The organism is Hydrogenophilus islandicus (assembly GCF_054657095.1).
Genome location: NZ_BAAHXE010000014.1, coordinates 1 through 47,624 on the forward strand (window position 1 = coordinate 1; position 47,624 = coordinate 47,624).

Annotated in this window: 45 protein-coding genes and 1 pseudogene; 29 read left to right on the top strand and 17 right to left on the bottom strand. The window is 64.4% G+C overall.

The window, feature by feature from the left end; translation table 11 throughout:
- The first annotated feature begins 105 nt into the window (after nt 1–105).
- A complete protein-coding gene (locus tag ACYQ6T_RS05765; RefSeq protein ID WP_459828713.1) occupies nt 106–1,692 on the top strand; it encodes a peptide chain release factor 3 in 1,587 nt (528 codons plus the stop codon).
- Nucleotides 1,693–1,816: 124 nt separating this feature from the next.
- On the opposite strand, the gene ACYQ6T_RS05770 is transcribed toward ACYQ6T_RS05765, so the two are convergent.
- The 5 genes from ACYQ6T_RS05770 to ACYQ6T_RS05790 form a co-directional block, all read right to left on the bottom strand.
- On the bottom strand, nt 1,817–3,019 hold the full coding sequence (locus ACYQ6T_RS05770; protein WP_459828715.1) for an ABC transporter substrate-binding protein: 1,203 nt from the start codon (nt 3,017–3,019) through the stop codon (nt 1,817–1,819).
- 66 nt (nt 3,020–3,085) lie between these two features.
- Nucleotides 3,086–4,024, bottom strand: a complete 939-nt coding sequence (locus ACYQ6T_RS05775; protein ID WP_459828717.1) for a branched-chain amino acid ABC transporter permease — start codon at nt 4,022–4,024, stop codon at nt 3,086–3,088.
- Between the two features lies 1 nt (nt 4,025).
- Complete coding sequence (locus tag ACYQ6T_RS05780) at nt 4,026–4,898, bottom strand: branched-chain amino acid ABC transporter permease (protein WP_459828719.1); 873 nt, start codon at nt 4,896–4,898, stop codon at nt 4,026–4,028.
- Between the two features lie 13 nt (nt 4,899–4,911).
- Nucleotides 4,912–5,601, bottom strand: a complete 690-nt coding sequence (locus tag ACYQ6T_RS05785; RefSeq protein WP_459828791.1) for an ABC transporter ATP-binding protein — start codon at nt 5,599–5,601, stop codon at nt 4,912–4,914.
- A 68-nt stretch (nt 5,602–5,669) separates the two neighbouring features.
- Nucleotides 5,670–6,491 (bottom strand): ABC transporter ATP-binding protein, encoded by an 822-nt coding sequence (locus ACYQ6T_RS05790; protein WP_459828793.1) that lies wholly within the window; start codon nt 6,489–6,491, stop codon nt 5,670–5,672.
- 153 nt (nt 6,492–6,644) lie between these two features.
- Between ACYQ6T_RS05790 and ACYQ6T_RS05795 the strand changes: the two genes are divergently transcribed.
- The 3 genes from ACYQ6T_RS05795 to murB are packed head-to-tail and all read left to right on the top strand — an operon-like array spanning nt 6,645 to nt 8,580.
- On the top strand, nt 6,645–7,073 hold the full coding sequence (locus ACYQ6T_RS05795) for a CZB domain-containing protein (RefSeq protein WP_459828720.1): 429 nt from the start codon (nt 6,645–6,647) through the stop codon (nt 7,071–7,073).
- Nucleotides 7,070–7,528 carry a PACE efflux transporter gene (locus tag ACYQ6T_RS05800; protein WP_459828722.1) on the top strand — a complete coding sequence of 153 codons (459 nt, stop codon included), beginning with the start codon at nt 7,070–7,072 and terminating at the stop codon, nt 7,526–7,528. Before ACYQ6T_RS05795 ends, ACYQ6T_RS05800 begins: the two co-directional genes overlap by 4 nt.
- The gene (murB, locus tag ACYQ6T_RS05805) at nt 7,525–8,580 is read left to right on the top strand and encodes a UDP-N-acetylmuramate dehydrogenase (RefSeq protein WP_459828724.1); all 1,056 of its coding nucleotides are present in this window, start codon (nt 7,525–7,527) and stop codon (nt 8,578–8,580) included. The genes ACYQ6T_RS05800 and murB overlap by 4 nt, the downstream gene beginning before the upstream one ends.
- Nucleotides 8,581–8,588: 8 nt before the next feature.
- Here murB and ACYQ6T_RS05810 read toward each other — a convergent pair whose 3' ends face one another.
- Nucleotides 8,589–8,924: a DUF1840 domain-containing protein gene (locus ACYQ6T_RS05810; RefSeq protein ID WP_459828726.1), complete on the bottom strand. Its 336-nt coding sequence runs from the start codon at nt 8,922–8,924 to the stop codon at nt 8,589–8,591.
- A 67-nt stretch (nt 8,925–8,991) separates the two neighbouring features.
- A complete protein-coding gene (locus ACYQ6T_RS05815; RefSeq protein WP_459828728.1) occupies nt 8,992–9,558 on the bottom strand; it encodes a hypoxanthine-guanine phosphoribosyltransferase in 567 nt (188 codons plus the stop codon).
- Between the two features lie 91 nt (nt 9,559–9,649).
- Here ACYQ6T_RS05815 and pyrE point away from each other — a divergent pair, with 91 nt between their 5' ends.
- The 13 genes from pyrE (at nt 9,650) to ACYQ6T_RS05880 (ending at nt 24,160) form a co-directional block, all read left to right on the top strand.
- Nucleotides 9,650–10,294, top strand: a complete 645-nt coding sequence (gene pyrE / locus ACYQ6T_RS05820; protein ID WP_459828730.1) for an orotate phosphoribosyltransferase — start codon at nt 9,650–9,652, stop codon at nt 10,292–10,294.
- Between the two features lie 3 nt (nt 10,295–10,297).
- A complete protein-coding gene (locus ACYQ6T_RS05825; RefSeq protein WP_459828731.1) occupies nt 10,298–11,140 on the top strand; it encodes a secretin N-terminal domain-containing protein in 843 nt (280 codons plus the stop codon).
- A complete protein-coding gene (gene mshL / locus ACYQ6T_RS05830; protein ID WP_459828733.1) occupies nt 11,116–12,186 on the top strand; it encodes a pilus (MSHA type) biogenesis protein MshL in 1,071 nt (356 codons plus the stop codon). Before ACYQ6T_RS05825 ends, mshL begins: the two co-directional genes overlap by 25 nt.
- 544 nt (nt 12,187–12,730) lie before the next feature.
- On the top strand, nt 12,731–13,372 hold the full coding sequence (locus ACYQ6T_RS05835) for a tetratricopeptide repeat protein (RefSeq protein ID WP_459828735.1): 642 nt from the start codon (nt 12,731–12,733) through the stop codon (nt 13,370–13,372).
- Nucleotide 13,373: 1 nt separating this feature from the next.
- Entirely contained in the window at nt 13,374–17,351 is a 3,978-nt protein-coding gene (locus tag ACYQ6T_RS05840; RefSeq protein ID WP_459828737.1) for a DUF6701 domain-containing protein, read from the top strand.
- Between the two features lie 14 nt (nt 17,352–17,365).
- Entirely contained in the window at nt 17,366–17,947 is a 582-nt protein-coding gene (locus ACYQ6T_RS05845; RefSeq protein ID WP_459828739.1) for a pilus assembly FimT family protein, read from the top strand.
- Nucleotides 17,932–18,414 carry a prepilin-type N-terminal cleavage/methylation domain-containing protein gene (locus tag ACYQ6T_RS05850; RefSeq protein ID WP_459828741.1) on the top strand — a complete coding sequence of 161 codons (483 nt, stop codon included), beginning with the start codon at nt 17,932–17,934 and terminating at the stop codon, nt 18,412–18,414. The genes ACYQ6T_RS05845 and ACYQ6T_RS05850 overlap by 16 nt, the downstream gene beginning before the upstream one ends.
- The gene (locus tag ACYQ6T_RS05855; protein ID WP_459828743.1) at nt 18,411–19,313 is read left to right on the top strand and encodes a type II secretion system protein; all 903 of its coding nucleotides are present in this window, start codon (nt 18,411–18,413) and stop codon (nt 19,311–19,313) included. Before ACYQ6T_RS05850 ends, ACYQ6T_RS05855 begins: the two co-directional genes overlap by 4 nt.
- Nucleotides 19,310–19,822 (top strand): pilus assembly PilX N-terminal domain-containing protein, encoded by a 513-nt coding sequence (locus ACYQ6T_RS05860; RefSeq protein ID WP_459828744.1) that lies wholly within the window; start codon nt 19,310–19,312, stop codon nt 19,820–19,822. The genes ACYQ6T_RS05855 and ACYQ6T_RS05860 overlap by 4 nt, the downstream gene beginning before the upstream one ends.
- Before the next feature lie 85 nt (nt 19,823–19,907).
- Nucleotides 19,908–20,894, top strand: coding sequence for an Rpn family recombination-promoting nuclease/putative transposase (locus ACYQ6T_RS05865; RefSeq protein WP_459828746.1), 987 nt, complete (start codon nt 19,908–19,910; stop codon nt 20,892–20,894).
- A gap of 241 nt (nt 20,895–21,135) precedes the next feature.
- A complete protein-coding gene (locus tag ACYQ6T_RS05870) occupies nt 21,136–21,540 on the top strand; it encodes a prepilin-type N-terminal cleavage/methylation domain-containing protein (RefSeq protein WP_459828748.1) in 405 nt (134 codons plus the stop codon).
- On the top strand, nt 21,537–21,815 hold the full coding sequence (locus ACYQ6T_RS05875; protein ID WP_459828750.1) for a hypothetical protein: 279 nt from the start codon (nt 21,537–21,539) through the stop codon (nt 21,813–21,815). The genes ACYQ6T_RS05870 and ACYQ6T_RS05875 overlap by 4 nt, the downstream gene beginning before the upstream one ends.
- A 104-nt stretch (nt 21,816–21,919) precedes the next feature.
- Nucleotides 21,920–24,160 carry an O-linked N-acetylglucosamine transferase, SPINDLY family protein gene (locus ACYQ6T_RS05880; RefSeq protein WP_459828751.1) on the top strand — a complete coding sequence of 747 codons (2,241 nt, stop codon included), beginning with the start codon at nt 21,920–21,922 and terminating at the stop codon, nt 24,158–24,160.
- 13 nt (nt 24,161–24,173) lie between these two features.
- On the opposite strand, the gene ACYQ6T_RS05885 is transcribed toward ACYQ6T_RS05880, so the two are convergent.
- Genes ACYQ6T_RS05885 through ACYQ6T_RS05925 form a run of 9 tightly spaced genes read right to left on the bottom strand, consistent with a single transcriptional unit; the run spans nt 24,174 to nt 35,676 of the window.
- On the bottom strand, nt 24,174–24,746 hold the full coding sequence (locus ACYQ6T_RS05885; RefSeq protein WP_459828753.1) for a hypothetical protein: 573 nt from the start codon (nt 24,744–24,746) through the stop codon (nt 24,174–24,176).
- 19 nt (nt 24,747–24,765) lie between these two features.
- A complete protein-coding gene (locus tag ACYQ6T_RS05890) occupies nt 24,766–25,983 on the bottom strand; it encodes a type II secretion system F family protein (protein ID WP_459828755.1) in 1,218 nt (405 codons plus the stop codon).
- Nucleotide 25,984: 1 nt separating this feature from the next.
- Nucleotides 25,985–27,682 carry a GspE/PulE family protein gene (locus ACYQ6T_RS05895; RefSeq protein ID WP_459828756.1) on the bottom strand — a complete coding sequence of 566 codons (1,698 nt, stop codon included), beginning with the start codon at nt 27,680–27,682 and terminating at the stop codon, nt 25,985–25,987.
- Nucleotides 27,663–28,043, bottom strand: coding sequence for a hypothetical protein (locus ACYQ6T_RS05900; protein ID WP_459828758.1), 381 nt, complete (start codon nt 28,041–28,043; stop codon nt 27,663–27,665). The genes ACYQ6T_RS05895 and ACYQ6T_RS05900 overlap by 20 nt, the downstream gene beginning before the upstream one ends.
- Nucleotides 28,033–28,692, bottom strand: coding sequence for a type 4a pilus biogenesis protein PilO (pilO, locus tag ACYQ6T_RS05905; RefSeq protein ID WP_459828760.1), 660 nt, complete (start codon nt 28,690–28,692; stop codon nt 28,033–28,035). Before pilO ends, ACYQ6T_RS05900 begins: the two co-directional genes overlap by 11 nt.
- Nucleotides 28,689–29,354 (bottom strand): hypothetical protein, encoded by a 666-nt coding sequence (locus ACYQ6T_RS05910; protein WP_459828762.1) that lies wholly within the window; start codon nt 29,352–29,354, stop codon nt 28,689–28,691. The genes pilO and ACYQ6T_RS05910 overlap by 4 nt, the downstream gene beginning before the upstream one ends.
- Complete coding sequence (locus ACYQ6T_RS05915) at nt 29,351–30,292, bottom strand: type IV pilus biogenesis protein PilM (RefSeq protein WP_459828764.1); 942 nt, start codon at nt 30,290–30,292, stop codon at nt 29,351–29,353. Before ACYQ6T_RS05915 ends, ACYQ6T_RS05910 begins: the two co-directional genes overlap by 4 nt.
- Nucleotides 30,293–30,331: 39 nt before the next feature.
- The gene (locus tag ACYQ6T_RS05920; protein WP_459828765.1) at nt 30,332–31,765 is read right to left on the bottom strand and encodes an ExeA family protein; all 1,434 of its coding nucleotides are present in this window, start codon (nt 31,763–31,765) and stop codon (nt 30,332–30,334) included.
- An 8-nt stretch (nt 31,766–31,773) separates the two neighbouring features.
- The gene (locus ACYQ6T_RS05925) at nt 31,774–35,676 is read right to left on the bottom strand and encodes a DUF3683 domain-containing protein (RefSeq protein ID WP_459828767.1); all 3,903 of its coding nucleotides are present in this window, start codon (nt 35,674–35,676) and stop codon (nt 31,774–31,776) included.
- Between the two features lie 219 nt (nt 35,677–35,895).
- Between ACYQ6T_RS05925 and ahpC the strand changes: the two genes are divergently transcribed.
- The 12 genes from ahpC (at nt 35,896) to ccmI (ending at nt 46,405) form a co-directional block, all read left to right on the top strand.
- Nucleotides 35,896–36,459 (top strand): alkyl hydroperoxide reductase subunit C, encoded by a 564-nt coding sequence (gene ahpC, locus ACYQ6T_RS05930; RefSeq protein WP_459828768.1) that lies wholly within the window; start codon nt 35,896–35,898, stop codon nt 36,457–36,459.
- Nucleotides 36,460–36,617: 158 nt separating this feature from the next.
- On the top strand, nt 36,618–38,192 hold the full coding sequence (gene ahpF, locus ACYQ6T_RS05935; RefSeq protein ID WP_459828769.1) for an alkyl hydroperoxide reductase subunit F: 1,575 nt from the start codon (nt 36,618–36,620) through the stop codon (nt 38,190–38,192).
- Between the two features lie 76 nt (nt 38,193–38,268).
- The gene (cfa, locus tag ACYQ6T_RS05940; protein ID WP_459828771.1) at nt 38,269–39,399 is read left to right on the top strand and encodes a cyclopropane fatty acyl phospholipid synthase; all 1,131 of its coding nucleotides are present in this window, start codon (nt 38,269–38,271) and stop codon (nt 39,397–39,399) included.
- A 118-nt stretch (nt 39,400–39,517) separates the two neighbouring features.
- Nucleotides 39,518–40,171 (top strand): cytochrome c biogenesis heme-transporting ATPase CcmA, encoded by a 654-nt coding sequence (ccmA, locus tag ACYQ6T_RS05945; RefSeq protein WP_459828773.1) that lies wholly within the window; start codon nt 39,518–39,520, stop codon nt 40,169–40,171.
- On the top strand, nt 40,168–40,836 hold the full coding sequence (gene ccmB / locus ACYQ6T_RS05950) for a heme exporter protein CcmB (RefSeq protein WP_459828775.1): 669 nt from the start codon (nt 40,168–40,170) through the stop codon (nt 40,834–40,836). Before ccmA ends, ccmB begins: the two co-directional genes overlap by 4 nt.
- Nucleotides 40,837–40,875: 39 nt before the next feature.
- The gene (ccmC, locus tag ACYQ6T_RS05955) at nt 40,876–41,688 is read left to right on the top strand and encodes a heme ABC transporter permease CcmC (protein WP_459828777.1); all 813 of its coding nucleotides are present in this window, start codon (nt 40,876–40,878) and stop codon (nt 41,686–41,688) included.
- 2 nt (nt 41,689–41,690) lie between these two features.
- Nucleotides 41,691–41,879 (top strand): heme exporter protein CcmD, encoded by a 189-nt coding sequence (ccmD, locus tag ACYQ6T_RS05960; RefSeq protein WP_459828779.1) that lies wholly within the window; start codon nt 41,691–41,693, stop codon nt 41,877–41,879.
- Entirely contained in the window at nt 41,876–42,322 is a 447-nt protein-coding gene (gene ccmE / locus ACYQ6T_RS05965; RefSeq protein WP_459828781.1) for a cytochrome c maturation protein CcmE, read from the top strand. The genes ccmD and ccmE overlap by 4 nt, the downstream gene beginning before the upstream one ends.
- A 4-nt stretch (nt 42,323–42,326) precedes the next feature.
- On the top strand, nt 42,327–44,303 hold the full coding sequence (locus ACYQ6T_RS05970) for a heme lyase CcmF/NrfE family subunit (RefSeq protein ID WP_459828783.1): 1,977 nt from the start codon (nt 42,327–42,329) through the stop codon (nt 44,301–44,303).
- Between the two features lie 10 nt (nt 44,304–44,313).
- The gene (locus tag ACYQ6T_RS05975; protein WP_459828785.1) at nt 44,314–44,904 is read left to right on the top strand and encodes a DsbE family thiol:disulfide interchange protein; all 591 of its coding nucleotides are present in this window, start codon (nt 44,314–44,316) and stop codon (nt 44,902–44,904) included.
- Nucleotides 44,904–45,491: a cytochrome c-type biogenesis protein gene (locus ACYQ6T_RS05980; protein ID WP_459828787.1), complete on the top strand. Its 588-nt coding sequence runs from the start codon at nt 44,904–44,906 to the stop codon at nt 45,489–45,491. The genes ACYQ6T_RS05975 and ACYQ6T_RS05980 overlap by 1 nt, the downstream gene beginning before the upstream one ends.
- Nucleotides 45,488–46,405, top strand: a complete 918-nt coding sequence (ccmI, locus tag ACYQ6T_RS05985) for a c-type cytochrome biogenesis protein CcmI (protein WP_459828789.1) — start codon at nt 45,488–45,490, stop codon at nt 46,403–46,405. Before ACYQ6T_RS05980 ends, ccmI begins: the two co-directional genes overlap by 4 nt.
- A gap of 385 nt (nt 46,406–46,790) precedes the next feature.
- Here the strand turns inward: ccmI and ACYQ6T_RS05990 are convergent.
- Nucleotides 46,791–47,585 (bottom strand): annotated as a pseudogene (locus ACYQ6T_RS05990) (YihY family inner membrane protein); the annotation flags it as partial.
- Between the last annotated feature and the right edge of the window lie 39 nt (nt 47,586–47,624).

Consider the following 47,624-nt stretch of genomic DNA (forward strand, 5'->3'; position numbering starts at 1 on the left):
AGTTACGGTGGCGCGCGTGAACTCTAGCGCAACTGCAACGGGTTCGCCAAGGGCATTGAGGCTGTGCGTGGGCTATAATCGCAGTTTTTTCAACGCGCAGAATCGATGGCCTCTTTGACCGACGAAATCGCTCGTCGCCGGACCTTTGCAATTATCGCTCACCCCGACGCGGGGAAGACGACCCTCACCGAGAAGCTGCTCCTCTTTGGTGGCGCCATTCAGATTGCCGGCGCGATCAAGGCGCGCAAGGCCGCCCGCCACGCCACCTCCGACTGGATGAAGGTCGAACAACAGAGGGGCATTTCAGTCACCACCTCGGTGATGCAGTTCGAGTACAACGACTGCGTCTTCAACCTCCTCGACACACCAGGCCACCAGGATTTCTCGGAAGACACCTACCGGGTGCTGACGGCCGTCGACGCTGCGGTGATGGTGATCGACGCGGCGAAAGGGGTCGAGGCGCAGACGATCAAACTGCTCGAGGTGTGCCGGTTGCGCAACACCCCGATTATCACCTTCATCAACAAACTCGACCGCGAGGTGCGCGACGGCTTTGACCTCGTCGCCGAGATCGAGGATATCCTGCAGATCTCGTGCGCGCCGGTCACCTGGCCAATCGGGATGGGGAAACAGTTCCGCGGGGTCTTTCATCTGCTTGAGGAGCGGGTCTACTGTTTCACGCCGGGGACCGAGCGGCGCGTCGAGCTCGAGGTGATCGCGGGGGTCGACAATCCCCTGCTGGACCTCCGCTTTCCGGGTGAAGTCGCCAAATTGCGTGAAGATGTGGCGCTCGCACGCGAGGCGCTCCCGCCGTTTGCGTTGGGCGAGTTTCTCATGGGGCGCCAGACGCCGGTCTTTTTCGGCTCGGCGGTGAACAACTTCGGGGTGCAAGATGTCCTCGACGCGTTGGCCGCGTGGGCGCCGCCTCCGCAACCGCGCGACGCGGGGGTGCGGACCGTCTACCCCGACGAGGAACGCTTTACCGGTTTCGTCTTCAAAATCCAGGCGAACCTCGACCCGAAGCACCGCGACCGGATGGCCTTTTTGCGCGTCTGCTCGGGGCGCTACACCAATGGCATGCGGGCGTTTCACACGCGGCTCAACCGCGAGATGCGGCTCAGTAACGCGGTGACCTTTTTGGCGAACCGGCGCAGCGTCGAAGAGGAGGCTTACCCAGGGGACATCATCGGGATTCCGAACCATGGGAATCTCCAGATCGGCGACACTCTCACCGAAGGGGAGTTGCTGCAATTCACCGGTATCCCCTATTTTGCCCCTGAGCTCTTTCGCGCTGCCCGGCTCAAGGATCCGCTGCGCGCGAAGCAGCTCCACAAGGGGTTGAAGGAGTTAGGCGAAGAGGGGGCGATCCAGGTCTTCGAACTCGACGGGGGGCAGCTGATTCTGGGCGCGGTCGGCGCGTTGCAGTTTGAGATCGTCGCCGAGCGGCTGCGCAGTGAATACCAGGTCGAGGCGCTCTTTGAGCCGGTCGAACTCTACACCGTGCGCTGGCTCATCTTCCCCGACGAGGCGACCCGCGCGCGCTTTGTGCGCGAACAGGCGATGCGCTTGGCGACCGACGTCGACGGTAATCTCGTCTATCTCGCCCCGAGCCGCTACAACCTCGAGCTGACCCAGGAGAAGTACCCCGAGGTGACCTTCCGCGCCACCCGCGAGCATCGCCAGGTTTTTTGACCGCAAACGGACCAAAGAGCCAATTTCTCGGGGAAAGCCCCCCGCCGGGGTGGTTGCCCAGCAAAAAGAGACCGCCCCAGCGGGGCGGTCTCTCTCGTCTAACCGAAGCGCAACGCGCCTCCGGTCACTTCATCTTCTGCACCTCTTTGTAAGTACCCCCTTCGACCTTGAAGAAGGCGTAGCTGCCAGGAACGTCGCCATGGCTATCGAACTCGTGGTCGCCCGCAGCCCCCTTGTAGTCGATCTCTTTCCCTTCGGCAAGGAGCTTCTTCGCTTTCTCCCATTCGCCCGGCAGGATCGGCTCACCCGGAGCGGTCGCGACCGCGCGCAACGCCTGGGGCAGTTTCGCCTTGTCGCCTTTTGCCGCCTCGAGCGCCAGCGCGACCAGCATCGCCGCGTCGTAACTGGTTGCAGCGAAGGTGGCGTTCGGGTCGAGCCCCGCTTTGCGCGCCGCTTCGGCAAATTTCTGGAACGCGACCCCCTCTTCGCCGACCGGCGCCGAGACGTAGAAGTTCTTGAGGTTCTCTTCGCCCAGGGTCTTGATCAGATTCTCGTCGCGCATCCCGTCGGCGCCGACGTACTGCTTGAAGAAGCCGTTTTCGATCGCCTGACGCAACACCGTCATCCCTGACGCGTTGCCGTAGTCGAAGAGCACCAGCGTATCGGCACCCCCCTTCGCGAGTTCAGCGAGGTCAGAGCGGTACGACGGCTTCTTGTCCTCGTGACCGCGGAACTGGGTGATCGTCCCCCCTTTCGCTTCGAACTCGGCCTTGAACGCTTCGGCAAGTCCCTTGCCGTAGTCGTTGTTGATGTAGGCAACGGCGACCTTCTTCACGCCGCGCTCGAGGAGCGTCCGCGCGAGCGCCCGCCCCTGGAAGTCGTCGGAGGGGACGGTGCGGAAAACGAGATCCTTGTCGTCGAGGTCGGTGATCTTGGGCGAGGTGGCGGAGGAGGAGACGACGAGCACCCCCGCGGGGATCGTCACCGAGTTCACCGCGGCGAGGAGCGCCCCCGAGCAGGCGGGGCCGACGGTGGCAACAGCCCCGAAGACATTCACCGCTTTGGTCGCGGCGTCGGTCGCGACCTGCGGATTGCACCCATCGTCAAACTCCTGATAGACGATCTTCCCTTTTGATAGCCCCCCTGCGGCGTTCACTTGATCGAGCGCGAGTTTCATCGACGCGATCATCGCCGGGGCCATGCCGGCGATCGGGCCGGTGATTCCACCCAACAGGGCCACTTTGGCCTCCTGGGCGAACGCCGCGGCCGACGAACCAATGAAGCCCGCAGCGATAAGGGATGCAACGAGTCGCGAACGGTGTGTCATGATGACCTCCTTCTGTGGTGAAAAAAACGATCGAACAGCCGTATGATTGTAGCAATAAAGAGCGATTCAGGAAGTGGGGCGGCTGCTCCCCTCCGGGAGCAACCCTTCCGGGCGCCAACGCAACACCAGCTGCAGCATCAACCCGATCACGAAGACCCGGATGTACTTCGCCTGAGTGGCGATATCGGCGGGGAATTTGTCGGTGAGGAGTTCCGAACCTGACCAGATCACCCAGATGATCACCGCGCCCAAGAGCGCCCCGCGGTTGTTGCCCGATCCGCCCAAGATCAGCATGATCCAGACGAGGAAGGTCACCATCATCGGATCGATCGCCTCCGGGGTGATCGCGCGCATGAAGTGGACATAGACGGCGCCGGCAAGCCCCATGATCGCTGCACCCACAATGAAGGCTTCGAGGCGGCGCGCTTCGACGTTTTTCCCCATCGCCGCAGCGGCGTGTTCGTTTTCCCGGATCGCCCGCATCATCCTTCCCCAGGGCGCCGCGAGTTGCCGCTCAAGCGCCCAATAGACCAGGAGCACCAACCCCCAGGTGAGCGCCAGGTAGGCAAGCTGCGACCACTCGTAGGGAAGATCGCCGAAGGGGCGCGGAATGCCGGTGATCCCGCGCACCCCCCCTGAGAGACGATCTTCGGTGCGCAAAACGAGGCGAATGATTTCGGCGACGCCAATCGTTGCAATCGCCAGGTAGTCAGAGCGGAAACGGAGGGTCACTTTGCCGATCGGCCACGCGATCGCTGCGGCTGCGACCATCGCCGCGATCCAACCCACTGCCGTAGGCAGCCCCCATCCCATGATCCGGTCGGGGACCGGCGGCGCGGTCATGAGCGCCGAAAGGTAGGCGCCGACGGCGAAAAAGCCCGCAATCCCGGCGTTGAAGAGCCCGGCGTATCCCCACTGGACGTTGAGGCCGAGGGTCAGGAGCGCGTAGATCCCGATCAGCACCCCCATGAAGATCGCGTAGTTGAGGAGTCCCAGCGTATCCATTTCAGAGCACCTTCCCTTTGAAGATCCCTTGCGGCCGCACGAGCAAAATCAGGATCAGGATCACGAACGCGGTGGCCATCTTGTATTGGCTGGGGAGAATCAGGACCGAGAGCTCCTCCACCAACCCGATCACCAAGCCCCCCACGACCGCCCCTTCGACGCGGCCCACCCCACCCAGAATCGCTGCGGCGAACATCGCCAAGAGCGCCGACCACCCCATCATGGTGTTGAGTTCGGTATTGATCCCGAGAAAAAACCCCGCCGCAGCAGCAAGCGCGCCCGCGATGATCCAGGTGAGGCGCGTCACCGCTTCGTTATTGACGCCGCAAAGCCGCGCGAGCTCAGGGTTATCCGACATCGCGCGCATCGCCTTCCCCCAGCGGGTAGAGCGGAGAAACAGCATCAGCATGATGACCATCACCGCAGCGGTGGCGAAGGTGGCCAGCTCCCGCGGGCGGACCATCACCCCACCGAACGACTCGGCGCGAACGATCCCGCTCGCATAGACCTGGGGATCGACGCCCCAGACGACCTGAACGACCGAACGGATCATCAGCGCGACGCCGAGTGATGCCATCACCGTGAGGATCTTGGGGCGCGTCTCGAGGTGGCGGTAGAAGACCCGGTCGATCGCGACCGCCACGCCCGCCGTGATCGCCATTGCCAAGGGGAATGCGGCCCACGGCGAGAGGGCCATCGTGGAGACGAGTCCCAACGTCAGGTAGGCCCCCAGCGTCGCCATATCGCCGTGGGCAAAGTGGGCGTAGCGGAGGATACCGAAGATCAGGGTAATGCCGATCGCCCCCAGGGCGTAGATACTTCCCGAGATGAGCCCCGGGATGAGGTAGAAATTGACTAGTTCCAATGCACTCATCAGCCGCTTCCTCTTAGCCCCCCAGGAACATCTGGGCGATTTCCGGGTCGTTCAACAGCGCCTGGCCGGTCCCCTCGTGACGGTTCGCACCGGTTGCGAGCACATAGCCGCGGTCGCAAAAAGCGAGCGCCTGTTTCGCGTGCTGCTCGACGAGCAGGATCGCCACACCCGTTGCGCGCACGTCGCGGCAGATCTGGAAGATCTGCTCCATATATTTCGGCGAGAGCCCCGCGGTCGGTTCGTCCAGCAGGAGCAACCGGGGGTTCAGCATCAGCGCCCGCCCCATCGCCACCATCTGCCGTTGCCCACCGGAGAGGCTTCCGGCAAGGGTGTTCCGTTTGGCCTTGAGGTCGGGAAAGAGGGTGTAGATGCGCTCAAACGCTTCGGCCTTCACCGACGGGGCGAGAAAGGCACCCATCTCGAGGTTCTCGTGCACCGTCATCTCGGCAAAGACGTTCTTCACCTGCGGGACATAGGAGATCCCGCGGCGCACGATCGCGTCGGGCTTCCAGCCGGTAATATCCTCCCCTTCGAAGAGGATCGCCCCGTCGCGAATGCGCACCAGGCCAAAGACCGCCTTCATCGCCGTGGATTTGCCCGCGCCATTCGGCCCGACGATCACGACGATCTCTTGGGGGTGAACGGTGAGCGAAACGCCGTGGAGAATGTCGGCGTCGCCGTAGCCGCCCCGCACCTGATGCATCACCAGCACCGGCTCCGGATGGGAGTCCAGGGGTTTGGCCGACGCGCGGGGGGTTGTCTCAAGGAGCGTCATGCGTTGCCCTCCTCAACCGTCAGCTCTTCGATCTCGGCAATCGCCGCTTCGGTCTCCGGGTGGACCGTCTCGCCCAAGTAGGCTTCGAGCACTCGCGGGTCGTTGCGCACCGTGGCGAAGTCGCCCTCGATCAGCACCTTTCCTTCGGCCATGCAGATCACCGGGTCGCAGAGTTTGGCGATCATCTCCATATCGTGTTCGATGAGGATGAAGGTGTAGTTCCACTCGCGGTTGAGGATCTGGATCTTCTCCTCGAGTTTGCGCAAAAGCGTCCGGTTGACGCCGGCAGCCGGCTCGTCCAACAGCACCAGTTTCGCGTCGGTCATCATCGTCCGTCCGAGCTCGAGGAGCTTCTTCTGTCCGCCGGAGAGGTTGCCGGCGCGCTCGTTCATCACGTGGGTGAGCTCCAAAAACGCGAGCACGTCGATCGCCTTTTGCCGCACCTCGGCCTCCTTGCGCGCGACTGCGCGCGGCGCAAACCAGTTGGCCCACAACTGCTCGCCGTTTTGCCGCGGGGGGACGACCATGAGGTTTTCCAGAACCGTCAGACGGGGAAATTCGTGGGGAATCTGGAAAGTGCGGACGAGCCCGCGGTGGAACCGCTCGTCGGTTCTGAGATGGGTAATCGTCTCACCGGCAAAGCGGATCGTCCCTGCGGTGGGGCGGTAGGCGCCGGCAATGACGTTGAAGAGCGTCGTCTTGCCTGCGCCGTTGGGGCCGATGAGGCCGGTGATCGTTCCCTCTTCGACCTTCAGCGTCACTCCGTCGACCGCGCGAAAGCCGCCGAACGCCATCACGATCTGCTCCAATTCCAGCAGCGCCATTTTGTCTTCTCCGTGACGATTCTGCCAATGGTACCGCGAGCCGATCGCCGAGGCGAGTGGGGTTTACCCGAAAGGGGGAAGGGCAAAGCGTCGCGCCGGCTGCTAAAATGGCCAGAGTATCCTGGTCGGATAAGAGGGGCAACAACGATGGGCTGGTTCGACTGGTTCCGGAATCTTCGTTTCTTCCGCGGCAAAAAGATCGATGAGATCCACGAAGAGGATCTCGATTTCGAAAAGTGGCGGTCGGCCCACCGCCAGTGGCGCGAGCGGCTCAATCGGGTGATGAAGGGTGAAGAGGCGATGCCCGACATTGCCGTCGTCGAGGTCGACAACCGGTGCGATCTCGGCAAGTGGCTCCACGGTGCGGGCGTTCGGCTCTACGGGGAGTTGCCCCTTTTTCAGGAGCTCCTGAAAGAGCACGCGGCGTTCCACCGCGCGGCAGCGCAGGTGCTGCGCCATTGGCAGGAGGGGGATGAACGAGCCGCCCGGCGGTTGTTGAACGGCGAGTACGAGATGCGCTCGATGCGGGTGATCGCCGACCTTACAGAGCTTGAGCGGATCGTTCTGGAACGATGAGCGCAATCCCCCTTCGCACGTGGCGGGAGCGGTGGGTGCAGGTGCTCCTCTTTGAAGCGGGGGGGCTTGCGGTCGTCACCCCCCTCTACCGCTGGGTCACCGGCGAAGCGTGGGGGGAGTCGCTGGGGCTCCTCGCGCTCCTTTCACTCATCGCCACCCTCTGGCAGGCCGGTTACAACGCCGCTTGCGACGCGCTCGAGGCGCGGTGGGCGAAGCGCCCGGCCCATCTGCGCCCGTGGCGGTGGCGGGTGGCGCACGCCGTCGGGTTCGAAGTGACCCTCTTTCTCCTCACCTGGCCGGTAATCACCCTCTGGACCGGTTGGTCGCTCTGGGCCGCAGCGGCCGCCGACGTGGCCCTCGCGCTCGTCTATGCGCTCTATGCCCTCATCTACCACAAGCTCTTTGACCGCTGGCGGCCGGTGACGAGCGGCGTCGCTGCCCGAGTGCCCTCATGAGAGTCGAGCGCGACGTCGACCTGAGCGGCTACCACACCTTCCGCCTGCCGGCACGGGCCGCCGAGCTCGTCGTGATCGAAGAGGGAGCCGACTTTGCCGCGTGGCGCGCCATTCGCCGCGCTCGGCCGCTACCCGAAGTGGTGGTGGGGGAGGGGAGTAACACCCTCTTTGTCGCCAATTTTCCTGGGCGGGTGGTGCGCATCGATACCCGCGGCTGGCGGGTTGTCGCCGAGTCGCCAGAGGAACGCTTCATCGAAGCGGCTGCGGGCGAGCCGTGGGCGCCGTTCGTCGCCGCGCTCGTCGCCCGCGGTTGGGGGGGGCTCGAGAACCTTGCGGCGATCCCCGGAACCGTCGGTGCCGCGCCGGTGCAGAATATCGGCGCCTACGGGCTTGAGGTTGCGGAGCGGATCGACGCAGTGACGATCCTCCACCGCGTCACTGGGGAGACGCGAATGCTCCCTGCCGCGGCGCTCGGTTTCGGTTACCGGACGAGTTGGTTCAAAACAGAGGAGGCGCGCGACTGGCTCATCACCGCGGTGCGCTTTCGCCTCCCGAAGCGCCCGACTGTGCGTGCCGATTACCCTGATCTCCAGCGGTGGTTTGCCCAGCAGCAGATCGATCCGACGACGCTGCCTGCGGATGCTGCAGTCCGCGCCCTCTTTGAGGTGGTAACCGCGGTGCGGGCCGCGAAACTCCCCGACCCGAAGGTGGTCGGCAACGCCGGGAGCTTCTTTCTCAACCCGATCCTTACCGAGGAGGAGTGGCAGGCGCTTGTGGCGAAAGCGCCGGGCGTTCCCTCCTATCTCCTCCCCGACGGGCGGCGGAAAGTTGCCGCGGCGTGGTTGATCGAGCAGGCTGGGTTGAAGGGGGCACGCGAAGGGGGTGCGGCGATCGACGGGCGCCATGCGCTCGTGATGGTCAATCTCGGCAACGCCACGGGGCGCGACGTCTGCGCGCTGATCGATCGGGTGCAGCGCGAGGTGAGCGCCCGATTTGGCCTCTGGCTCGAAACCGAACCGCGGCTGGTGGGGGATGTGCCCGGGGCGTGGTGAGCTCCTCGTTACACCCCCCAGACCACGGGCTTCTTTTCGGCGAGCGCGTGCTTCATCATCTGCAAAAGGGGCCACGCGCGCTGGTGAAAACCGACCGGCAAGGGCTTGCCGCTCGCCTCGGCCTCCGCTTCCGCCTCGGCAAGTTGCCGCCGCTCCCGTTCCCGGTCGGCTTCGCACGCCGCTTCGAGCTTGGCGATCGCCTCGGGGAGCTGCTCGGGGGTGAGAATCCCCCGCTCCGGCGCTTTGCCTAAGAGTCTCAGGATCGGTTCGGCGTGTTTGCGGTACATGATCACGTCGGCGTCGGCATCCGAGCGGAAGGTGATCAACAGCCGGTCGCTCTCCATAAGTAGGCTCCTCCTCCTGTCGTGCGCTGCTTACGCTTCCCGCGCGCGCTGCGCCATTCACTCGCTGCTACAGCCCCTTCACGGCATAGATGCCGGGGGCGTTGCGCCAATACCCTTTGTAATCCATCCCGTAGCCAAAGACGAACCGGTCGGGGATCGTGAGGCCGGTGAAGTCGGCCTTCCAGCCGGGGCGCGCCTTGCGGTCGTGGGCCTTGTCGCACAGCACCGCGAGCGAAACGCTCGCTGCTCCCTCGGCCTCGAGCCGTTCGAGGATCGCTGCAAGGGTGTGCCCCTCATCGAGGATGTCGTCGAGCACGAGCACGTGGCGTCCAGCGGCCGCCGCGGTCGGTTCGACCCGCCAGGTCAGCGTCTGCCCTTGGGTGGCGTGGCCGTAGCGCGTTGCGTGCAGATAGGTGACCTCAAGGGGAAAGAGCAGGCGCGGGAGAATCTGCCCGGCAAAGATCACCGCGCCGTTCATCACCACATAGACGAGCGGCGTTTTGTCCGCGAGTTTTTCGGTGATCTCGGCTGCAAGGCGGTCGATTGCTGCATCAACCGCTGCGCGGTCAGCAAGGCACTCAGCCTCCTGCCACACGCGCCACAAGGGATGGTCTGAAGGGAGCGTTCCATTCATCACTAGAGTCCGCCACAAACGTTGCGCCATTATACGGAAAGAGGAGAGAGTGGTACCATTTTGCTCGATTGATCAACATAAGGAAAGGGACGTGGCGACGACGGCAGAAGCCTTTTTGCGCTTGGCGCTTGCGCGGCAGGCGCTCCGTTTTGGCGAATTCGTCACCAAAGCGGGACGCGTCTCCCCCTACTTCTTCAACTCCGCCCATTTCGACGATGGGGCGTCGTTCGGGGCGCTGTGCGGCTTCTACGCCGATGCGATCGTCGCGTCGGGGATCGCCTTCGACGCCCTCTTCGGCCCCGCCTACAAAGGGATTCCGCTCGTCGCGGGCGTCGCGATCCGCCTGGCGGAACGCGGGATCAATCGCCCGTTTGCCTTCAACCGCAAAGAGGCGAAAGACCACGGCGAAGGGGGCAAGCTCGTCGGTGCGCAGCTCACTGGCCGGGTGTTGATCGTCGACGATGTGATCTCGGCCGGCACTTCGGTGCGCGAATCGGTGGCGCTCATTACCGCAGCAAACGCCACCCCTGCCGGCGTGGTGATCGCGCTCGACCGCGAAGAGCGCGGGCAAGGGGCGCGCTCGGCGGTCGCGGAGGTCGAGGCGGAGTATGGCATTCCGGTTATCGCGGTGGCGCGGTTGAGGGACCTGTTGGCGCTTCTGAAAACCGACCCGACGCTTTCAGCCCATTGGCCGGCTGTTGCCGCGTACCGGGAGCGTTATGGGGTAGGGGGGTAGGCGATGGTGTGCTGTGGGGCGATTCGATTCTTGGGAGGGGCGCTTTGCGCGCTCCTGCTCGCAGGGTGTGGGACGCTTGGGAATGACCCTGCGCGGCAAGCAAACGCGATTCGCGCCACACTCGAGACGAGCGACCCAACTGTGCAAGGGGAGCAACGCCCCCCAGCGGCTACTTCGACCCTCTCGCCTGATCTCCTGCGGCTTCTCGCGCAACCCTCGGCTGCAAGCAGCCTGGCACCGCGCACGAGTAGCGAAGCGCGGTTCGACGTGGCCGTCTCTGGCACCTCGGTACGCGACTTTCTCGTCGGCCTTGCCCAAGGGACGGGGCAGAATATCGTCGTCCATCCTGAGGTCGGCGGTGTGATCGACCTCACCCTCAAACAGACGACGGTTGGCGAAATCCTTGCCGCGCTGCAGAAACTCTACGGCTACGGCGTGGAGCGAGAGGGGAACAGCTACTACGTCCTGCCCCCGCGGCTCGAGACCCGCACCTATCCGCTGAGCTACCTCAACGTGCGCCGCGCTGGAAGAAGCGCCCTCACGATCTCCTCGGGGCGGATGCCGACTCTAGGGAGTGGCCGCACCACAACCACCACCAACGACACTTTGACCGCAGCCGGTGGCGTAGGCCAGCAGACAGGGGTAGTGACCGGCTCATTCACCTCGCCGAGCGGCACCCGTCTGGAAGCCGACACCGAAAACGACTACTGGCAAGAGCTCGCCCACTCGCTCTGCCTGATGCTTGGCCTCACCCCCACCGCGGCAGTCCAGGGGGGGGTGGCCCCACGGGGGCACACCGTACCTACGGTTGCAGCGACCAGGTGCGCGCTGAGGCGGGGCAGGTAAATGCCCCGCTGCGCGAAATCGGTCGCGGCGTCACCCTTTCGCCCGTGGCGGGGTTGCTCGTTGTGCGCGCGCTCCCCAATGAGCTCGCGATGATCGAACGCTACCTCAAACGGGCTCAGGAGAGCGTCCAGCAGCAGGTGATTCTCGAAGCGAAGGTGATCGAAGTCGAGCTCAAAGACGAATTTCAGAGCGGGATCAACTGGGCAAAAATCGCCACCTGGAACAAAGGGCAGGATGGCGCGCTCTTTGGCCAGACAGGGGGCGGAACCCTCTTTGATACGGGGCGTTCCGACATTCGCGGCGCGCAGGGTAACCTCAACCCGTGGAACTTCACCCGCATCGACAGCACCCAAGCCTCTGCTTTCGGCGGCGTCTTCTCGGCGACGCTTGCCCTCAAAGATTTCAGCCTCTTTCTCGAGCTCCTCAAGACCCAAGGCAATGTCCAGGTCCTCTCGAGCCCTCGGGTCGCGACCCTCAACAACCAGAAAGCGGTGATCAAAGTGGGGCGCGACGACTACTTCGTCACCCGCGTCGCCTCAACCACCACTACCACCACTGCGACGACTACCGCCTACCCTGAGGTGGAACTCACCCCCTTCTTCTCTGGGATCGCGCTCGATGTCACCCCCCGCATCGACAACGACGAGATCGTGATGCACGTCCGCCCGATGGTCACCGAAGTGACCGAGCGGCAGGTGACGGTGCGGGCATTTGGGAACGATCAAGTGATCCCCACCGCGCAAGCGCGGGTGCGCGAAACCGACACCGTCGTTCGGGCAAAAAATGGCCAGCTCGTCGTGATCGGAGGGCTGATGCAGGATCGGGGCGAAAACCGCCGCGCCCAGGTTCCCCTTTTGGGGGATATGCCGATCGTCGGTGAACTTTTCAAGCATCGCTATAATGTCTCGAACAAATCGGAACTGGTGATCCTCATCCGCCCGATCGTCGTCGATCGCGCCGAGGTGTGGCAGCGCGACATCGACGCGGTGGCTGAGCGGATCGAAGCGTCTCCCGTCCAAGAACGACCCGACCGGTTAAGGTGGTAAAGGGGAGAGAATGAGCGTACTCCTTGAGGCGCTCACGCGCGTCGAAGCGCATAACGACGCTGCGGCACAAGCGCAGCAGGAGGCCCAGACGCTTGCGCGCGCGACGACTACCCCGCGCGATGCACCTGCGCGAAGCCTCATCGTGCGCATAGGTGCCCCCTTTGTCGCGCTCGGGGTACTCGCCGCGCTTGCTTACCCCTTCGTGCGTGAAAGGTTATTTCCTTCGCGCGTTCCCATTTCTCCAGAACCACCTTCACCCGCCGCTCTCTCTTCGCCTCCCCCATCCGCGACGCCGGCTGCGCCACTCCAGGGTCCCCGATCCGTCCCCGCTGCCTCGCGACCCCAAGAGGGGGCCGAAAAGCCTTCACCTCTCCCCGTTTCCTCCATCATCGCCGCAGAAGTCGGGCAGGTCGATCGACCCCCTGCGGCCCCTTCCGCACCAGAGCGCGCGAGCTCGCAGACAGTCGCACCCACGGAGCCTACTACCCACACTGCACGAGCGGCATCATCTCATCACGCAGCGGCCACCCCATCCGCCGTTTCCGTGCCACCCCCTGCTTCTGCAGAACCCGTTCCACCCACCGCCGCGCCGCCTGCTGCCACCCCTACTCCCAAAGCAGACACCCCCGCTCGCCTCTCGGTCACGCCCGCAAACAGCTACCGCTACCAGCGCGCGTGGCGAGCGTGGGAAGAGGGGCGGCTCGAGGTTGCGCGCGCGGAGCTCGACACGCTCCTTGCCGCTGAACCGAACCACCGCGAAGCGCAGCTCCTGCGCGTCTTGGTTCTCGACGCCCTTGGGGAAGAGCAAGCGGCGCGTAGTGCGCTTGCCGCGCTCGAAGCGGCCGCCCCGAACCCCCTCGACCCCGCGCTCGTCGAAGCCCGCGCGCGGCTCCTGCTCCGCGCCGGTGCCCTCGAGGAAGCGCAGACGCTCCTGCAATCGGCAGTCGCGCACCGTCCCGAGTCGCGGCCGCTCCTCGCTCTCCTGGGGGTGACGGCGCTCGCGCGGGGCGATGGGGCAACGGCCGAACGCACCTACCAGACGCTTGCCACGCTGGAGCCGACCGAGCGGCGCTGGTGGCTCGGGCTCATCGCCGCGCTCGAGGCGGAAGGGAGAAGCGGTGAAGCTCTGGAACTCCGCCGCCGCTTGGCTGAGCGCACAGCGGACGGCGTACCACTGGGAGAGTAACATGAACCGTCGCCTCTCAACCCTCTTAGCTTTTTTGCTCCTCGTCACAACGCCTCCCCTCTGGGCGGCAACCTTTACCGTCGGCACCTGCGGCGGAAACCCCGGCTACACGACCGTCGAGGATGCGATCGCCGCGGCGAAGGGCCAAAACAGCACCGGACCGCACGAAGTCGTCATCTGCCCTGGTACCTACACGCTCACGGCGACGCAAATTCTCAACTGGCAAGCCACGGGGATGACGATCCGCTCTTCCACCGGCAATCGTGCCGATGTCACCCTCAAAGCGAACGGAAGGCTTTTTGAGACCCAAACGGAACGAATTACTTTTGCCGATTTGACGTTGGAGAGTCGGGATTACGAAACCGTCAGAATCGTCAACTGGTCCTCTAACATTACCTTTCGCAACGTGCTGCTCAAAGGGACAAAGGGGATCACAACCGGTGACGTCGGGCCGGTGACCTTGACCGATTCCCGAATTGAGGCAAGCACGAACGGCATTGAGGCGCAAAAAGTGGGTGGGCTTGTGATGACCAACACCCAAGTCATCGCCAATACCGCCAACTGGACTGCACTGTGGATCACCGAAATCTACGGCAACTTTGCTCTCACCGACGTGACGATGACCGCCGGAACGGGGATCTCCGTCGGTAACGGCAACGGCACCACAGCGAAGCTGCGCAACATCGAGATCAACGCTACCTATGGGAGGGGCATTACCATCAGCAACACGATTCTCGAGCTCACCGCAGACCCTGGGAGAAAGAACCGCATCACCGCCGTCCAGGAGGCGATTAGGATGCGCGATGATGTTGGCCCCTTCGTCGTCGAGGAGGCACTCCTCAGCGGCCAAGCCGGGATCAGTATCCCCAACAGCTCCGACAATGTGTGGGGCGCCTGGCGGGTCAAGCGGACGGAGATCACCGCAACCCAATACGGTATCCTCGGCAACGGGAGATCGGGCGGCACCAACCCCGTGATCGAAGATGTCACCATCACTGCAGGCTGGTTCGCTCTCAATTGGCTGAACGGTTACAACATCACCATCCAGACGAGTGGCTCTACCCCCAACCGCTTCACATCGACGAGCAACCACGCGATCTATGTCGCGAACGGCGGCGGCCTCACGGTGCGCAACTCGGTGATCGAAGGAGGGAAGGCAGGGATCTACATCGCCAACGGCTGGAGTGACTATACCCTCACCGGCAATATCATCCGCACAAACGAAGAGGGGGTCTACATCACAAGCGGGGCAGACAACGGGGTGATCACCTCAAACCGCTTTGAACGGGCGGGCGGCTATGGTCTCTATCTGGGGAGAAATGTCTTATGGGGAACGGCGCGCGTCGCTGAAAACTGCTTTTTCACCGCGAACACCGCATGGAACAACTACTACAATTCCCGCTTTGACAACGGCAGCCGCGGCAACTACTGGGGCAGCTGGTCTGACGGGTGTGCAGACGCCAACAACGACGGCATCTGTGACGCGGCCTACAGCGTACCTGGCCCTGCAAGTGCGAGAAAGTATGACACCAAACCGCTCAAAACCTGTCCGCCGTTGCCCTCGACTACCGCGCTCGACCACATCCAGATCGAAGGGGACGGCAGTGGCCTCACCTGCCTTCCCGAGACGATCACTGTGAAAGCGTGTGCAAACAGCAGTTGCACCACCCTCTTCCCCGACCCGGTCACGGTGACCCTCACCGCCGACAACGGCGCGACCCTCACCCCCGCCTCTCTCACCTTCACCGGTCAGACGACGGTCACCTTGCGCAAAACCACCCCGGGTCTGACCACGCTCGCGGTCACTGCCGCAACCCCCGCCCCTACGAACGCAACCCAATGTAACTGGGGGAGCTGCACGGTGAACTTTGCCGACGCGGGGCTCATCTTTACCGAGGTAGGGAGTACGAGCGCCGTGTCGATCCCGACACAGTTGAGTGGCAAGCGTTTTTCGCAAACGGCCGGGACAGACCCGAACACCGACGCCCCCACCCGCTACGCCCTCCGCGCCGTTCGCAAAGACGATCATACTGGCGCGTGCCAAGCAGCGGTTGCGGGCCCGCAAAGCGTGACCTTGACGACCCGCTGCGTCGACCCCGGGAGTTGTACCAGTCCTACCCGGTTAGAGGTCAATGGCACCCCTGTTCCCAATCCGCTCACCCTCACATTCGACGCGAACGGCACCGCCACGCTCGGCGAACTCACTTACCGCGACGCCGGTCGGATTCAACTCCAGGCGTCGCTCACCGTAAACGGCGTGCAATTGACCGGGGTGACGAATGAGTTTGTTGTTATGCCGGTGGGGTTCTGCGTCATTTCAGATGCGCCAACCTGCGCGACTCCCAATGCCTCATGCCCGAAAGGGAAAAAAGCGGGGGAATATCCGGTGTCGATCACCGTTACGGCAAAACAGTGGGAACGGGTCAATGACGACGACCTCTGTGTCGGTAATGACGTCACGCCGAACTTCCCCATTGCACTTTCTTCCTGCCCGTCGGCGAGTGGCTCAATCGAACTGAAGGCCAAATGGGTGGGTGGCGGGAGTGGCTACCAAGATACCCAATTTGTCGATGGCAGCGGAAAGGTAGAGAGTCTCTACATCTGCTCTAATAGCAGCAATAGCGGTCCTTCGATAACCTTTTCCGCAGCAGTGGGCGATGTGGGCGTCTTCAAATTTACCGCGACCCTCGAGAAATATCTCGATGTTGCTCCTGATGTGGTGAAGAAAGTGACCGGCACGACCAAAGACTCCTACGGCCGCTTCTACGCACCGCGCATCAGGCTCAGCCAGAAGGCAACCTTGCAACCCGGTTGGGGGGTGGGCGGAAAGTTCGTCTATTTCGGCGCCGACACAAACGGCGACAGCAACGTCGGCGTGCTTGCGCTCGGCGAGATGGAATTTGAGGCGGGCTACTCGAGGGCGGCCTATGATGGGAGGGAGGCGACGCCGGAGGAGTTGGTTAGCTCATTCCAGACGGTGAGCAACTACCATGACGACTATGCCAAGATCAACCCAATTCAAATGATTCGGGACAGTCTCTACGTTGATGGCACCCCCTGGACGACCTATGATCCCAACGATCAGAATGATTCAGAGAAACACCCGAAACTTAAGCTGGCAGCCAGTAATCCGGCGCAGAACGCAGCGTGGAACGCGGGTCAACTTGCTTTCACCGAGCAAACCCCACTGCGCTTCCTCTTTACCCGTCCGGAGAAACCGGTTGCTCAGAGTGAGGCGCTCCGCTTGCGTATCAAAGAATCCGCCTTTACGAATGCGGTACAGAGCTGGAACCCCGACGGGAGCTCCCTCTTGCCCGCTGAGGATGTGCCCTGTAGACCAGATGATGCGAATTGTAGGCGCGTCTACAATATAAACCCCTCGCTCCTTGAGCCCGTCGACCCCCCGTCTCAGGACGCTGTCGTCGACAACCAAGGCCAGCTCAACCCCTACACGGTGCGCTATGGCCGTCTTGTCCTCGGCGACGGCAACGGCTCCACGGGTAAAATCTTCGCGCCCCTTCGCGTCGAGTACTGGCGTAACGGTGCGTGGGTGGTGAATGGTGACCACACAGGGCAGAGGGCTTTTGATCCAACGGCGATCGACTTCATCTCGCAACTCCTGCCGCGCTCTGCAACGGCCCATTTTGACTCGATTAATGTGCAAGGCAACAACGGGGAGTGGACTCTGACGGCAACGGTGAAGGCGAACGAACGCACAGCCCGGTTCCGGGTGAGCCTCTGTTTGCCGCTCGAGGGGGTGAGTTGTAGGGTGGACGGCCCAAGCGGACAAGGCGCGCCTTTCCCCTCCCACAATGTACCGACCTATCTGCGCACCTGCCACGGGAGTTCTGGGGTCCCGCCCTACGACCCTGGGGCGTGCTCCGACAACGTCTATAACGACGATCCGCGAGCGACCTGGTCCTACACCCCCGGCCAGGGTGGGCAGGAGCGGATCATCGACCGGCGCGAGCGGTTCTGAGGCGGGTGGCGGCGATGGCGTGGCGGACGGGACGGCACTGTCGTGGTTTTACCCTCGCCGAGCTCGTCGCGGTGATCGTGATCCTCTCGGTCCTCACCTTTGTCGCGCTGCCGCGCCTCACCGACATGGAAGATTACTGCGCCGCCGAGTACCGAGACACGCTGCTTGCGGCGCTCCGCTTCGCGCGAAACGGCGCAGTCGCCCACCGCCGGCCGGTCTGCGTCACCTTGACGGGAGGGGGCGTTGCGGTGATGATGGCCCATAACGCTGGCGGTGAAGCGTGTAGTGGCGCAGCGCGCTCCCCCTTCTACCCGCCCGACCTCGCCGCCGGCGATTCGGCACTCCAGGGAAGTATCCTCGTCGCCCCTGCCCGCTGTCGCGCTCAGGTGACGGTTGCGGCCAGTGACACCCCCTTTCTCTTCTGTCCGCGTGGCGACCTCCGTGTCTCTGGCGCTGCATCTGCGTGCAGTTCATCGCTCTCTGGCGCGGGGAGCGGCCCAGGTGGGGTGGTGACGGTCACGGTGACCCATACCGGCGGATCGTCGCTTCCGGCGATCTCCGTTTCACCTGCGGGAGGGATATGGGTCGAGGGCTAGCCGCGCAGCGCGGCGTCTCGCTGGTTGAGATGGTCGTGGCGATCGTCGTAGTCGCGGTGGGCGCGGCGGGGGTGCTCGCCGCGTTCCTCGGTGCGGTACGCGGCTCGGCCGATCCGCTCCTCGTCAAACAGCGCTACGCCTTCGCCGAAGGGTTGATGGAAGAGATCCTCGCGCGGCCCGTGAGTGGCGATGGGGTTCATCCCTCAGCGACGCTCCCCTGTCCCGACCGAAGTCCATTCGATGAGGTCGCTGATTACCACAATCTGACCCTCCAGGGGGTCTGCCGGCCTGACGGTACAGCGGAAAACATTCCCCAGCAAAACGGGCTTACCACCACCGTTACTGTCGGGGACACCTCGTTTGGCCCTGCTGGAGCGACCATTTCTTCCAAGCGGGTGGCGGTGACCGTGCAGTTACCCACCGGCGAGTCGGTTGTGTGGGTCGCCTATCGGGCAACGGGGTTATGAAGCGGCTCAAACGTCGCGCACGCGGTTTTACCCTCGCCGAGCTCGTCGCGGTCCTCGTGATTATCGGGGTCCTCGCGGCGCTCGGGGCGCAGATGTTCGTGCCCGCACTTCTGAGCTACCGCGACGTAGCGAGCCGCGCTGAGGTGAGCGAGATGGCCGACGCCCTCTTCCGCATGGTGGCGCGGGATGTCACGCGCGCCGTGCCCAATTCTCTCGTTGTGCAAAGCAACTGTCTGGTGATGATCCCCGCGCATGCCGGGGCCCTTTTTCGTCGTCAGAGTGATCCCCGCGATGGCAACGGGGACGGAAATCCCGACCATCCGGGCGCCCCCTTCGACCTGGCGAGCGGTTCGGTGACACTCAATGCGACTGTCGATCTCCTCTCCCCGCTACCCGACACTTCGTTCCTCAATCGAAGCGGATCGGCTGTGATCGGCGCAACCGGAACGCCGCCAGGCGCTGGCAGGCCCTACGATCAGAATTACCGTGCGCGAGCGACGCTACTCGATCAATCGGCCGATTCCGGCGCCGGGGTAACTCACAGCGGCAGGCAACTCCGGTGGCAGGAGAATGCAAGCGGCAAAGGGTGGGTAAGCTACAGCGGCAGCAAACTCTTCTGGGTGGACGATCGGGAGGCGATGGTCGGCTACCGCTGCAGCAACGGCGCCTTTGAGCGTGGAGTGGCGACCGCGATCGACAACAATCCGAGTTGTACAGCCGGTTCCTGGCAGCAGTGGACAACGCTCGCACGCCGCCTCGATTCCACCAACCCCTGCGACTTTGTGCGCTTCTCCACCAACGTCGCAACCGAAACCCTTTGGTTCCGCGTTAATTTCCGCTCCCGTACCGGCGAACTGCTTCCCTTCGCCGCCGGGGTTCTGGTGGACCGTACCCCATGAGACGGCAGACGGGCTTTGGGATCCTCTGGGCGATTCTCCTTCTCGTCGTGCTCTCGGCGCTCGGCACCGCAGTGCTCCGTTTTGCCTCTACCCAAAACGTTACCGCCGCGAACGACGCCGTCGGGGTGCAGGTCTATTTCGCTGCGGTGAGCGGCACCGAGTGGGGTGCGGCGCAGGTGGTCTCGTCGGCTACCCCCCCTGACGTTTTAGAGTGCACTGGGAACTGGCCATTTCCCGATGCGGTTCCCGGTGCGCCGCCCGACGCGGTTCCCGGTGCGCCGATCTGGGTGAAGGTCGAGTGCGAGCGAACGCCAGCCAATGATATTTTCTGCGACGGCGGTGAAGCCCTTGTCATCTACCTGATTACCGCAACCGCCTGTAGCCCTGTCGCGGATGGCACGTGCCCCCGCACCGACGCGACTGCGCTTCTTCCGGGATATGTCGAACGGCAGGTGGTCGCGACGGTTCGGTGGCGAAAAGAAAACTACCGCGACTGCATCACCCAGTAAGTTGAGGTGGAGTTACCGTTTGGGGCGGACAACGTCGGAGAGGGAACAAACAATCGCATTGGGAATCGTCAAAGAGAGTGCCTCGATGAGCGACCACGACAGCGGCTACAAGCTCCTCTTCGCCCACCCCGAGATGGTGCGGGACTTGATCCTCGAGTTCGTCCCTGGCGATTGGCAAACGCTCATCGACTTCGCGACGTTGGAACGCATCAACGCCAGTTTCGTCTCGGATGAGGGCAAAGCGAGGCACGACGACATGATCTGGCGGGTGGAGCTTGCAACAAAACCCCGCGAGACGCTCTACCTCTACCTGCTCTTTGAATTCCAGTCGAAACCTGACCGCTGGATGGCGTTGCGGCTTTTGGTCTACATCGGGCTCTTTTACCAGGACCTGATCCGGCAAAACCGCTACCTTCGCCGTCTCCCGCCCGTGCTTCCGATCGTGCTCTACAACGGCGAACACCGTTGGCGGGCGGCGACCGAATTTTCAGCGTTGATCGATCCGGCAACGCCCGAAGTGTTGCGCGCTTACCTCCCGGAACTCCGATACGTCCTCATTGACGAAGGGCGGTATGATCCCGCGGAGCTCGCCCACCGCCAAAATCTCGCCGCGGCGCTCTTTCGGCTAGAATTGGCCCGTACACCTGACGAGATCCGGCAGGTGGTCCAAGAGCTCATCCAGTGGCTGAAGGCCCCCGAGCAGCGAGAGTTGCGCCGCACCCTCACCAAGTGGCTGCTCCGCCTGATGCGTCGCCGAGTCACCCAAACCGAGATTCCCGAGGTTCAAGATCTTTTGGAGGTGGATACCATGCTTGCCGAACGAATGAAGCGTTGGACCAGAGAATGGAAGGAAGAGGGATTTAGGGAAGGAATTGAGCAAGGCGAGCTTCTAGGCAAACGCGTCGAAGCCGCATCGAACCTCCGTCGACTGCTTGCCAAGCGTTTTGGGCCGATCCCTGCGGAAGTGGAGCTACGCATCTCGGCGACCTCCCTTGAGGAGCTCGAGGCGTGGTTTGACCGCGCGATCGACGCCCCGACGCTTGAGGCGGTTTTTGAGCAGCAGGGCGGGTGATCCCAGCTCCTTTGAAGGTGCGCGCGGTTTCCTGTTGGATGTGGTAACCGCCTAATCTTGGCCATCGCTTTGGAAATCGTCAAAGAGCCCTGGTGCTTGCCCACGGCACGCTGTCCCATGAGACCTTTAGCCGGCTGTTCCGTTCTCCATGCGATTGTCCTGCTACGCCGCGTGGGGAACTTGTCTTTGCCCGGGAAGGGGGCTATACTTCGTAATGTATCAACCCGATAGGAGGTGTGCGATGAAGGTCAAAGCGTCCGGTTTTACCCTGATCGAACTGGTGGTGGTGATCATCATCTTGGGGATTTTGGGGGCGATTGCTGCACCGAAGTTTTTCAATTTCCGCAGTGACGCCGCCGAAGCGGCGGTGAAAGGGGCGGCGGGCGCGATGTCGAGCGCGTTCGCGATGAACTACGCGAAGTTTCAGATCAACAGTACCGATCCCACTGTGACCCGATTCAGTGCTGCCGGCGCTTGCGCTGCTGCCTCAAGCTCGATCATGCAGCCCGCGTTGGATGGTAACAAGTTCGCCGTGGCGACCGACGCCACTTGCAGCACAGTGGCTGGAGCAACCACTACTTGCACGTTGAAAAGCCTAGACGACACCTCTAAAACCGCGACGGTGACGGTGATCTGCACCGGATGAATAGTCTGATCGACGCGCGCGCGGCGGCGTGGCAGCATGAGTGGCTCGCGGTGATGCCGCGCCGCAAGAAAGCGAGCAGCGCCGAATGGGAGGCGGCGATCGCCGCCTTTTTGCGGGCGATTGAGCGACTTCAGGCGGAGTCGCCCATCGGCTTGTGGGGGCGGGTGCGGGTGCTCCACCGCTTTCAGCGCTGGCTCGCGGCGTCGAGCGGAATCGACAAGGAGCGGCTGCGGCCGCTCGTCGTTGCGATTGCCCTCAACCACCTCTTGAAATAGCAGCTCGATCAGGTGGCGCGAGAGACAGATCAACCTCGACAGCAACCACTTGGTCCAACCCGACACTTCTAAGGGCTGCAATCGTGCTCGCTACCTGACCGGCGATGGCGAAGGGTCACGCACCTGGGTGGTGGCAACGGGCACTCTGGCGCCTCTTTCGCCGCTTCGGTGGTTTTGCCTTTGAGCAGGCGGCGTGGTCGCGCGCCGCGGCACAGGGCGACGCGGCGGCGATGCAGCAGCTCGCAAAAGCGGCGCTCGACGCGGGCGATAGCGACGAGGCGACCCGCTGGGCAGAAGCGGCGCTCGAGGCCGAGCCGCCAGCGGAGGTCGCGGCGCGCGCGCACGTGACGCTCGCCGCCGTGGCGCGGCTGCGCGACGACTTTGCCGCTGCCGAGGAGCACCTCAACGCAGCGCTCGCGTGTGACCCCGCGTCGCCCGCCGCGCGGACGAACCTCGCGGAGCTCATGCTGCAGCGCGGCGAGGGGGAGCGGGCGCTCGCGCTTCTCGACGCAGTACTCGCCGATACCCCCGACTTTTTTCCCGCGGCGGTGAACCGCATCGCGGCGCTCGTTGAGGTGGGGGCGTACGCCCGCGCGCGGCAGGAAGGGGAGCGGTTGCGCCGCCGCCACCCCGATTCGCCGGAGCTGCTTCTCAACCTCGCGTCGGCCTACCTGCAGCTCGCCGAAGGGCGCAAAGCGGTGCAGCTCGCGAAGCGCGCCCGCGCGCTCAAGCCGACGATGGCCGAGGCGCAAATTTTCCTCGCGGTGCTTCTCGGCGACATGGTCGAGCTGCGGGGATTGGTCGACCACCTCGAGCGGGAGATGGCGCTCAAAGGGGCGACGATCGAGCGGCTGTCGCTGCTCGCAAGCGCCCACCAGGCGGCCGGGAACCTGACCCGCGCGCGAGAGCTGGCGCTCGAGCTCCTCGCGCGGTCGCCGGGTCACCTCGGGGCGCGCATGACACTTGCAGCAGTGCGCTCCAACGCCGGCCACGTCGAGGAGAGCGACCGCTTCTACGCCGCGCTCTTCGAAGAGGCGGGGCACCTCTGGGGGATGGCGTCGACCTGGTGTTTCGAAGGAAACTACCTCCCCGATCTGACCGTCGATGCGCTCTTTGCCCGCCACACCGCGTGGGCTGAGCGCTACGGGGGTGACGCTGGAGCGGGGGAGGAGCAGCACGCGCGCGAGCCGATTCTCGCTGCGCAGGCTGAGCTGACTGCGAAGCGGCCGCTGCGCATCGGGCTCTTTTCTGGCGACCTATGTCAGCACCCCGTGGGGGCGCTTCTTGCCGACGTCGTGCCGCGTTTGCCGCGCTACGGGGTTGAGGTGGTCGCCTTCTCGACGACACTGCGCGAGGATGATCTGACCCGTTTCTTGCGGGAGCAGGTCGCGGCGTGGCACGAGGTCCATGACCTCGACGACGATGCGCTCGTCGCGCTCGCTGCCAACGAGCGGCTGGCTGTTGCCGTCGACCTCGCGGGGCACACCGCATTTCACCGCCTCAAGGCGTTCACTCGGCGGCTTGCGCCGGTGCAGGTGACGTGGCTCGGCTACTTCCACTCGACTGGGATCGCGGCGATCGACTACCTCCTCACCGATCCCGGGACCTCGCCGGAAGCGCTCGGGCAGCGCTTTGCCGAGACGCCGATCTACCTCGGGGAGAGTCGCTTCGCCTTCATGCCGCCCCCCTACGCGCCGCCCGTTGCGCCGGCGCCGAGCCGCCGCGGGTTGCCGTTTACCTTCGGGTCGTTCAACCGGCTCAACAAGATGAACCGCGAGGTGGTGGCCGTTTGGGCGGAGATCCTGCGGCAGGCCCCGGGAAGCCGCCTCTGGCTCAAGGCCGGGGCGCTGCGCGACCGCGGGGTGCAGACCGACGTCGCCGACCGTTTTGCTGCGCAAGGGGTGGGGCGGGAGCGGCTCGTCTTCTCGCCCGGCGGACCCCACGGCGAGATGCTTGCGGAGTTTGCGATGGTCGATCTCGCGCTCGACCCGTTTCCGTTTACCGGCGGGGCGACCACCTTCGAGGGGCTGTGGATGGGGGTGCCGTGTCTGACGCTTCCCGGGGCGACGATGGTGAGCCGCCAGACCCACGCGATGAATCGGCTGTTGGGGCTCGAATCGCTGTTGAGTGCCGCGTCGATCCGCGACTACATCGCGCGCGCGGTGGCGTTTGCCAGCAACCCTGAGCCGCTCTGGTTCCTGCGCGAACGGTTGCGGCAGGAGGTTGCGGCAAGCCCCCTGGTGGACGGCGAAGCGATGGCGCGCCGCTTTGCTGCGTTTCTCCGCGCCGCGGTCGCTGCGGCAGTGCGCGGGGAGCGGCTTCCTCCCTATTCCCGCTTCGACTAAGTAGACTCAACCCTCAGCATCCCCCCACATCATAACTCACCAGTGGCGGCATCCCTTTGAGCGGCGCTGGCGCGTAGCGCACTGCGCATTGCGGGCGGTTGTCGAGGCGCATCTCGGCATATTCGCCGTCGAAGCGGTAGTGGAAGCGCGCGGCGTTCTCTTCGCGCGAGAGGAGGACCTCGAGGCTCTGCTGCTCGGCGGTCGGGGTGCCGAAGTGGAGATTGACGCCGCTATTGCCCACGGCACAGTCCGGGTGGTTGAAGCGGTCGCGGACGGCGCCCGTCGCAAGGTTGATGCACGCCTCCTCGGCGGTAAAGTGGTTGGTGAGCGCCGCCCGCCCCATGATGTAGGCCGCTTGGCGCTGGACGGTGGCGCTCGCGCGGGCAACCGCGAGCACACGGTAGCCCGCTGCGAGTTCAGAAAAGAGGGTGTAGGCGACGAGCGTGATCGTGGCGTAGAGGGTCGCGGCCAGCCACAACTCCGGGCGGTTTGCTCCCATCGTGCGCAGGCTCCAGACGAAAAGGGCGACGAAGAGGAGGCCCATGAGGATCGGCACGGCGGTGGCGACAGTGTCAAAGGAAAACATTGTTGTTTTCTCCTCTCCTCTAACGGCGGGCAAACGAGAGCATCTCCCACATCGGGAGGAAGATGCCGAGCGCCAGCACCAGCACCAGCCCTCCCATGATCACGACCATGATCGGTTCGATCAGGTCGGAGAGGTGTTCGATGTCGTAGTCGACTTCGCGCTCGTAAAATTGGGCCACTTCGCTCATCATCTCGTCGATCCGGCCGGTCTCTTCGCCAATTGCGAGCATCTGCAGGACCACCGGCGTGAAGACACCGGTGCGGGTGGCGGTGGCGAGGATCGATTCGCCCCGTTCGATGCCGTTCAACATCGCGAGGATCTTTTCAGCGAGGTAGTCGTTGTCCGTTGCGCGGGCGACGCTCAGGAGCGCCTGGGTGATTGGAACTCCGGCGCCGATCGCCATCGCAAAGGAGCGGGCAAAGCGTGCGAGGGTGGCGCGCAGCACAATATCGCCGATCTTGGGGATGCGAAGTTTGGTGCGGTCCCACCAGAGCCGCCCAGGACCGGCAGCAGTCCAGCGGCGAAAGGCGATCGTTCCGCCGCCGATTGCGGCGAGCACAAGCCACCAGTATTGCGCCATGAATTGCGAGACGGCGAGGATGATCCGGGTGGGAAGCGGCAGCTCGGCCTTCATCGACGCGAAGATGCCGGCAAAGGCGGGGATCACGAAAGTGGTGAGCACGCCAATCGCGATGCCTACCGCGACGAGGACGATCAGGGGGTAGCGGAGCGCACTCTTGATCCGCATCACGGTGGTGCGGTCGCGCTCGAGGTTTTCAGTGAGGCGCAGAAGCGCCTCCTCAAGCTTGCCGCTCTCCTCCCCCACCCGCAGCATCGCCAGGTAGAGGGTGGAAAAGATTTTCGGGTGGCGCGCGAAGCTGCCGGCGAGCGAGCGGCCGGCCTGGAGGTCGGTGGCAATCTGCCGCAACGCCGCCGCGAGGATCGGGTTGGGGGTGTTTTCGGCAAGGCGCAAGATGCCAGTGAGGATCGGGACGCCCGCTTTGGTGAGGCTGTAGAACTGCCGGGTGAAGAGCAGCACATCGGCCAATGTCGGTTGCGGTTGGAGGAACTTGGGGAGCGTCACCTCCCTCTTCGCGGCAGAAGCGGCGGCGATCGTCACCGGGATGAGGCCGCGGGCAAGGAGTATCTGGGCCGCAGCGTCGCGGGTGGGGGCCTCGACCTCCCCTTGCTCTTCGCCGCCGGTGCGGCGTCGCGCGCGGTAGCTGAAGCGCGCCATCTCAGATCACCTCGCCGCTCATCGCGATCACTTCGCTCAAGGTGGTCACCCCTTGCGCGACGAGCTCGAGTCCATGCTCGAGTAGGGTGCGGTAGCCGGGGGTGGTTTTGACCAGCCGGTTGAAGGTGGCGAGGTCGTTGCGCCGCAGCGCGTCGAGCATCTCGAAGTTGGGTTCGAAGTACTCATAGACGCCGACGCGCCCGCGGTAGCCGGTGCCGTTGCAGCGGGTGCAGCCGCGGCCGCGCTTCGGTTCGAGCGGGGTGATCTGAAAGGTGAGCCCTTGGAGCCAGGCGCGGATGGCGTCGTCGGGGGTGTCGGGTTCGATGCAATCGGGGCAGATGCGGCGCACCAGTCGCTGCGCGACGACGGCGCGGATCGATGCCGCAAGGAGAAACGGGGGTGCGCCCATGTCGACGAGCCGCTCGACGGCGCTGGGGGCGTCGTTGGTGTGGAGCGTCGACAGCACCAGGTGACCGGTGATTGCGGCGCGGATCGCAATCTCGACCGTCTCCCCGTCGCGGATCTCGCCGATGAGGATCACGTCGGGGTCTTGGCGCAGCGCAGTGCGGAGGATCTCGGCGAAGGTGAGGCCAATCTCGGGTTTCACCTGGACCTGATTGACCCGCTCGAGGCGGTATTCGACCGGGTCTTCGGCGGTGATGATCTTGCGCTGCGGGGTGTTGAGCTCTTTGAGCGCGGCGTAGAGCGTCGTCGTCTTCCCCGAACCGGTGGGGCCGGTGACGAGGACGATGCCGTGGGGGCGGTTCACCTGTTGCCGGAACCGTCTGAGGATCGGCGGCGGCATGCCGAGCTTTTCAAGGTCGAAGCGCGAGAGGTCGTTCTCGAGCAGCCGCATCACCACCGATTCGCCGTACTGGGTCGGCATCGTCGAGACGCGGACGTCGAAGCGGCGGTTGCGCACAGTGATCGCGAACCGCCCGTCTTGCGGCAGCCGCCGTTCCGAGATGTCGAGTCCCGACATCAGTTTGATGCGCGAGACGACCGCCGGCGCGATCCGCTTCTCCTCGACGATGCTCTCTTGGAGGACCCCGTCGATTCGGAGCCGCAGGCGCAGGACCTTTTCGTCAGGTTCGATGTGGATGTCGCTCGCGCGCGCAACCGCAGCGTCCTCAAAGAGTGACTGCAGGAGCTTGACGACGGGGGCGTCGCTGACATCTTGGGCGCGCAGCAGCGCGTTGAGGTCGGTGTCGCTCTCAGCAAGCTCTTCGCCGAGGTCTTTGGCGATACGGGCGATCTTTTCGGTTTGCCGGTAGAGGGTGTCGAGGGTTTCGAGCAGATCCTCTTCGCGAACGATCGCGACGTCGGGGTTGGCGTTGAGCGCCTGCGCAATCTCGTCGTAGGCAAAGAGATCGGTGGGGTCGGCGAGTGCGATGAGCGGCGGTGGTCCCTCCGAGAGGAGCAGCGCCCGGTGGCGCCGCGCAAGGTTCTCCGGGAGTTTTTTGGCGACGTTCGGATCGAGGGGGTAGCGTTTGAGGTCGATGAAGGGGAGGTTGAGCTGGCGGGAGAGCGCTTTGAGGATGCGCTCCTCGGTGGTCATGCCGAGGTCGACCAGCAATGTGCCGAGTTTGCGGCCGGTGCGCTTCTGCTCGGCGAGTGCGATCTCGAGCTGTTCTGGCGTGATTTCGCCGGCTTGAACCAACAGTTCGCCGAGGCGAACCCTACGGAGCGGTGCGGCCATTGGTCGCCTCCTGGGGGAGGAGAGGAATTGCGACAAGGGGTTCGACCCGCTCTTCGCCCGCAGGGGTACGCCAGATGAGGCGGGTCGGTTCGATCGCGTGCAACTGGTATTCTGCGATACGTTCCCCCTCCCGGACCATCTTGCCGGCGACGCGTGCCCACCGCTCACCGTCGAGGGAGAGGATCATCTGCGGTTTGAGGTTGACCCCAGCAGACTCGCTCGCTTCGCCGGCGGCGGGAATGGCGGGGAGAGCAGGACGGAAGGGGTCGGGAAGGGCGGAGGGCGCGACGCCGCTCTCGCTCCACACCGGGGAAGCGAGCAGAAAGAGGGCGACAGCGAAAGCGCAGCGACTAGAAGGCAAGCCAATCCTCCTCCCAGCTGAGGGTTTCCACTTCCATCACGAGCGTCAGGACAGGATAGCGGGCGGTGGTGATCGCGATCCGCCGCCACTGGGGGGCGCGGGGAAGATTTTCGACGTGGCGCAGGAATTGAACAATCTGAGGGAAGGTCCCGCGCACCGCGAGGCGGAAGGGGTGACGGATGAGTCGCGGGAGTTCGGCGCGCTGCTCTGGCGGAATCGCGTCGATCTCAAACGGTTCGGGGGGGAGGCGGTCGAGAGCGACGAGTTCGACCGGGGCGTTCTGGACGATTTCGCTCAAAAGTGTTCGGGTCTCTTGCGCGGTGATGAGGGTGGTGCGGGCAGCGCGCAGCTGTTCGTCGAGACGGGCAATTTCGGCACGCAGTTGCGCAAGCTCCCGTTCGCTGCGCTCAACGAAGTCGGGTTGCGCCTTTTGGGCAAGGAGCGCAAGTTCGGTTGCGAGCACGCTGTTTTCCCGTTGCCGCGCTTCGAGCGTCTCACGGGTGGTGCGGGTCTTCTTTTCCAGTGCGGTGGCACCCCATTCGCTCCAGACTGCTGCGACGATCGCCACCGCAGCGGCGGTCAGGAGCATCCGCTCGCGCGGAGTCCGCTGCTCGAACCATTGGATCGCGGGGTGGTTGCGCCACTTCACGGCTTCTCCTTCCGGCTTCGCTCTTGCGCGGCCTTGAGTTTGGCCTCGTCCTTTTCGGTGGTGAGGAGAAAGCTCAAGCGTGTGGGATTTTTCTCGGCGTCCGGGAGCCAGACGGCAAGGATCGGGAAGGAGAGGCCTTGCAGCAGCGGCTGCTGCGCTAAGGCGTTCAGGTAGGCAGTCAGTGCTCGGTCTTGCTGGGTGGAGCCAAAGAGCGAGAGCTCAGGGCGGAGATTCCCGCGGCAGCAGCGCAGCTCCAGTTCGGTGAGCCAAATGGCGTCGTGGTGGGCGGCTGCGATCGCGGCAATGAGCGCCGAGGGGGCGAGTTGCACCGCGGCCGGTTGGCTCTGTGCTAAAAGGGCGAGGTAGCGCTGACGGGCGTCGATCCGGGCGCGCAGCCTCTTCTGTGCGTCGTCAAAGCGCGCGATCGCGGCGTTGTCGGGGATGAGGCGCTTCAGTTGCGCGATCGTGCTCTGGAGCTCCTGGCGGATGTTCTCCTCCTGCGCGAGGAGCGCGCGGGTGGTGCTGTTTTGCCACAACAGGTAGGCGGCGTGGACGGCGATCACGACGCCGGTCAGCAGCAGCGCAGCGATCAACCAGGTGATCGACCAGGGTTGAGGCTTGGGGCGAAATTCGTCGAGGTAGAGGTTGAGTTCCCGTTTCATGCGTCAACCGGGGCGAGCGCAGCGCCAAGTGTCAAAGCGAGTATACCGAGCGGCAGGGCTTCGGGGGGAGAGGGGGTGAGCATCTCCGCGGTAACGGGGGTCAAGGGGAGTCGCAGCTCGGGGGTGAGCGCCGCGACCATCTCCGGGTTCGGGGCGATGGCGTCGATCACCCAGATCTGCTGCGGAGTGGGATCGACGAACTGGGTGTCGTAGAAGTCGAGTGTGCGCTGCAGATCGAGCCCGAGCGCAAGCGCCCCGGATGCGGGGTCGGAGGCGAAGAGGCGGCGGCCGATGCGGCTCAAGCGAAAGAGGTAGAGCTGGGTTGGGGAGGCGACAACCATCAGGCTCGACTCCTCTTCGACGAGCAGGAGTAGCGCGGGGGAGTCGTTACCCGGGGAGAGGAGCGGCAAGAGGCGGCGCAACGCCTGTTCGGGAATCTCAATGGTTTTGAGGAGAAAGCCCGCTTTTTGGGACGATTCGATGAGGGAGAGGATGAGTGCACGTTGGGTCACCGCACAGTAGGCGAGCGGTTCGCTGCTTGGACGGCGCAGCGCCGGCACGTCGACGTAGTCGACGACGAGCTCGTCGCTCGCGCGCTCTTCGGCTTGCGCGGTGAGAAAGGTGAGGGCGGCGCGCCGCTCCTCAGGCGGCAGGTCAGGGGCGTTGATCTGCACCAGTTTGGCGAGTGTTGGCGGTAGCACAACATGGAGGGGCACTTTTTTGCCGTTGAGCCGTTCTGCGAGCTGTACCCAACTCTCGGGGTTGGTGAAGACGTTCACGGCAGGGAGCGATGCTGCGGCCTCGACGCGTGGGGCGGTGGGGTCACCTACATGCCACCTTACCCCCCACAGGGCATCCGGTGCGGCGGCAACCGCGATGCGAGTTGAACTTCCCTGCGGTGCGCGTGGAGTGAGGAGGCGTTTGACGACGGTAAACATGGCAATCAGTTACTTTTTATCTCATTATAACCGAATCGCTCACGGTTTCCCGCCCGCGAGTTCGACGAGCTTCGGCTCCTCGAGCAGCACATCGGCCGGCAAGGTCAGGAGCGCTTGACTGGCGGCGCTGGCGCTCCGGTAGGGGCCGATGAGAACGCGCAGGATGGGGCCCGACGCGGCGAGCGTGAGTTGCCGGTCGCCCCCGAGCCGTTTTTTCCATGAAAGGAGCGCTTCCTGCCCGCCGCGCCCGGAGGGAGAGATCCGCGCAAGTTCGATCGCATGGGTGTAGCCTGCTTGGCGCCAGCGGGCAAAGAGGGCGTCGACCGTCTCGATTGCGGGGGGTTGCGGACGCTTCTCTGGCATTGTTGGAGCGGGCGCTGGCTGCGGGGGTGGGAGGGGAGGTGTCTCACGGCGCTCTTCAGCGGGCTGCGCGGGAAGGGAAGGGGGCAGCGCCGAAGGTGGTGGGGGGGGGTGTGCTGGCGGTAGGGTTGATTCATCCGTGCGAGCGGCAGTGATCTCGGGGTGGGCACGAACCTCTTCGGAGCCACTCGACAAAAGCTGGTCGAGCGGCAACCACCGCCACGCCACCACCGCGCCTGCGAGTGTCGCGAACAGAAGAAGAGCGGCGGCGAGTGAGCGCGCGCGCCTCATTCGGGAGAGCCCCCAATCGAGCTCCCGCTCGGCGCGGATTACGTCTTGGCGTTCGACGCGCTGGCTCCCCCGCGCAAACGCGGCAAGGAGCGCTTTGTCGGCGAGAAGGTTGATCCGCCGGGCGATCCCGCCGCTCGTGCGGGCGATGCGGTCAATCGCCGCAGGGGTGAAGGGGTTTTCCCGTTTGAGTCCCGCGGCGCGGAGGCGAAATTCGAGGTATTCGCGCACGTTGGGCTTTGCAAGTGGCGGGAGGAGGAAGCGGTGGACGATCCGCTCGCGGAGCGGCCGAAGGCGTTCGTCGGCAAGGAGCGTCGTCAGCTCTGGTTGGGCGAAGAGGACGATCTGCAGGAGTTTGTGGGTCGCGGTCTCGAGGTTCGCGAGCCGCCGGACCTCGTCGAGCGACGCCGCGGGCATCGCGTGCGCCTCGTCGATGATCACCACGGTGCGCTGTCCCGCCTGGTAGCTGGCGATCAACGCGCTGTTGAGCTGGTCGAGGAGGGTGCCGGTAGCGGGTGCGCCGGTGATGCCAAGGTCGTGGGCGATCGCCGCGACGATTTCGTTCGGGGCGAAGGCGGGGTTCGCGAGGTAGGCGACGCGCCAACCGAGCGCTTCGAGCCGGGCGGCGAGGAGCCGCGCGAGCATCGTCTTGCCGCTGCCCACCTCGCCCACCGCGATGGTGATCCCTTCGTCGGTGGTCACCGCGATGGTCATTGCCTCGAGGAGCCGCCCCCGCTCGCCCCCTTGGTAGAAGAAGTGGGGGTTGGGGGTGATCGAGAAGGGGGGCTCCGTGAGACCAAAGTGGGCGAGGTAGAGGGTGGACATCGCGCGACCTACAGCAAGACCCGCTCGATGCCGCCCGCGCGCACCTTCGCGACATAATCGGCGAGCCAGTTTTCGCCGAGGCGGTGCTTCGCGAGCTCGACCACCAGGTAGTCGGCGTCGAGCCCCCCTGCGTCGTCGGCGTAGCGCGACAGCCCCTGGAGGCAACTGGGGCAGCTGGTGAGCACCTTGATTGGGACGTTGGGCTCTTCTTTGCGGATCAGCGCCGCATCCTTTTCGAGCTCCTCTTGCTTGCGGAAGCGCACTTGGGTCGAGACGTCGGGGCGGGTGACGGCGAGCGTTCCCGACTCGCCGCAGCAGCGGTCGGAGAGTTTGACCTCGGTGCCCGTGAGGCTTTGTGCGACGGAGAGCGGGTTGTACCGTTTCATCGGCGTGTGGCAGGGGTCGTGGTAGAGGTAGCGCACCCCCGTCACCCCGTCGAGTTTCACCCCTTTCTCCATCAGGTATTCGTGGATGTCAAGGAGCCGGCAGCCCGGGAAGATCGCCTCGAACTGGTATTTGAGGAGCTGGTCCATACAGGTGCCGCAACTGACGATCACCGTCTTGATGTCGAGGTAGTTGAGGGTGTTCGCGACCCGGTGGAAGAGCACCCGGTTGTCGGTGACGATCTTTTGCCCCTCGCGCTCGAACCCGGCAGCAGTCTGGGGGTAGCCGCAGCAGAGGTAGCCCGGCGGCAAGACGCAGGTGGTGCCGACATGGTAGAGCATCGCCTGAGTTGCGAGTCCCACCTGGGAAAAGAGCCGCTCGGAGCCGCAACCCGGGAAGTAGAAGACCGCCTCCGACTCTTCTGGGGCGACGCGCGGGTTGCGGATCACGGGGATGATTCGATCGTCTTCGATGTCGAGGAGTTGCCGCGCGGTCCGTTTCGGGAGGTTGCCCGGCATCGGCTTGTTGATGAAGTGGATCACCTGCGCGCGCACGGGGGCTTTGCCACGGGTTGCGGGCGGTTGTTGCGTCTGCGCTTGGGTGAGCCCCAACCGTTTCGCCGTGCGGTAGGCGAAGCGCTGCACGCGGTAGCCGAGATCGATCATCGCGGTGCGGAGGAGCTTCACCGTCGTCGGCTCTTTCACGGTGAGGAACGCCATCGCGAGCGCTGTTCCCGGGTTGAACGACTTTTTCCCGAGCTTGCGGAGGAGATTGCGCATCTGGATCGAAACGTCGCCGAAGTCGATGTCGACGGGGCATGGTTTTAGACACTTGTGGCAGACGGTGCAGTGGTCGCCGACATCTTCGAACTCCTGCCAGTGGGCCACCGAGACGCCGCGGCGCGTCTGCTCCTCGTAGAGGATCGCCTCGATGAGAAGCGACGTCGACAGGATCTTGTTGCGCGGGCTGTAGAGGAGGTTGGCGCGCGGCACGTGGGTCGAGCAGACCGGTTTGCATTTGCCGCAGCGCAGACAATCTTTGATCGCGTCCGAAATCCCTTTGAGGTCGGTCTGCTCCATGATGAGCGACTCGTGCCCCATGAGGCTGAACGACGGGGTGTAGGCGCGCGCAAGGTTGCCGCCGGGCATCAATTTGCCGCGGTTGAAGCGCCCTTCGGGGTCGACCCGTTGTTTGTACTCCCAGAAGGGGGCGAGCTTTTCCGGTTCGAGGTAGTCGAATTTGGTGATCCCGATCCCATGTTCGCCTGAGATCACGCCGCCGAGGGCTTTCGCAATCGCCATGATGCGGTCGACGACGGCGTTCGCGCGCTGCAGCATCTGGTAGTGGTCGGAGTTGACGGGAATGTTGGTGTGGACGTTGCCGTCGCCCGCGTGCATGTGGAGCGCGACAAAGAGCCGGCCGCGCAGCACCTCCTTCTGGATCGCCTGGAGCCGCTGGTGGGTTGGGGCGAAGAACTGCCCGGCAAAGATCGCCTCGAGCGGGGCTTTCAACTCCCGCTTCCACGAGACGCGCACCGAGTAGTCCTGCAGCCGGTGAAAGAGGGTGGGGTTGGGCGCATTGTTCTGGTAGGGGCCCGCTTCGATCCCGTACGCGGCAAAGTGGGCTTCGGCTTCTGCCAGCGGCAGGTCGAGCGAGTCGTAGAGCCACTGCCAGCGCCGCTTCACTTCGCGCACCAACTCCAGCGCCTGCGCCCGCTTCTCTTCGATCCACTCGGGGGGCGGGGCGGTCTCGCCGTCGGCCTGCGCGACGGGAAGGCGCTCATTCATGAGAAACTGCTCGATTGCGTCGCAGATTTCGAGCTTGTTCTCAAGCGACAACTCGATGTTGATCCGCTCGATCGCGTCGCAGTAGTCGCCCATGCGGGGGAGCGGGATCACCACGTCCTCGTTGATCTTGAAGGCGTTGGTGTGGCGGGAGATCGCCGCGGTGCGCGATCGGTCGGCCCAGAAGGCTTTGCGCTGCTCGGGGCTCACCGCGATGAACCCTTCGCCGCCGCGGAGGCTCCCCATGCGGACCACTTCAGAAGCTGCGCGCATCACCGCCGCTTCGTCGTAGCCGACGATGTCGCCGATCAGCACCATCTTCGGGCGGCCGTGCCGTTTCGCTTTCGTTGTGTAACCGACCGCCTTGACGTAGCGCTCGTCGAGGTGCTCGAGCCCCGCGAGTTTCACCCCTGCGGCGTGACCCGCCCCGCCCGGTTTGAAGTAGTCGGTGATCTCGACGATCGCCGGCACCGCTTCGCGCACCTGGCCGAAGAACTCGAGGCAGACGGTGCGCTGGATCGGCGGCATCTCGTGAAGCACCCAGCGGGCGGCGACGATGATCCCGTCGGTCCCCTCCTTCTGCACGCCAGGAATCCCGCCGAGGTACTTCTCGGTGACATCTTTCCCGAGGCCAGGCTTGCGCAGCGACGCCCCGGGAAGCGTCAGGAGCTCTTCGCCCAACGGGGCGTAGCTGATCCCGTCGAACCGCCGCAGACGGAACCGTACCGTCTCCTGTTCGTGGATCTTGCCGAAGTTGTGGTCGAGCCGCTCGACTTCGAGCCAGTTGCCGTCGGGGGTGACCATCTTCCACCACGCGAGGTTGTCGAGCGCCGTCCCCCACAACACCGCTTTCTTGCCGCCAGCGTTCATCGCGATGTTGCCGCCGATGCACGAGGCGTCGGCGCTGGTGGGGTCGACGGCAAAGACGCGCCCCGCTGCAGCGGCTGCCTCCGCGACCCGCGCGGTGACGACCCCCGCGCCGGTGCGAATCGTCGCGTAGGGCTCGGCCATCGGTCGGCCGTCGCGGTCAGGGAGATGGACCATCTCGACCGGGCTCATCATGAGGAGCTTTTCGGTGTTAATCACCGCGCTCTTTGCGTCGAGCGGCACAGCGCCGCCGGTGTAGCCGGTACCGCCGCCGCGCGGGATGATCGTGAGCCCGAGCTCGATACAGGCGCGCACGAGCGGCGCGATCTCCTCTTCGCTGTCGGGGCAGATGACGACGAAGGGGTATTCGACCCGCCAATCGGTGGCGTCGGTCACGTGGCTCACGCGGCTGTGGCCATCAAAGAGGATGTTGTCGCGGCGCGTGTAGCGCGAAAGTTTTTTCACTACCCGCTCGCGCAGCCGTTCCGTCTCAGTGAATTGCTGGGCGAACCGTTCGATCGCTTCGCGCGTCAGCGCCACAAGCCGCCCGACCCGTTCGGCGCGCGCCGGGTCTTCGTGGGCGGTCGCCTGCCGCCGTTTCTCCACTTCGTTCAAGCGGTGGTAAAGGGCATCGATGAGTGCCTGCCGCCGTTTCGGGTGGGCGAGGAGATCGTCTTGCAGGTAGGGGTTGCGTTCCACCACCCATATGTCGCCGAGAATCTCGTAGAGCATCCGGGCGCTCCGACCCGTCACCCGTTCGGTGCGGAGCGCCGCGATGATCGACCACGCCTCTTCGCCCAAGAGACGAATCACGATCTCACGGTCAGAGAGCGACGTGTAGTTGTAGGGGATTTCGCGCAAACGTGGAGAGGTCATCAGCAATCACTTCCTGGTGAAATTTCTTTCGATTGTATTCGAACCGAGCGGTTCCGGCGCGCTGCAGCGGTCAGATTGCGGTAAACAATCAAAACGATTGTTGGCCGCAATTGGAATTTATCGCGGGAGCTCCTAAAATGGTTCCTGTGCCGCTCAGCACCCCAGGGTTGGGCGGCGATGTCGAGTCCTGGGTTTTTGTCACAACAAGGAGGTACTACGATGAGTTTGGTCAACACCCAAGTTCCCGCGTTCAAAGCGCAAGCCTATGTCAACGGCCAATTCAAAGAGATCACCGACGCCGATCTCAAAGGCCACTGGTCGGTCTTCGTCTTCTACCCGGCCGACTTCACCTTTGTCTGCCCGACGGAACTCGAGGATCTGGCTGACCTCTACGACGAATTCAAGAAGATCAACTGTGAAGTCTATGCGATCTCGACCGACACCCACTTCACCCACAAGGCGTGGGCAGACGCGTCGCCCGCGATCAAGAAGGTGAAGTACCCGATGCTGGGCGACCCGGCTCAGAAGCTCTCGCGGGCGTTCGACGTCCTGATCGAAGAGGAGGGTCTCGCGCTGCGCGGGACCTTCATCATCGACCCGAACGGGGTGATCAAGGGGATGGAGGTGAACGACAACAGCATCGGCCGCAACGCCACCGAGCTGCTGCGCAAAGTCAAAGCGGCGAAATATGTAGCCGAACATCCGGGTGAGGTCTGCCCGGCGAAGTGGAACGAAGGGGCCGAGACGCTGAAACCCTCGATCGACCTCGTCGGCAAGATCTGATCTTCTGATTTCCTTCCCTCCGGCAGGCGGCCTCTTAGCCGCATGCCGGTCCCAATCCCAACAGAGAAGACAAGAACCCCCGCGCCGAACGGCGCGGCAAAACCCCGGGGGGGAGCCCCCCCTTTTGCCCCGCCGTTTGGATCGAAAGGAGAACGATCATGGCACTACTGGATAGCGAAACCCGTGCTGCGTTGCGGCAATACCTCGAGCGGCTGGTGGCGCCGATTGAGCTCGTCACCGCGTTGGATGAGAGTAGCGCCGGCGCGCAGCTTGCTGAACTCGTCGAAGAGATTCGTGCCGCCTCCCCCAAGGTCACCGTCCGGGAAGCCGTGGGTGATGAGGTTGCTGGGGGACGCCGGCCGGCCTTTGCCGTTGCCCGTCCGGGGGAGGCGCCGCGCGTCCACTTTGCCGGCTTGCCGCTCGGCCACGAGTTCGCTTCGCTCATCTTGGCGCTCCTTCAGGTGAGCGGCTACCCCCCGAAGGTCCCGGAGCACCTCCTCGACCAGGCTAAGAACCTCGACGAGCCGCTTGCGTTTGAGGTCTACGTCTCGCTTTCGTGCCACAACTGCCCCGAGGTGGTGCAAGCAGCCAACACCATGGCGGCGGTGAACCCCAAGGTGACCGCGGTGATGATCGATGGCGCCCGTTTTCCTGAGGAGGTTGCAGCGCGCAACATCATGGCGGTGCCGACGATCTATCTCAACGGCGAACTCTTCGGCCAAGGGCGTATGGAGCTCGGTGAGATCCTGGCGAAGGTCGACCGTGGGAACGACGAACGGCAGCGGGCGCGCCTCGAGCGCAAACCTCTCTTCGATGTGCTCATCGTCGGCGGTGGTCCTGCGGGGGCAGCGGCGGCGATCTACGCGGCGCGCAAAGGGGTGACCACCGGGATCGTCACCGAGCGCTTCGGCGGGCAGGTGCTCGACACGCTGGCGATCGAGAACTTCATCTCGGTCAAAGAGACCGACGGCCCGAAGCTCGTCGCCGGGCTCGAAGAGCATGTCCGGACCTATGAGGTCGACATCATCAACCACCAAAAGGCGGTCGCGCTCCGCCCCGCGACGGAGTCGACCCCCGCGGCGGTGACGCTTGCAAACGGCGCGGAACTCAAAGCGAAAACGGTGATTCTCGCCACCGGCGCGCGGTGGCGGGAGCTCAACGTTCCGGGGGAACGGGAGTACCGCGGCAAAGGGGTCGCCTACTGCCCCCACTGCGACGGGCCGCTCTTCAAAGGGAAACCGGTCGTCGTCGTGGGCGGCGGCAACTCGGGGGTCGAGGCGGCGATCGACCTCGCCGGGATCGTCAGCCACGTGACGCTCCTTGAATTTCTCGATACCCTCAAGGCCGACGCGGTGTTGCAGCGCAAGCTCCGGTCGCTCGAGAACGTGACCATTATCACCAACGCGCAGACGCTCGAGGTGCTCGGCGACGGCGAGCGGATGACGGGGCTCCGTTACCGTGACCGGGTGACGGGCGAGACCCACGAATTGACCGCCGCTGCCGTCTTCGTCCAGATCGGACTCGTGCCCAACACCGACTGGCTCGACGGCGTGGTGGCGCGCAACCGCTTTGGCGAGATCGAGATCGACGCCCGCTGCGCGACCAACGTCCCTGGCGTGTTTGCTGCCGGCGACTGCACGACGGTCCCCTATAAACAGATCATCATCGCGATGGGCGAAGGGGCGAAAGCGGCGCTTTCGGCGTTCGACACGCTGATTCGCCAAGGGAGCTGAGCGGTGCGATCATTCCATGCGCCGCCTCAGCCGATCGAGGCGGCGGTAGCCAGGGCGCTTTCCGGGGGAGGGGAAGATGCCGAAACGGGCAGAGACGACGATTCGGGAGTGGCTCGCTGAGATCGATGTGGTCGTGGGCGGTAACCGCCCGTGGGACATCGTCGTTCACCACCCTGATTTTTACGACCGGGTGCTCGCCAAAGGGAGTTTAGGGCTTGGCGAAGCCTACATGGACGGGTGGTGGGATTGTGAAGCGCTCGACGAGTTGATCGCACGCGCGCTCGCAGCCCGGCTCGATGAGCGGTTGCGCGATTGGCGGCGGGCGCTCCTTGCGGTGCAATCGGTGCTCATCAACCTGCAGTCGCGCAGTCGGGCGTGGGAGGTGGGGCGGGCGCACTACGACCTTGGGCGCGACCTCTTTACCGCGATGCTCGACCCCACCATGGCCTACTCGTGTGGCTACTGGGCCGAGGCGACGACGCTTGAGGCGGCGCAAGAGGCGAAACTCGACCTGATCTGCCGCAAGCTCGGACTTGAACCGGGCATGCGGCTCCTCGACATCGGCTGCGGTTGGGGAAGTCTCATGCGCTTTGCCGCTGAGCGGTACGGGGTCACCTGTGTCGGGCTTACCATCTCCCGCGACCAGGCAGAGTTTGGGCGCGAGCGCTGTCGCGACCTGCCAGTCACCTTTCTCCTTGCTGACTACCGCGAATTCCACCCCGACGCCTGCGGTGGGCCCTTTGATCGGGTGGCGTCGGTCGGCATGTTCGAGCATGTCGGCGTGCGCAACTATTCTGCTTTCTTTCGCGTCGCGCGCCACGCCCTCAAGCCCGACGGCCTTTTTCTCCTTCACACGATCGGCAAACGCAAAGCGGGCCGCGGCGTCGATCCGTGGATCGAAAAGTACATCTTTCCCAACGGCGAGATTCCCGCCCTCTCCGACCTCACCCGGGCGGCGGAAGCCGAATTCGTGATCGAAGACCTCCACAATTTCGGCGCCGATTACGACAAGACGCTGATGGCCTGGTATCACCGTTTTGCCGCGGCCTGGCCGCAGCTCCAAGCGCGGTACAGTGAGCGCTTCTACCGCATGTGGCGCTACTACCTGCTCGTCTGCGCCGGCTCTTTTCGCGCGCGCGACAACCAGTTATGGCAGGTTGTCCTCTCGCCGCGTGGGGTTGCTGGCGGCTACCGGCGGGTTTCGTAAAAGGGATCACGACTGCCGCTGTAACGACCAGAGCCACTGCCCGGACCGCTGCACCCAGCGCCCACCCTGTTCCCCCTTCGGGTACAATCGGGGGGTTACCATCAAGGCAGGAAGGGCGATGGCGCTGGTTGAGTGGCGGGATCTTGCGGTGCGGCGAGGGGAACGGCTCCTCTTTCACCGCTTATCCGCCCGCTGTGACGCCGGCGAGGTGGTCCGGATCGCAGGGGAAAACGGGGTGGGGAAGAGCACGCTCCTGCGCGTCCTCGCCGGACTCACCCCGTCCGAAGAAGGGGTCGTCCTCTTTCGCGGGGAGGAGCTCGCCGCCGTTCGCGACACCTGGCGCTCGTCGCACCTCTACCTCGGCCACGCGCTCGCGGCCAATGACCTCCTCACGCCCCGGGAAAACCTCCGTTTCCTCTGCGCCCTCTTGGGGCAGAATCCTCCCGATCGGGCGCTCGATGAGGCGTTGCAGGCGGTGGGCCTTGCCGCGCAGCGCGACCTGCCGCTCAAGGTGCTTTCGGCGGGGCAGCGGCGGCGCGTTGGCCTTGCTCGCCTCTTTTTCGCCGCGGATCGTCCGGTTTGGCTCCTCGACGAACCCTTGACCGCGCTCGACCAGACCTTTGTCGTCACGCTCACGCGCCTCATCGAAGCGCACGCCGCAGCAGGGGGCGTGGTCCTCCTCACCACCCACCAGGAGGCCCCTTTCGTCCGTTCGGTGCGCACCATCGACCTCAGCCACTTTCGCCCCAAGGGCCGGAGGCAAGCGGCGTGAGGGGGCTCTTTGGTGCGCTGCTGCGGCGCGAACTGCTGCTTGCGTGGCGAAGTCGGGCCGATACGCTCGTCGCGCTCACCTTCTTCGTGATCGTCGCGACCCTCTTTCCCTTTGGCGTGGGCACCGACGAGGCGCTGCTGCGTGCGATCGCTCCGGGGATCCTCTGGGTTTCGGCGCTCCTTGCGGTGTTGTTGACGCTCCCGCGCCTCTTTGAACACGATTGGCGTGACGGAACTTTGGAGCAGCTTCTCTTGTCTCCCGAACCAGCGCCGGTCTGGTTGGGGGCAAAGCTCCTCGCCCATTGGCTGGGTAGCGTCGTGCCGTTGGCGGTGCTCGCGCCGCTCCTCGCGCTCCTCTACGGGGTTGAGCCCGCGGTTACCCACTGGTTGCCGGTGACGCTCCTCTTGGGAACGCCGATGCTTACCCTGATTGGCGCGGTTGGGGCGGCCCTCACCTTGGGGGTGCGGGGCAGTAGCCTCTTGCTTGCGCTCCTCGTGCTGCCGCTCTTCGTCCCGGTGCTGATCTTCGGGGTCGATGCAATTGAAAGCGCGCGCCAGGGGCTCCCCTTTACCGCGCAGTTGGCGCTCTTGGCAAGTGGCTCGCTCGCGGCGATGGCGCTTGCCCCATGGGGGTGTAGCGCGGCGCTGCGCTTGGCGGTGGAGTAGGAGGGAAGAGATGGATCGTTTCGGGTCGGGAGCGGTGCAATGGGGCGCCTAGCGGCGTGGCGGGCGGCGAGCGAAGCGCGGATGCGCTCGCCGAAGAGTCTTTGGCGCTTTGCTGCTCCCAAGGAGTTCTTCTGGCTCACCGGAAAATTGATCCCCTGGTTTGCGGTCGCGGCGGCGATCCTCGCCGTCGTCGGGCTCTACGCCGCCTTCTTCGTCGCCCCCTCCGACTTTCGCCAAGGCGAAGTCTATCGCGTGATCTACATCCACGTCCCCGCGGCGTGGATGAGCATGATCATCTACCTCGCGATGGCCTTTTGGGGGATTGTCGGGCTCACCCTCAACACCCGGGTCTCGTTTATCCTCGCCCACGCGCTCGCCCCTACCGGCGCGCTCTGGTGTTTCGTAGCCCTCTGGACCGGTGCGCTCTGGGGAAAACCCACCTGGGGAACTTATTGGGCGTGGGACGCTCGGATGACTTCGCAGCTCCTTTTGCTGTTTCTCTATCTGGGGTATATCGCGCTTGTGCACACCATCGAAGATCCCCGTCGCGCCGATCGTGCCGGGGCGATTCTGGCGATTGTCGGGTCGATCAACGTGCCGATCATCTACTTTTCGGTGAAGTGGTGGAATACGCTCCACCAAGGGGCGTCGGTGAGCCTGACGAAGGCGCCGTCGATGGCGACGATCATGGTGGTAACGATGCTCATCATGACCTTTGCCGCGTGGAGCTATTCGATCGCGGTGGCCCTCTGGCGCGCGCGGGCGTTGGTGCTTGAGCGCGAAGCCCACACTGACTGGGCGCAGCGAGCCGCGGCCGAGCTCGCCGCGCACCATCAGCGAGAGAGGAAGTGACGATGCAGTGGGAATCGTGGTCGGCATTCTGGGCGATGGGGGGGAAAGCCCCCTTTGTCTGGGGAAGCTACGCCGTGACCTTTGCGCTCCTTGCGCTCGAGGTGGGACTCCTTTGGCGCCGGTGGCGGCAAGCAGTGGCGCGGGTCGCTGCGGCGGCCTGTGCGGATGAGCATGAGGAGGTCGCGCAGTGACCCCAAGACAGAAGCGATTGGCGGTGATTCTCGCAGCGCTCTCGCTCCTTGCCGGGGCGGTAGCGCTCGTGCTCACCGCGTTTCAGGAGAATCTCGTCTTCTTCGTCACGCCGAGCGACGTCGCGCAAGGTAAAGCTCAACCGGGACGATATTTTCGCGTCGGGGGGCTTGTGGAATCGGGGTCGATCGAACGCGGCGCCGACGGGGTGACGGTCCGCTTTCGCATCACCGACACCGCCCACACGATCCCGGTGGTCTATCGCGGCGCGCTCCCTGATCTCTTTGGCGAGAATCAGGGGGCAGTGGCTGAAGGGACGCTCAGGGGCGACGGCGTCTTCGAGGCGAAAAAGGTGCTTGCGAAGCACGACGAAACTTATATGCCCCCCGAGGCGTCGCATGCGGTCGAACAGGCGCAGCGGGCGGCGAAAAGCGTAAAGGAGTGACCGGATGCTTGCAGAGTGGGGACAGGTGCTTTTGGCGTTGGCGATCGCGGTCGCGGCGATGCAAGCCTTTTTTGGTCTCGTCGGTGCGGAGCACGGCCGGGTGGCTTGGATGGTTGCGGCGCGCCGCGCGGCGCTTACCCAAGCGGCGGTGCTCGCGACCGCTTTTGCGGTGCTCATCACCCTCTTTTTGCGCAGCGACTTTTCGGTGGCGCTCGTGGCGAAAAACTCCTCCACCCTCACCCCCTGGTTCTACCAGGTGACCGCCGCATGGGGCAACCACGAAGGGTCGATGCTGATGTGGGCGGTGGCCCTTTCGGGGTGGAGCGCGGCGGTCGCGTGGCGGTCGCAAGCGCTCACCGAGGCGATGCGCGCGCGGGTCGTCGGCATTCTCGGGCTCGTGAGCTTTGGCTTTCTCCTCTTTTTGACGCTGACCTCGAACCCCTTTATCCGCCTCGTCCCGGCGCCTGCCGAGGGGCGTGACCTCAATCCGCTCCTTCAAGACCCCGGGATGATCATCCACCCGCCGCTCCTCTACATGGGCTACGTCGGAACCGCAGTCGCCTTTGCCTTTGCCCTGGCTGCGCTCCTCTCTGGGCGGATGGATGCCGCCTGGTCGCGGTGGGCGCGGCCGTGGATCCTCACCGCGTGGCTCTTTCTCACTCTCGGGATCATGGTCGGCTCGTGGTGGGCCTATTACGAACTTGGCTGGGGCGGCTGGTGGTTTTGGGATCCAGTCGAGAACGCCTCGTTTATCCCGTGGCTCGTGATGACGGCGCTCATTCACTCGATCATCGTGACTGAGAAGCGCGGCGCGTTTCGCGCCTGGACGGTGCTCTTGGCGATCGCGGCCTTCTCCTTGTCGCTTCTCGGCACCTTTCTCGTCCGCTCCGGCGTGATCACCTCGGTCCACGCCTTTGCTTCCGACCCCTCGCGCGGCCTCTTCATTTTGGGGCTCCTCGCGGTGACGGTCGGTGGGTCGCTCCTCCTCTTTGCCTGGCGGGCGCCGATGCTTGCCGGAGGGGGCGCATTTGGCTGGTTCTCGCGTGAGGCGACACTGCTGATCAATAACGTCCTCATGAGTGTCGCGGCGTTTGCCGTGTTGCTCGGGACCGTCTATCCGCTCCTCATGGACGCGTTGGGGTTGGGGAAACTTTCGGTCGGCGAACCGTACTTCGTCGCCGTCTTCGTCCCATTGATGACGCCGGCGGTCTTCTTTATGGCGATCTCGCCGTTTCTCCGCTGGAAAGAGGATCGGTGGCAACGGATCGCGAAGCGGCTGGTGATCGACGTCGCGGTCACGATGCTCGCTGCCGTTGCGGTGCTGATCGCTGCCCACCACCTCACCCTCCGGGCCTGGTTGGGGCTTTGGCTCACCTTCTGGGTCTTTCTCGCCAGCGTCCGGCTGCTCGTGGAACGGTTGCAGAACCGGGCTGAGGGGCAGCGGGTTAGCGAGCGGCTTGCGCGCATTCCCGGGTCGTGGTGTGGGATGTGGCTCGCCCACCTCGGCGTCGGGGTCTTCATCATGGGGGCAACCCTCTTGGGGGCATTTGAAGAACGTCTCGACGTCAAGATGGCTCCGGGGCAGGTGGCAGAGCTCGCCGGGTTCCAGTTCCATTTCCTTGGGGTGGAGCAGCGCGAAGGGCCCAACTACACCGCGATGCGTGGGACCATCGAAGTGACTCAGGGGGGGCGTCCTGTCGCGGTGCTCTACCCCGAAAAACGCAACTACCACTTCTCGGCGATGCCGATGACCGAAGCCGCGATTGCGACGACCTGGCGGCGTGACCTCTACGTCTCACTCGGTGACCCGGTCGACGACGGCGCGTGGGTGGTGATGCTCTTCTACAAACCGATGGTCCTCTTCCTCTGGCTGGGGCCGCTCCTGATGGCGGTCGGTGGGGTGACTGCCGCGCTCGACGCCCGCTACCGCCGCCGTGTCGCGGCACGGCTGCCCGCTGGGGCTATCGGCGCTCGTCTCTAAGGAGAAGTTCATGCGTTGGCGCTACGCTCTGCCGCTCCTCATTTTCATCGCCCTGGTGGCGCTCTTTGCCGCAGGGTTTCGCTTGAACCCGCGCGAAGTGCCGTCGCCCCTCGTCGGCAAACCGGCCCCGTCGTTCGCGTTGCCGCGCTTTGATGACCCTACCCAGACCGTTTCCCCGCAAGCGTGGGCCGGGAAACCTTACCTGCTCAATGTCTGGGCGACCTGGTGCGTTTCGTGCGCGCAGGAGCACGAGACCCTGCGGCAACTCCAGCAGCAGGGGGTGCGGATCATTGGCTTCAATTACAAAGAGATCCGCGGCGACGCAGCGCTCGACGCGCGGAAACTCACCCCGGAAGCAGAACAGCAGTTGGCGTGGCAACGGATCGGTGCCTGGCTGCAAAAGGGGGGGAACCCCTACGAGGAGATCGTCGTCGATCTGACCGGTCGCGCGGCGATCGACTACGGTGTCTATGGCACACCCGAGACCTTCTTCATCGACAAAGATGGAGTCATTCGCTACAAGCAGATCGGTCCGATCACGCCGGAATTGTGGCAGCAGAAGCTCCGCGCCGAGTGGCTCGCGCTCACGGGGGGGCAGTGATGGCGGCGCGCGCAATGGGGTATTGGGCGCGAACGGAGCGCCTGAGACGGGGGGGCTTGAGAAGACTCCTCGGCGCCCTGCTCTTTCCGCTCGGAGTTTTTCTTGCGCTCCTCTCCTCCCTACTCTACGCCGCTTCCCCGGCGGAGAGCGGTGCGCCGGTGACCCTTGCCCAGCCGCTCAACGATCCGGTCCTCGAGCAGCACGCGCTCACGCTGGGGCGCAAGCTCCGCTGCCTCGTCTGCCAAAACCAGTCGATCGCCGATTCGAACGCGGAACTCGCGCACGACCTGATGAACCAGGTTCGTGCAATGTTGCGGGAGGGCAAATCGGACCAGGAGATCGTCGACTTTCTCGTCGCCCGCTACGGCGATTTTGTCCTCTTGGAGCCCCCGATCGATCTTCGCACGCTGCTCCTCTGGACGAGCCCCTTTGTGCTCGCTGCTGGGGGCCTCTGGGGACTCTGGGCAGGGCTGCGACGGCGGGAGGCGACGTGTGCCGTGCAACTCGACGCCGCCGCTAAAGCGCGCGCCGATGCGCTGCTTGGCTCGACCCCCTCCAGCCACTCTTCTCAGGAGCCATCGTCGTGACGGGTTGGATCATTCTGAGCGGTGTCACCGCAGTCGCAGTGTTGGCGTTCGTCCTCTGGCCGCTCCTGCGGGGAGTGCGCCACTCCGCGCGCCTTTCGCACCGCGACGCGGTGATCGCGGCACTCCAAACTGAGCGGGCGCAACTCGAAGCCGACCACCGCGCCGGCCGCATCGACGCCGCCGCGTATGCCGCAGCGCTCGACGAGCTTCGCGCCCGAATTCTCGCCGAGGCCGAGGAAGATGGGGAGAGTGCCACCGCTGTCCGGCCAACAACAGGGGCACAACCGGCCCTTGCCGCGTCGCTTTTTGGTTTGGCGCTCATCGGCGGCGGGGGGTTCTACCTCCTCGTTGGTGCTCCCCAGTGGGCCGACGACGCCCGCGTCGCTCTGGTGAGCCGCGAAGCCCGTGCGGCACCGGCAGCGGGTGGCATTACTCCGGAACGGATCCGGCAGTTGGTCGCGCAGCTTGCCGAGCGGCTCGCGCAAAATCCCGACGACCCCCAAGGGTGGCGGATGCTTGCCCGCTCCTACATGGTCTTGGAGGATAGCGACGCGGTGTTGGATACCTGGGCGAAAATCGGCGCGCGCATCCCTGCTGACCCGGAGGTGCTCCTCGACTGGGGTGAGCTCCTAGCGGCGGCAAGCGGCGGCTTTACGGCTGACGCGGTCCAGCTCGTCGAACGTGCGGTGGCGTTGGCCCCCCAATCGCTGCGCGCGCTCGCCCTTGCCGGTGCCGCCGCGTCGGCGAGCGGTGACCCGGCGAACGCGATCCGCTACTGGGAGCAGCTCCTTCCTATGACTCAGGGGAACGACGAGGCGCGTCAAGCGGTGACGGCGGCGATTGCGGAAGAGCGTCAGAAACTGGCGGGAGCCCCGCGTCAGAATGCTCCCGGCGAGGAGCGGAGCGCGCGGTAAAAGGTTCTTGCAGCCGCGCGGCGATCGGGGCGAAGAGTTCCGGGAGCTTCTTCGCCCCCGGCGTCTCTGCGTACGCTTGCCACTGCTCGAGGTCAAGCGCAAAGGCGGCAAGAATCCGTGCCGCAGAGAGCCCCTCCGGCGCGATCGCGGCAAGCCATGTTCCCTTTTCGCTGCGCTCGACCCACCCGAGGAGCGCAAGCCGCTCCAGAATCGCCTCGCACTCGTGCGGTGGCAGTTTTGCCGCGTGCCACAGGGCCTCTTGGGGAAGCGATCGTCCCTCCCGCTGCGCATACCAGAGCGTCTCTAAGATCGTCCACGCGGCAAGCGCCTCAAACCCGGGAAAATGGGGCATGCTTTTGATCTCGGCAGCCGTCTCTTCAAATGCAGCGGCAGCGACTGCGCCACTCAAAATCAACAGCCACAGCGAATAGAGCCACAACAGAAAGATCGGAAGTGTGGCAAACGCCCCGTAGATCAACGTGTAGGTGGGGATCGTCGCGACAAACCAGCCGAAACCCTTCTGGAGAAGCAGGAAAAGCACCGCGACCAGAAAACCGGTCACCGCGGCGATCCGCCCCTGAACCGGGTGGTGCGGCACTGCGTAGTAGAGAAAAGTGAAAAAGAGCCATAAGAGCGCAAGCGGCACGAGGAGCGCGAGCAGTTGATCCGACCACGACGCGTGTCCCGCAAACTCCGACGCCTCTTGCGCGAGCGCCCGGGCTACCGCAATGCTTCCGCCCACCAACAGGGGCCCCGCGGTGAGGACAAACCAGTAGAGCGTGAGCCGCCGCGCCCAGCCGCGTGCCCGCCGGGCGTTCCAGATGCGGTTGAAGACATCTTCGACGGTCGCAAGCAGCAGCACCGACGTAAACACCAGCATGCTTGAGCCGAGCGCCGTCAGCTGCCCGGCGTTCGCCGTGAATGCCTCGGCGTACTGGGTGATGATCGTCGCAGCAGCGTCAGGCAGGAGGTTTGCCGTCAAAAAATCGCGCAGCGCCTCGCCCAACTGGGCAAAGGCCGGAACGGTGCGGAAGAAGAGGATCGCGAGCGTCGCGATTGGCACCAGCGCCAAGAGGGTGGTGAACGCCAGCCCCCCCGCCACCTCCCAACAGTTGGTGGCAAGAAACCGATCGGCAAAGCGGCGCGCAAACGCGCGCAAAAAGGGGGAGATCCTCGCCATAAAACGATCTTACCGCGAAACCCCTCAAGTTTTGCTTTC

What these genes read in the sequence shown, in the direction of transcription:
- ACYQ6T_RS05765 (WP_459828713.1), top strand. Translation starts at nt 106, where the DNA reads ATGGCCTCTTTGACCGACGAAATCGCTCGTCGCCGGACCTTTGCAATT.
- ACYQ6T_RS05770 (WP_459828715.1), bottom strand. Translation starts at nt 3,019, where the DNA reads ATGACACACCGTTCGCGACTCGTTGCATCCCTTATCGCTGCGGGCTTC.
- ACYQ6T_RS05775 (WP_459828717.1), bottom strand. Translation starts at nt 4,024, where the DNA reads ATGGATACGCTGGGACTCCTCAACTACGCGATCTTCATGGGGGTGCTG.
- ACYQ6T_RS05780 (WP_459828719.1), bottom strand. Translation starts at nt 4,898, where the DNA reads ATGAGTGCATTGGAACTAGTCAATTTCTACCTCATCCCGGGGCTCATC.
- ACYQ6T_RS05785 (WP_459828791.1), bottom strand. Translation starts at nt 5,601, where the DNA reads ATGCATCAGGTGCGGGGCGGCTACGGCGACGCCGACATTCTCCACGGC.
- ACYQ6T_RS05795 (WP_459828720.1), top strand. Translation starts at nt 6,645, where the DNA reads ATGGGCTGGTTCGACTGGTTCCGGAATCTTCGTTTCTTCCGCGGCAAA.
- ACYQ6T_RS05800 (WP_459828722.1), top strand. Translation starts at nt 7,070, where the DNA reads ATGAGCGCAATCCCCCTTCGCACGTGGCGGGAGCGGTGGGTGCAGGTG.
- murB (WP_459828724.1), top strand. Translation starts at nt 7,525, where the DNA reads ATGAGAGTCGAGCGCGACGTCGACCTGAGCGGCTACCACACCTTCCGC.
- ACYQ6T_RS05810 (WP_459828726.1), bottom strand. Translation starts at nt 8,924, where the DNA reads ATGGAGAGCGACCGGCTGTTGATCACCTTCCGCTCGGATGCCGACGCC.
- ACYQ6T_RS05815 (WP_459828728.1), bottom strand. Translation starts at nt 9,558, where the DNA reads ATGAATGGAACGCTCCCTTCAGACCATCCCTTGTGGCGCGTGTGGCAG.
- ACYQ6T_RS05825 (WP_459828731.1), top strand. Translation starts at nt 10,298, where the DNA reads ATGGTGTGCTGTGGGGCGATTCGATTCTTGGGAGGGGCGCTTTGCGCG.
- ACYQ6T_RS05840 (WP_459828737.1), top strand. Translation starts at nt 13,374, where the DNA reads ATGAACCGTCGCCTCTCAACCCTCTTAGCTTTTTTGCTCCTCGTCACA.
- ACYQ6T_RS05845 (WP_459828739.1), top strand. Translation starts at nt 17,366, where the DNA reads ATGGCGTGGCGGACGGGACGGCACTGTCGTGGTTTTACCCTCGCCGAG.
- ACYQ6T_RS05850 (WP_459828741.1), top strand. Translation starts at nt 17,932, where the DNA reads ATGGGTCGAGGGCTAGCCGCGCAGCGCGGCGTCTCGCTGGTTGAGATG.
- ACYQ6T_RS05855 (WP_459828743.1), top strand. Translation starts at nt 18,411, where the DNA reads ATGAAGCGGCTCAAACGTCGCGCACGCGGTTTTACCCTCGCCGAGCTC.
- ACYQ6T_RS05860 (WP_459828744.1), top strand. Translation starts at nt 19,310, where the DNA reads ATGAGACGGCAGACGGGCTTTGGGATCCTCTGGGCGATTCTCCTTCTC.
- ACYQ6T_RS05865 (WP_459828746.1), top strand. Translation starts at nt 19,908, where the DNA reads ATGAGCGACCACGACAGCGGCTACAAGCTCCTCTTCGCCCACCCCGAG.
- ACYQ6T_RS05870 (WP_459828748.1), top strand. Translation starts at nt 21,136, where the DNA reads ATGAAGGTCAAAGCGTCCGGTTTTACCCTGATCGAACTGGTGGTGGTG.
- ACYQ6T_RS05875 (WP_459828750.1), top strand. Translation starts at nt 21,537, where the DNA reads ATGAATAGTCTGATCGACGCGCGCGCGGCGGCGTGGCAGCATGAGTGG.
- ACYQ6T_RS05880 (WP_459828751.1), top strand. Translation starts at nt 21,920, where the DNA reads ATGGCGAAGGGTCACGCACCTGGGTGGTGGCAACGGGCACTCTGGCGC.
- ACYQ6T_RS05885 (WP_459828753.1), bottom strand. Translation starts at nt 24,746, where the DNA reads ATGTTTTCCTTTGACACTGTCGCCACCGCCGTGCCGATCCTCATGGGC.
- ACYQ6T_RS05890 (WP_459828755.1), bottom strand. Translation starts at nt 25,983, where the DNA reads ATGGCGCGCTTCAGCTACCGCGCGCGACGCCGCACCGGCGGCGAAGAG.
- ACYQ6T_RS05895 (WP_459828756.1), bottom strand. Translation starts at nt 27,682, where the DNA reads ATGGCCGCACCGCTCCGTAGGGTTCGCCTCGGCGAACTGTTGGTTCAA.
- ACYQ6T_RS05910 (WP_459828762.1), bottom strand. Translation starts at nt 29,354, where the DNA reads ATGAAACGGGAACTCAACCTCTACCTCGACGAATTTCGCCCCAAGCCT.
- ACYQ6T_RS05915 (WP_459828764.1), bottom strand. Translation starts at nt 30,292, where the DNA reads ATGTTTACCGTCGTCAAACGCCTCCTCACTCCACGCGCACCGCAGGGA.
- ACYQ6T_RS05920 (WP_459828765.1), bottom strand. Translation starts at nt 31,765, where the DNA reads ATGTCCACCCTCTACCTCGCCCACTTTGGTCTCACGGAGCCCCCCTTC.
- ACYQ6T_RS05925 (WP_459828767.1), bottom strand. Translation starts at nt 35,676, where the DNA reads ATGACCTCTCCACGTTTGCGCGAAATCCCCTACAACTACACGTCGCTC.
- ahpC (WP_459828768.1), top strand. Translation starts at nt 35,896, where the DNA reads ATGAGTTTGGTCAACACCCAAGTTCCCGCGTTCAAAGCGCAAGCCTAT.
- ahpF (WP_459828769.1), top strand. Translation starts at nt 36,618, where the DNA reads ATGGCACTACTGGATAGCGAAACCCGTGCTGCGTTGCGGCAATACCTC.
- cfa (WP_459828771.1), top strand. Translation starts at nt 38,269, where the DNA reads ATGCCGAAACGGGCAGAGACGACGATTCGGGAGTGGCTCGCTGAGATC.
- ccmA (WP_459828773.1), top strand. Translation starts at nt 39,518, where the DNA reads ATGGCGCTGGTTGAGTGGCGGGATCTTGCGGTGCGGCGAGGGGAACGG.
- ccmC (WP_459828777.1), top strand. Translation starts at nt 40,876, where the DNA reads ATGGGGCGCCTAGCGGCGTGGCGGGCGGCGAGCGAAGCGCGGATGCGC.
- ccmD (WP_459828779.1), top strand. Translation starts at nt 41,691, where the DNA reads ATGCAGTGGGAATCGTGGTCGGCATTCTGGGCGATGGGGGGGAAAGCC.
- ACYQ6T_RS05970 (WP_459828783.1), top strand. Translation starts at nt 42,327, where the DNA reads ATGCTTGCAGAGTGGGGACAGGTGCTTTTGGCGTTGGCGATCGCGGTC.
- ACYQ6T_RS05975 (WP_459828785.1), top strand. Translation starts at nt 44,314, where the DNA reads ATGCGTTGGCGCTACGCTCTGCCGCTCCTCATTTTCATCGCCCTGGTG.
- ACYQ6T_RS05980 (WP_459828787.1), top strand. Translation starts at nt 44,904, where the DNA reads ATGGCGGCGCGCGCAATGGGGTATTGGGCGCGAACGGAGCGCCTGAGA.